Raw genomic sequence first — 57,671 nt, 5'->3', positions numbered from 1 at the left:
TACAGGGAAGTTTGTTAACAGTTCATATGATTCAAGGATATACTTTTGCGTAGTTTGCTGCCAATGCTGCGTAATTTTGTACGTATTTCTTTCCTTCAAACTTTATATCCAAAAGATCTAATTCATTTAATAAATCTTCAATTGTAATTTTTGCTTCATCTGTGCTTGCTTTTGGCATGCTCTCTGATTTTATGTCGCTAGAAGAATATGTTTTTTGTTCTAAGCTTGTGGTCATTTCTTTTCCATCGCTTGCATCTTCTGAGTCATTTCTAGAATGAAGCATGAAATATATATCCAGAATTTTATTAGTTGTTTCTAATTTCACATTTGCTTCTTTAAGTGATTTATAAGATTTTAAAATTGCTTCATTTTCCGCTTTTAAGCTTAATTTGACCAAAGGTTTAGATTTTGGAGATTCTTCTGTAGAGCTGCTTGAGGGTTCATTAGAGTTTTGAAACATATTTAATAATGTATTGTTTTTATATGTTGATGTTCTCTTGTTGGATCTTGAATCTTCATTTTTTTCTGATTGTTTAGAGTTAATCATGTTCCAGAATTTTTCTTCCCAATCTTTGAAAAGATCCAATGTGTATTCATCTTTCTTTTCTTTAGATTCCAACCCTTTTAGAAAAATTTGCGCTGTCCATTTATGTGTATACATTTCTGAAAGTTTTGCGGAGTAGTCTAGTAAGTTAAGCTCGATCTTTGAGCTCAATTCTTTCTTAAGGTCTATAATGCTTTCAAGATCCATTTCACTATTAAATTCAAGCTTATCTTTAAGTGTTGGAAGCTTCTCAAGACTTTTTCTAAAAGTAAGAAAGTTAGCTTTAAGAATTGCATAGGTCTTTCTGTGTTCAGAGGTATTTATTTGTATCTCAAGGTTTTTAATAACCTGTTTAGTGCTTTCAATATATTCTATATTTTCAAGATCTACTTTGTATCTTTCATCTAAAAGTTTAAGTTCTGAGCCAATATTCTTGTTTTTTTCGATATTTTCTTTAAATGCTTCTAAACTTTCTGTAAAGTAATTTCTAAGAAACTTATTCAATCTTTCTTGAACAGAAGTATTCATTTTCTCTAATGTAAGTAAAGTTTGCTTTTCATTTGCTTCCTTGGCACAAACGGATAGAGAGGTCATGTGTCTTTGAATAGAAAGATCCATATTTCTGAATATTGTTGTCAAATCTTTGTGGTCTGAGTCCCTAAAATCCCTGTTTTTTCTTATATGAAGCTTGTATGCTTCTAAGTATTTATATATAAGATATCGTTTTTTCATATCAGATCTTTCATGTGGTTCTGATTCTTGGTACTTTCTCAATAATTCATCTGCAGCTAAATCTGACACGTCCTCAGGCTCACTTGAGCTGCTTTCGAATTGCTTCCTTTTTTCTCCATCTTTAAGCGCAAACCTAGAATCTACTTTTACTTCATCTATTAGAAATCTTAATGTTTTGCAAACATTTTCTTCATTTAATCCTGAATCTGTTGTTTCTCTTTTTAATCCTAGGAAGCTAGATTTGCAAGCCTCTTTGCTATATTTGCTAAATCCAATTCTGGAAGACATCTTAGTGTATATTCTTTGATCGTATTCTGACATTTGTGCAAATTCTACAACTCTTCCACATTGAGCTGCTGTTGAAAGTGATTTGCAGAATCTATCAGTATCATCTCCACATTTTATATTCTGGATATTTGTGAAAACTAACCCAAACATTAAATGCTTGGCGATATTGTAAATGCTATTCAAACTTACTCTCTTGGTCATTGATCTCCTTCTGCTGTGGTTCCGAAAAACCCCTTCAACACCAATGATATCATCTTTTCTGAGATGTCCAAATCTTTTACTTGGTGACTATAGGCTTCCCATATTTTACTAACCCTATCATGTACAGTTCTGATTTCTACAAGAGCTTTGCCTTGTAAGCCATTTCCTTCTTCAGGTCTTATAGCTCCCATACCATATCCAGGATATAAATCTGCTGGAGGGTGTAGAATATCTATGACGTTGTTATTTACATATGGTCCATCAGCAGCCCAAACTATCGGCTTTGTTATGATTGAGTCAAACCACGTATCCAAAGTTATTAGTTTGTTGCTAGATATCAGATTAGCTTCTGACGCATCTTTTCCTAGATTGTAAGGATTTATTAGAAGTCCCCCAAATTTAGCAAAATGCTTTGTGTATAGGTCTTGGAACTTATCCTTGTCTGTTTCATTTAGAGATCTATACATATCCGAAAATGGCATTCTAGACATGACTGCAATCATGCTTTTAGGCCCTATTTCTTTTGATTCTCTAGGAAGTGCTAAAAATAGATCGCTTACATAAAGTGAAAATAAGGCAAAGAGATTATCGGCTGGATTGTTAGATTGTTTAAATATGTCTTCAGATACTGTCAATGGCTGAGCAATAAATTCTTGTATTTTTTTACTTGACTCTATAGAAAATCCTGTTTTATTAATAATTGATTTGATTTTATCTTTTATTGGTGCACTAGAATCTATATCTTGCTCAGATAGTAATGCTGATTGCTTCAGTAGATCTTCCCTTGGATCAGTTTCAGTGCTTAGACTTTCTAGCGCTTTTCTAGCTTCAGTGATTTCTGCACCCTTTTCATCGTATTTATCAAAATTATTCTTTTTCATGAAACTTTCTTGTTCTTTTTCCAAAGATTTTATATCTTCGTTAAGTTTCTTAATCTTTTCATCCAAAGATAGTTCGTCCTTTTTAGTAAATAAGGTTTTAAAAGCATTTGCTCTGTTTACGAATGCTGCTGCCCCTGTATCATCTAGTGTTTTTAATTCGCTATTTGCAACTGCGAATGGATTGACTACAAGGGGATTTAAATTCATAAGCTTTAATCTATCACTAATATTTTCTAAATCCTCTGTTTTGACTACTTGTTCTCTGATTCTTTGTTCAATGTTTTGAGACAGATCTTTGTTTAGTATCCCTAAAAATTGTTCCATTGGAAATGAAAGTGACATTTGTAGATTTGCTTCTGTGTTTAGGGAGCCTTTTGTAGGCTCTTGATACAGAACATTGGCTTTGGTTTTAAACTTTGATTCTCCTGATTCACTTGAATCTTTGAGTGTTCTTTCTATTAATTCTTTTTCTGCCTCAGTAAAACTACCTGATTCAAGAGCTTTTTGTGATACTGCTTGAAATGTTTCTGGATTAATTTCAAAAGTTTTTGTGTTTTTGTCTAAACTTTTTCCATGATCTGTTACTATCTCTGTCAGTGCTTTGAAGAAATTTGTAAAAAATTTACCTAACGCAGAAGACTGTAATTCATTTAACCCTCCTACTGTAAGCAACTCTAGATCATAGCTTGGGGCACCACCTGTAACTGATGCAAACCTGCCATCTGCTGTATCTATTTCTAATCTAAAGATTTTTCCATCAAAAATAACTTTAGATTCATTTGCTTCTAAAAGTTTTTTTGCTTTGAATTCACTGCTTTCTAATTCTATTCCAGCAGCTCTGCCTGATATAGAACTGGCGCTTGTTTCAGAACTAGGATCTCTTGTAGATTGCTGCAGCCCAGGCATTTCAGATCCTATTCCAGAGCAATTAATAGGATTTGTTAGATTTGCGCAAAGACACAATAATAAGAAATTAATAGATTTCATAGAGTGATATTATAACTCAAATGTATATTAATGAAAAATAAATATTGATAAATTAGTTCATAATAAGATTAAATTAAATATAAATTGATTTAAAATAAAACTGAAATGTAATTATATTTTAATTTAAATTTCTACTTTTTTATGTACGTGTTATGTAAAATTAATTGTAAAACACTTCCTAGGGGAATCGAACCCCTGTTTCTGCCATGAGAGGGCAGTGTCCTAACCGCTAGACGAAGGAAGCATGAGATTGATTATATGCGCTTTTTTAATTTATTCTAGGTATTTTGGTGGTCTTGAGCTAAGTATTACAGATTTTTTACACTTATATTAATTTTACGCTTGATAGAAGTTAAGCTATTAAGTTAATTTGGATAGCTTATACTATGAGGAGATTTTTTGCAGAGCATATTATTTAAAGTGCTTATAAAAATTCAAAAAACTACCTAACTTGGAGATTTTTAATTATACTTATATTTGATGAAACTTAATCATGTGTCTTTTATTATGGATGGAAACCGAAGATGGGAAAGAGCATCTATATCTGAGAAAAAAGCTTCTGGACATGAAATGGGTCTCCTAAACATGATGGAAATAATAAAGTACTGCTCAGGGAAAATAGATGAAATAAGCTTTTTTACTTTTTCTTCTGATAATTGGAATAGATCAATAAAAGAAATATACAAGATTATGAAGCTTGCAAGTAAGTACTCATCTCTTTTGATAGAAGAGTGTGCATCTATGAATATCAGGTGTAAATTTATAGGAGATTTGAAAAATTTACCAGATTTCGTTTATGAAGAAGTGATTGATATAGAAAGAAAGACGAAAAACAATACAGGAATGAAGTTGTATATAGCTATTAATTATTCTGGTAGAAAGGCTATATTGGAGGCTTGTAAGAGCTCTTTCTATAAACATATTAAATCTGGAAAGAGTTCTATTGATATGACAGAATCTTGTTTTTCTTCAGAAGTTAGTCCATTTTCAAATGATCCAGATATATGCATAAGAACAGGTGGAGGAAAAAGAATAAGTGACTTTTTGTTATGGAACTTCTCTTATACTGAGTTTTTCTTCGAAGAAAAGTTATGGCCAGATTTTGGGATAAAAGATTTTGAGAAAATAATTTCTAAGTGTAGCAGTATAAGAAAAAACTTAGGATCCTAAGATTCAGCACAATTTCTGATTACTCATATTAATTGTACTTGTTTAGTTCAGATTACATTAGTTTAGCTTTGGTTTATGTTATTTTCACAATTCAAATAACATATAATATAAAATCTAGGTTAGTATTTTTTTCTTAATTCAATGATTGTTTATATAGTGCTTCATTACATTAATATGTCGGATTTCTGTCTAGAGCTTTATGTATTATGGGTTATTATGGTTGGTAAGATGTTAAGCCTCTAATCAATTGATCTTGTAAGAATGAATTACAGATGTGATAATTCTTGCGAAAGTAGGTCAGTATGTCATTAGAAACAAATAAAAAGAAAAATCTTTTTTCTATAAATATGAATTCTAACTTTTTTTCTAGGGTTTTTACTTCTGTTTTTTATTCAGCATTTTGGATTTCTTTAAACAGAGTTGCATTTTATTATAAAGATATAAAAAATATACAAACTAAGTGTCTAGATCTTTTTGGAGAGATTCCACCCGAAACATGGAAGGTGATTTTATTCAAATATAATGTAGTAGTACTTACTCCTTTGATTGTTTTTCTTATTCTTCTTTTTGTCTTAAACGCTGAGCATTTGGTGCAAGTTTTTAAATCTAAGGTCTCTGTGACTCAGAAAATATGTATTTCTTTATATTTGTTTGTATATAGCTCCCTTGGATCATTTTTTGTAGCAAACTCTTATTTCATTCATGTGTTTTTGGCCTCATTAAGTGATACATTTGGATATATATTTGGAAAGATATTTAAAGGACCTAAACTTACAAAAATAAGTCCGTCTAAAACTATATCAGGATTGATAGGAACTATGTTTGGTGCTTGGGTCTTTTTCTTGCTGGTTGATTTGAAATCTTTCAATAAATTGATTTACGTTGAGAGTTATTTCAGAAAGATTAATGAATTTTCCCCTTGTGCAAAAATTGCTTTATCATGTCTTGTAGGTTTAGTAGGGCAAGCAGGTGATATTTCTGTTTCATTTATAAAGAGGAAATTAAGTATAAAAGATTTCTCAAATATATTTCCAGGACACGGTGGATTATGGGATAGAATGGATAGCGTGTTTGCAATAGCTATTGTTATGAGTATTTTAAGGTGTTTTACTTAATATTTTCATAATCTAAGCATTTGTTTATATTCTATGCTTCTTGTTTTGCTATGTATTCATATTAGAGATTTTGTACATCCATTCTGATATATGATTTTGCTTATTAGAATTTCTATATGTTATTAACTACATATCTTTGTGTAAAGTTACTTTTTTGAACCCAAGCTCTGAAGAAAGCATTTTTTCAAATCTCCTTGATATAATTATTCCAGAATTGTAATGTAGCATTAAAAATTTTATTACTTCCTTTGCTAAATTCTCATCCAAAAACTCCAAACATTCATCAAGAATTATCATGTGCTTAGTTTGTATTGTAGATTTGCTTGAGCTTGGCTCATGATTAGCGTTATTATGGTAAGCCTGTATATTAGGTTTTCTCTGAACTTTAGTGTTCTCTTTATTTTGCATGTTTGGTTTTTGTATATTTTGTAATGCTTTTGGTTTATATAAATTATTTGTATTAAATATAGATGAAACTATGCTTAGGAAATTTTCCTCTCCTGTGCTATATTTCTTTTTATCTAAAAAGCTACTGTTATCCAATAAACTACTAAAATGCAGGTTTATGATTTCGCTTTGTTTTAATAATTTTTTTTCTGAGTCAAAAAGCTTAAGCTTACCTTCTTTTATAATAAAGTTAGATGACCATAAATATTTATTTTCATTATTTAGCTTTATTTTGCCTTGATCGTTACCTTTATCTTTTGATATATTTTTTTCTATTCCACTTGTTTCTATATCTGCTATGATTTCTCCACTTGTAGGCAAAAGCTGACCAGAGATTATTTCACATAATGTTGTTTTGCCTGATCCATTTGATCCTGATACTACTATCCAGGAATTATTTGGAATTTCCAAATTAAAATCCTTTAAAATTAATGTCTTTTCTTTTTCTATGCTGACTCTATTTAGGTATATAGATTTAATTACAAGTTCTTCTTTTTTCTTGCTAAGTGAGTTCTCGGCAAGATTAAAGCTCCTCATAAGCTGAAAAGCAAACCTTCCTTGATTTGCAAGTCTGATACAAGTTTCTATTAAGAACACTCCAGAAGTTGAATATGCTATGATTTCTTTAGTGGTTGATGTACTGCTTATGAATTTAATCCATAAAAGCAAAAATACATAAGGCTCTATATTAAGTATAATTGATTTATATCTTATATATTTATTTTTTAGTATGTAGATTTTATTTTCTTTAGACATTTTCTTTTTGATTTCTGAGTCAAAAAGCTTGGTATTTCCTTCAAAATTACGCTTGTATTCCATGGCAGATAAAGAGCTGTATGAAACATCATCTGAAGCCTTGTAAGCTGAAGATAAAACAGAAGACCATGTTTTTACAGTTTTTAAAAATGCAGCATAATAAATAAATAATCCTAAAAACAAAATGTAAGCTGAATTTGTTTTATACATTAATTTTACTTGCACTATTAGAGATATAATTGTTACAAAAGCTGATGTGTACACATTAATAACACTGTAAATATTGCTCGATATTCTTTCTTGTTTTCCTAGTTGATCTTTTGTGCTTTTGTTGGAGCTCCTGTTTAGAAATGATTCTAAGGAATATGTTTTTGAATCCATAATAATTGAGTTAAGTATTGGGTATAAGATTATATTTTTTATGTGACCAATTGATATATTCTGGTAACTTCTGATTACTAATAAAAAGATAACTTCTTTATTTTGATTTTGAAGTAAATCTTTAATGAGTTTGACAAATAATCCACTTAAAATCCCATTTGCGAATAGTGCTAAAAACAAGAATAAAGATCTTAGCCAGAATTTTCTAATATTTTCTAATGATATTTTTAAGAATATCCTGTGATTTGTAAATGATGTTTCTTTTAGATTGCTTTTTTCTTTCGTGTTTTTCTTACCTTCTCTTAAACTATTTTGAAATAAGCGCATACAGTAATAGTCTCATTTAAGGTCTAATATTTGAAGGTTTATTAGGCTGTGTTTGATGAATTTCTTGTGTTTTGAGTCAAACTCACTTAGTATCTCTTTAATGGACATAAAAAAAATATATTCTTCCTTTTGGACCCTTTCGGGATCTATGCTTGAATATTACGATTACATGCTTTTTACTTACATGATTCCTGTTATTTCTGCAAATTTGTTTGGTGGGCACTTTGGAGATAGTGCTGAGTTTGGTTACGCGTTAATGCTTATAGCTGCTTTATTTAGACCTTTGGGCGCAATGGCAATGGGTTACATTGGAGATGTTTTTGGTAGAAAAAAAGCACTCTTTTTATCAATTGTGTTGATTTCGTTTGCTTCTATGGGAATAGGGCTCCTTCCATCTTATCAATACATAGGATTCTCTACTGTAATTTTACTTTTGATTTTTAGAGTTTTACAGGCTATGAGTGCTGGTGGAGACTTAAATGGTTCTGCTATTTTCTTAATTGAACATTTTGGAGAAAAAAGAGCAGGGTTAGCCAGTGGTGTTTCTTGGGCATTTGTTGTTTTTGGAATGGCATTGGCATCTTTAGCTAATTATGTGATTTCTAAACCTATTTTTCAGCCAAATGGATGGAGATGGGCATTTATTATAGGTGGAAGCATTGGATTTGTAGGAATGCTTGCTAGAGCAATGATTATAGAAGGAGAAGGTTTTAAGAAAACAGCAAAACAAAATTATTCTCCTAGAAGTTGGTATCCATATTTGTCTGTCATAGGAATAGGCGCTGGTATTGGTGGTATGTATTACTATTCCATGGTGTATTGTTTTAACTTTTTGAAACAGTCTTATGGAAATCAAATTCTATACTATCAAACATTGTTTTTTGTATTTTATGCTGCCGTAGTTGTTGTGTCAGGAATACTAACTGATTACTTTGATATCAAAAAAGTTATGTTTTTCTCAGTGCTAGCTTTGCTTATATTAGCATTTCCTTGTTTACTGCTAATTTCATACGGTTATATAATTTTAAGTCAAATGATTACAGTATGTTTATTAGGAATATTTGTAGGACCATCTCATAATTTAACTTTTCAGCTATTTCCTCCAAAATATAGATATAGATATATATCTTTGTGTTACGGAATTGGAACATCAATAGTTGGATCTGCAACTCCTTATTTGTGTACAAAATTTTCACAACTTAACTATTTTGCCCCATCTCTATGGATGTCTTTTTGTGCTTTCCTAGGAATGCTGGGTGTTTATTTTGCTAAGAAAAGCCCAACAATCGATTACGAAGATTAATAGCTTACTTTATTCTTTTATATAATGCTTGTTTGTCTAATAAATAAACTTATAAAGCTTTAAAGTTTATCTGAAATTCTCTCTATTACTAAGATGTATTTCGATTATCATTGTATTAATAATCATTTTAACAGGGTATTTATAGTGCGCTCGCAAAAATATAATTACTTAACTCAAATGAATAGCTAGTATATTTCTCTACTTCGGAAGTTCATTAGATGAGTTAGCGAAAGATACTATAGAAATTTCTGATGGTTTTTTATCAGCAGATCTATTATATATACAAAGCTTTTCTCCCTTTACGAAAAACCTATCGTCTGTATTTATTTTTATAATCACATGACTATCTTCTTGTGTTTTTTCATATTCCCTTTTTAATCCAAGAACTCTTGTTTCTAGAGCTTCTTCTAGCATGCTCTGAGTTGATATTACTGCGTTTTCTATCCACTGCATTGTTTCAGAGAAATTCATTGAATAATCTTTTACTAAAACAAACAGTGCGTTTCCTGTTTCTTTGGGCAAGTCTATAAAGAAGATTCCATCCTTGTTTATGAACTGCTTCAATGAATATGGCTCTTTAATTGAATCCAAAATACTATTTATAAACTTAAACAATGGCTTGAAGCTTTTGAAGATATTTTTATGATTATACTTAGGGATATCTTGTAGTAATATAGTCTTATCCAATCCAGATATATGGGCAAGTAAATTTATCAAAGAGGTGAATAATGTATAAGGGTGTGCATAGTTAGAATTTAAAATATGATCTAAAGGTATTATTCCCTGCATGAAAATAGAGTGCATTACTTCTGCATTGTTATCAGAGTTTAGTTTTAGGTTATTTTGCATGTAATAAGTTTTCTTCCTTAATACTTTGATTAGTTCCTGTATCTTTGATGTAGTATTTTTTGTTTTAGATATATTTATACAAGGTGGGTCAAACTCTGCGATTTGTATTCCAGATATACCATTTTTTATTTTCATTATTTGGATCCCAATATGCTTATTAGGAATTTCTCCTATTGCTAACTGATATTTTGGTTTCAATTTTAAAATACAAGCAGGATGATCTTCATTGTTTTGATCTAAAACATCTTTTTCAGTTACTGATTCATATCCTTGAGATACAGTCTGAGAATCATAAGTGTTCCTTGATTCAGGTTTTACTAAGAAAATGTCTAGATCATTACTTGTTTTGAAATCTTCCTCTTCTAATTTTATATGTAGAGTTTCTTGATCATGAATAGGATAGAATATTATTGACCTATCAGGCATTATTGCCTCAATTGTATTTATAGATATTATTCCTTCAGTTATTTTCGAGCTATCTACCTCCATATCTATTAACCCCCAATGATAAGGAGATGTTTTAGATATTAAATACCCCATCATCTTTTCATTTGTGAGATCTGATTGCTGAAAGTGATGAGGAGATAGTGGCATTCCCTCGTACCATTGCACTTTGTATGGTGTGAACTTGAACTTAGATACTATCATTTTTTATCCTCTCTATTGATTCTGGATCTCTCTTTACTTGTTCATCGCTTTTTTGAGATTCAGAAAACTCTATAATTGATTTTTCTCCCATTTTTATATCTATACTTTTATAATCTAATGGTATTGAGAAGCTATTTTTTTCGGAGCTGTTTTTATAATTCATGAAAACTAGTAATCCCGAACTTTTACAAGAAGTTCCTTTCAATAAGAATTGATCTGTCCAGTTCCCTGAAATTGGTTCAAAAGACCATAGTTTTATTTCATTTATGTTTGTTTGTAAAATACTTTTCCTTTGAGAGAAATAGTCTATAGATTTCATTTCTTTTAGTTTATCGAACAAAGCATTGTCAGACACTTGAAGTATGTCTACGACTATAGCAGTGCCTGAATTCATTTCGCTATTACAAAAAAATCTTACTGCTTGTAGTGAATTTTCTGCGTAGTTGTATTTTTCACATCCAGATAATAAAAACAAAACAATGAAAGCTGTAGATACTTTATAAGCTTTACTTGAAGAATGCATAATAGTTTTATACATTGATGAGAAGATCTTTTTGCAAATTGCATAACTTCTAATTAGGCTAGTTTGTTTGTTGTTTTTCTCATTTATACATTTGTTACAGTTCTTTACGTTCATTGAATAGTCTCTGCAATGCTTGCTAAAATCTTCATTTCTTTCTTTATTGCATTTGCTGTAGAAATTGCTTCTTTTATTGTATGCGTGCCTTTGACTTTTACTACATAAGCTCCATCTTTATCTTTTGAAACTATAGGAGATAATATTCCAAATTTAGTAGAGAAATCTTTTGCATCAATTTCATTAGCAAATTTTCCTAGCCTTACTTCATATTTTTGTTTTTTATTGTTTTGACTTGTTTGTATCTCGCTTTCTAAGTTTTGATCTTTATAGGAACTCATCTCTGTTTTTTTAAAAAGTAAAGATGCATAGTACTGACCTAAAGCAAAGCTAGATATTGCAAGCACAGAAACGAAAATCAGTGCATTAGAAAGTTTTACGCCTTTTTTTGTGCATTTATTTGAATCTATTTTGTTTCCTATATTGTTTTTTATTGTTTCTATTAGTTCTTTGTTCATGATTGCCTTTTCTGTGAGTTTTATACAGATAAAAAGGTTTAAAAAAGGTAAATAAAACGATAGGTTCTTTTATTTTTATTTACTTTTTCCTGTTTTTTAGTGATTTCCAATCTAGTTCATTGAGGGTATATGCATTTAATTTTTTGATCTGTATGCAATGCTTTGGATTGAAGTTTAAGAATTTATGTTATAGGATAATTAGGCTAGTTGGAGGAGTGTAGCTCAATTGGTAGAGTATCGGTCTCCAAAACCGACGGTTATGGGTTCGAGTCCCTTCACTCCTGCGGAAAGGTTTTTGTGAAATTTTCTTCTATTTATGACTTTTTTTCTAAGATAAAATCAGAATCAAAACATTTTACTTTTCCAAAAATTTCTGAAGTTATTTTTAATTTCTTTTATGTAGTGATTTTTGCATCATTAATTGCTGTGATTTTCTATTCTATAGATTCAGGTTTTTCAAAGATAGTACGTTGGATATTAGGTGTCTATGTTTAATTTTGTTATAAAATTTGCATTCGATCCTGGTGAAACTCATCTTTCAAAACTATATAAATTTTTAGAAACAAAATTGAAAGAATTAAAAGTCGAGGATTTTTTGTTGGAAATTCAAGAAAAGGAAGTGATGGTAAAAAATACTACCAAAACTAATTTTTCTAAAATTTTTGCATCTGCTTTGAAAAAATTTCCTGGAATATATTATACATATGAAGACGAAGTTGCTCTTAAGTGGTACGCTGTTAATGTTCCCTCTGGTAGAGAGAATACTTTTTCTATAAAAATAAGAAATATCGTTAATGGAGATGATAACTTCGGAGAAGTTTTTCTTCCTATGGTAAAAGAAACAGCTTGGGATAAACTTGGAAATGAGAAGGTTTTGGACAAGGTTATGTATCCTGGATACATCTTTGTAGAAACTATGCACATTGGTAGGTTAAAAAATATATTGCAGAGTTTAGACTCTAAAATAAAGCCATCTATATTGCAAGAAACTCTAAGTAATGACGATATAGAAAAGATTAAAAACAGAAAAGAAGAAGATTGCTTTTTGTCTAAAAAGCATTCATATTCTATTGGAGACCCTGTGATTATATCTGCAGCTAAATTTAATGGTCTTAATGGTATTGTGGAAGAAATTCATGAAGATGAGCCTGGTGAAGAACTGAAAATTGCAATAAGCATGTTTGGAAGATGTATTTATGCTAGAGTCGGGTTCTCTGATGTGAAAAAGATTGAAAGGTAATTAGAAAAGTTATGTCTGCAAATAAAAGAATTAACAAATCTAAATTTGGAGTTGTTATAAATATTAATTTGCCAACAGGGGGTAAAGTTACTCCTGGTAATGTTGGAGCTGTTTTAAGTCAACATAAAGTTAAAAACATGAAGGCTATAGTGGACAAGATTAATGAAATTGGAAAAAAGATTTCCAATGCAGAAAAAGTTCCATTTAGAATTTATTTGAATGGAGATAAGTTCGAAGTGCAGTCTTTAGGGCCTAGCGTTACTGACCTTATTAAGCAAGAAATAAATCTAAGCAAGGGGTCTGATAAGCCTGGAAGAGGTGACTTTGTTGCTGAAATCACTGAAGCGCAGCTAGAAGAAGTTGCTAAGAAGAAAATGCAATACGTCAGTTTTCATAGCATAGATTCAGCAAAAAAAATTATAGCTGGGTCTGCTAGGTCTGCAGGAATTAAAGTAATTTACAATTAAAAGGTTAATTACAGCTAATCTTAAATGCTGTACTTATTTAATAAAATGAGGAGTTTATGGGTAAAAATATTAATAATGCTGGTTCTAAGTTAAAAAAAATACTTGAGGATAAAAAAGTTGAATCTGTTTCTTTGAAAGAAGCTTTAGATTTAATTAAAGATTTAAAGTTTGCGAAGTTTGAAGAGTCTGTAGATGTTTCTTTTAACTTGAAGAAAGATCCTAAGAAGGCAAACCAACCATTTAAGGTTGCAATTCCTGCACCTAAAGGTACAGGGAAAAAGAAAACAATTGCTGTTTTTGGATCAGATTCTGAAATTGAAAATATAAAGGATTCTGGGGCAGACTATTTAGGAAATGATCAGTTAGTAGAAGATTTTAAATCTGGTAAGATTGACTGTGATATTTGTTTATCTTCTGTTGAAGGAATGAAATACGCTAAGAAATTAAGCAGAATCTTAGGACCTAAAGGAAAGATGCCTAATGTAAAGCTAGGAACAATTTCGCAAGATTTGGATTCTTTAGTAAAATCTGCAATCAAAGGTATAATATTCACTGGAGCTGATGCTCAAGGAAATCTACATGCTGGAATAGGTAAAATTAGTTTAGGAACAGATTCTTTAGTGGAGAATTTTACTGCTTTATGTGAAAAGGTTTTGGAAAGTTTGCCAAAAGGTATGGATAGTTTAAACTCTATCTTTGTTAAAACTACAATGAGTCCATCAGTTGAAATTGATAAAAACTCTCTAAAAGGAATTGTGTAATGAATACTTCTATTAAGAAAAAGCTGATTGATGATATTAAAAAGATAAAGCTTGAGAACGATTTTTTGATTCTTACTGAACAAAGCTGTGTTTCTATATCTGATTTAGATGAAATTAAGCATGAGCTAGGAGATGGAGTTGAGATAAAATTTGTAAAAAACTCTTTGGCTAAAATTGCAATAGAAAATGAGGAGTTTTCTTCTTTTATGAAGAAATCTAATTTCTTAGTATATGGAAAGTCAGATCCGATAGAATCTATGTGCAAGGTGATTAAAGCATCTAAGAGCAGTGATTCTGTGAATGTAAAGGCAGCTTTGATTCAAGGTGATGTTTTCGATAAAGCTGGGATAAGTGCTATTTCTAAATACAAAACAAAGAATGCATTGCAGGCTACTTTAGTAGGTGCAATTTCTTCTTCTTGTTCCGGAATGGTGCGTTGTATGTCAAGTTTACAGTCTTCTATAGTTAGAATCTTGTCAGAAAAGATTAAAAAAGGCTGATTTTTTGTTTTTTTCTTGCTTTTGCTATAGAAAAAAAGTTAATTTTTTGTTACTTTTGTGTTAGATAAAATAATTTGGAGGATTTTTGTGAACAAAAAAGACATTTTAAATTCTTTCTCAGGATTAGATTCTGAAGAAAAGAAAGGTACTATTCTTGAGATTTTAAACTCTCTTACATTGAAAGAAAGTGCAGACATTGTAACAGAGCTTAAAGAAGCTTGGGGCGTTAGTGATGCTCCTGTAGCTCAAGTACAAGCTCAGGCTGCAGATTCAGAAAATTCTGGAGAAGCTAAAGAGGAAAAGAAAGACTTTGAACTAAAGTTGAATGAATTTCCTGCTGACAAGAAAGCTAAAGTGATTAAAGCAATTAAGTCCATTAATGCAAGCCTTGGTCTTGGAGAAATTATGGGATTAGTTAAGGATCTTCCAGCTTCTTTAGGTACCTTCCCTAAGGATGATGCTAACAAGCACAAAGCTGCTCTAGAAGCAGAAGGCGCTAAGGTTTCCTTAGTCTAATTTTTTTATAGATATTTTTTATAAAAATCTATTCTTATTTTCTTAATTCATTAGAGGAGCTAAATAAAAATACATGAGCAATGGCAATAATTTTCTTCGTAAATCTTTCGCTAACATAAGTGAACGTGATCTGAAAGTACCAGATCTTATACAATTGCAGAAAGAATCTTATGATAAGTTTTTGCAACTTAATGTTCTTCCTGAAAGAAGAAAAAACAAAGGATTGCAATCCGTTTTTAGTGAGTTTTTTCCTATATTTAATTCTTCAAAAACTTTGAAGCTAGAATTTGTCCAATATGGAATATCAGATTCTATTTACACTGAAGAAGAAGCAAAAATAAAAGGATTGACTTATGGTGGTGTTATAAGTATTTTCCTTAGATTGGCTATTTTTGATCCTGAATCAGATGGATTAAAAGTAAAAGATTTAAGAGAACAAAGTGTTTGTATTGGTGAAATGCCTTTTATGACAAAATCTGGAACATTTGTAATCAATGGATCAGAAAGAGTTGTAGTTTCTCAGGTTCATAGATCTCCAGGAGTTTTCTTGGACATAGACAATAAAACTGGAAGGTCAATACACTCTGTTAGAATTATACCTTACAGAGGTTCTTGGATAGATATAGAGTTCGATCACAATGATATAATAAACGTTAGAATAGATAAAAATAAAAAAATACCTCTTTCTGTATTTTTAATGTCTTTATCAGGAGGCGATACAGGCTCTGATTCTACAGGAATGTCAGTTTCTGATATAATTTATGAATTCTATAATGTTTCTAAGTTTGTGAAGCATGAAAATGGAGTTGAAGCTTTCTTAAATGCATCTATTTATCAAGGACTTAAGCTTTCTTTTGATCTTATAGATTTTGATACTAAAGAAGTTATTGTTCCTGCTGGATCAAAAATAACAAAAATGAAGCTGAAAGCATTAGAGAATGTGAAATCATATTGGTTTAATAAAGAATCTCTTCCAGATATTTATTTTGCACATGATATGAAATGTGAAGAAGGTTCTATAAAGGCATCTGACTCCTTAGTTTCTTTTTATGATTACAATTTTGCAGAGTTTGAAGGTGTATTAGTAGATCATTTTTCTCAAACATCTTTTTTGATAGACAGTATTATTGCTCATCCATGTTCTAGCAGAGATGAAGCTATGGTTGTGATATACAACACAATAAGACCTGGTGAAAGACCTAGAATGGATGTTGTATACTCTTTGTACAGATCTTTATTTTCAGATCCTAACTATTACACTCTTTCTGAAGTAGGGCGTGTAAAACTTAATAGCAGGCTAGGGCTAGATATAGATATAAATAAGCTTACCTTAACAAAAGTAGATATATTGAAGTCTATTAAAATGTTGATAGAGCTTAAAAATGGCAAAGGATCTGTAGATGATATAGATAGTCTTGAAAATAGAAGAGTAAGATCTGTAGGAGAATTAGTAGAAAATCAATGCAGAATAGCTCTGGGTAGATTTGCAAAATCAATTAAAGATAGATTTGGTTCTGTAGATATGGAAACAGCTATGCCTTCTGATTTTGTTTTGAACTCTAAATCATTTACTGGAGTAATAAAGGAATTTTTCTGTACATCTCCACTTTCTCAATTTATGGATCAAACTAACCCACTTTCAGAAATAAGCCATAAAAGAAGATTGTCCTCATTTGGACCAGGTGGTTTTTCTAAAGAAAAAGCTTGGCTTGAAGTTAGAGATTTGCACCCTACACATTACGGAAGAATTTGTGCTGTAGAAACACCTGAAGGGCCTAATCTTGGTTTGATTAGCTCTCTAACTATATTTAGTAAAGTAAATGAATATGGATTTATTTCAACTCCTTATTATCCAGTTAAAAATGGAATTATACAGAAAAATATAGAATACTTATCTTCAATTGATGATAAAAAACATATTATAGCTCATGCAGATAGATCTATCCTTAAAGAAGATGGAACTTTTAAATCTAACCTCGTTAGCTGTAGAAAGAACAATGAATATGTTGTTGTTTCTCCTGAAGAAATAGATTACATAGATGTTTCTCCAAAGCAGATTATATCTGTAGCTTCTTCATTGATTCCGTTTATAGAACATAACGATGCTGGAAGAGCTTTGATGGGTGCAAACATGCAAAGACAGGCTGTTCCTCTTATAAGGCCGGATACTCCTTTGGTAGGAACAGGTATTGAGGGTATAGTAGTAAGAGATTCTGGAGCTGGTATGGTTTCTGTTAAGCCTGGAACAGTTATGAAAGTTGATGCTTCATCTATATTTGTTAAAGCTGATGATGGAGATGTTAATACTTATAATCTTAGAAAATTTGAAAGAACAAATGATTCTACTTGTATTAACCAAACTTGTTTAGTTGATGTTGGTGATAGTGTAGAAAAAGGTCAAATTATGGCTGATGGTCCTTCTATGAGAAATGGTGAGCTTTCTTTGGGTAAGAACGTAAAAGTTGCTTTTCTTTCTTGGAGAGGTGGTAACTATGAAGATGCTGTTCTTATATCCTCAAAGCTTGCTAATGACTTTTCTTCATTCCATATAGAGAAATATGAAATATCTGCAAAAGAGATTAAGCAAGGATTAGAGCAAGTTACAAGAGATGTGCCTAAAATTAGTGATGAATTTTTAAGACATTTAGATGAAAGTGGTATCGTAAATATTGGAGCTAAGGTTTCACATGGAGATGTTCTTGTAGGTAGGATAACTCCAAAAGCAGAGGGTAACTTCAACGCAACAGAAAGATTGCTGAAAGCTCTTTTTGGAGATAAAGCTTCTGATGTTATAGATAGCTCCCTAAAAGTACCGCCTGGAGTCTCTGGAACAGTTGTTGATGTAAGAATATTCACCAGAAAAGGTGTAGATAAAAATGAAAGAGCAACTTTCATAGAAGAAGAAAGTATACAGAAAATACTAGAAGAGAAGAGTGAGCAAATTAATATAATTGGTAGCTCTTATGTTAGTAAGTTGTCTGATTATAGTAATGTAAAAATTTCTGCTTCCAAAGCTTTGAAAGCAAAGTGTAAGAAGAAAGAAATAGAAATAGATTCTAAGAACTTAGTATTAGGTGATATTCTTAAACACATTTTGAACAAAGAAGTTTCTTTACTTGATTTGGCTTCTACTAATGTTCCTGAAATAGAAAATATTTTGCAAGAATATGAAAATAAAATTAAATTTATAGATAAAAAAGCAGATAAAGAGATAAAGAAAATAAAAGAAGGTGATGACCTTCCTGCTGGAGTAAGAGTTTCTGTTCAAGTATTTATTGCTGTGAAAAGAAAACTTCAACCTGGTGATAAGATTTGTGGAAGACACGGTAACAAAGGTGTTGTTTCTAGAGTTATGAACTTAGAAGATATGCCTTTCACAAAAGATGGTGAGCCTGTTGAGCTTCTGTTTAGTTCTCTTGGTATTTCATCTAGAATGAACTTAGGTCAGATTTTTGAGACTCACTTAGGTTGGGCAGCTTTGAATTTGGGTAAAAAGATAAACAAAATGTTAAGTGGATATAATGAAGGAAAACTATCTATATCTGACTTGAGAAATTTTGTTGATAAAGTTTACAACAAAGAGCAAGAATCTAAAATTGTTAAATCAAAAAATGATGAAGAGTTTATGGATTTCGCTAGAAATCTAAGAAAAGGTGTTCCATTTTCTTCTCCTGCATTTGATGGAGCAAAAGATGTAGATATTTCTAATATGTTGAAATTGGCAGATTGTGATCCTTCAGGTAAAGAAGTTTTGTATGATGGATATACAGGTCTTCCTTTCCAGAGAAAAATTACTGTAGGAGTAATGCATATAATGCAATTGCATCACTTTGTAGACTCAAAGATACATGCTAGATCAGTAGGGCCTTACAGCCTTATTACTCAACAACCTTTAGGTGGAAAATCTAATTTCGGTGGTCAGAGATTTGGTGAAATGGAGGTATGGGCACTGCAAGGTTATGGTGCTGCATATATAGCTAGAGAATGTTTGACATCCAAATCTGATGATTTAACAACCAGAATAAGAGTGTTCCAAGACATAAGTCATGGAAAAGAAGTATTTGATTCTCCAGGAATTCCAGAGTCATTTAGAGTGCTTCTTTACCAATTGAGATCACTTTGTTTAAACGTAGAGTGTTTAGAAAAGCAAGGAGAATCTTTGCTTTCACAAAGAATACAAGATATAGAAGGTGTAGATGCTCTTAGAATATCTTTAGCTTCAGAAAGAGATATTCTAGGTTGGTCTAGTGGTGAAATTCTAGAACCTGAAACAATTCACTATAGAACTTTGAAACCTCATAAAGATGGACTTTTCTCTGAAAGAGTTTTTGGTCCTGTTACTGATTACGAATGTAAATGTGGAAAATACAAAGGAACAAAATTCCAAGGATTGACATGTCCTTCTTGTGGAGTATTAGTTACTTCTTCTTCTGTGAGAAGAAAGAGAATGGGTCACGTAAAATTAGCGGCTCCTGTTGCTCATATATGGTTTACAAAAGCACTTCCTAGCAGAATGTCTATAGTTCTTGATATATCAGTTAAAGATATGGAAAGTATACTGAGATTTGATAGTTATATTATAATAGAGCCAGCAAGTTCGATTTATTCTTACAAGCAAATACTCTCTGAATCAGAATACCATAGAGCTTCTGAAGAAACTGGAGATGAAAACTTCTTTGCAGAAACAGGACCTCAAGCACTTGAGCTTCTATTAAAGAATATAGATATAGAAAATGAAATATCTTTGATAACAGAGAAGTTGAATAATTGTGTAAAAGAAGATGAAAGAAAGAAACTGATTAGAAAATTGAAAATCTTCTCAGGTTTCCAAAAGTCTAACACTAGACCAGAGTATATGATTACTAGAGTATTGCCTGTGTTGCCTCCAGATTTGAGACCTCTTGTCTTATTAGATGGTGGTAGATTCGCTTCTTCAGATATTAACGATCTATACAGAAGAATCATAAATAGAAACAAAAGATTGCAAAGATTGATTGCCCTAATGTCTCCTAAAATTATGATTAAAAATGAAATGCGAATGTTACAGGAATCTTTTGATGCTTTGTTAGATAATAGTAGAAAAAGCAGGCCTATCCTTGGAGCAAATGGTAATAGAGTTCTTAAATCTTTGACTGATGTACTAAAAGGTAAAGATGGTATATTTAGACAAAACCTTCTTGGTAAGAGAGTAGACTATTCTGGAAGATCTGTTATTGTTGTCGGACCTGATTTGAAATTAGATCAATGCGGTCTTCCTAAAGAGATGGCACTTGAGCTTTTCAAGCCTTTTGTTCTTGCTAGATTGGTATACATAGGTTTCGCTTCTACTGTAAGAGATGCAACTCCAATGGTAGATCATAAAAGACCTGAGGTATGGGATGTCTTAGAAGAAGTTATTAAAGGACATCCTGTTCTTCTGAATAGAGCGCCAACCTTGCATAGATTAGGAATTCAGGCTTTTAACCCTATTTTGGTAGAAGGTAAAGCAATCAAGTTACATCCATTAGTATGTTCAGCATTTAACGCTGATTTTGATGGTGATCAAATGGCTATACATATTCCTTTGTCAATAGAAGCTCAATTAGAAGCTAAGGTTCTTATGATGTCTACAAAATGTCTGCTTAACCCTTCTAGTGGTAAAATTATAGTCAAGCCATCTAAAGACATGGTTTTGGGTATATACTGTTTGACTTTGATGAACGAAAAAGAAGATAAGTCATTATTAATATCTAATATATCTGAAGCAGAGCATGCTCTGGAAAGAGGTATAATAACTTATAACTCTCCTTTTACTACTGTTGTTGATAATAATGGAGAAAAAGAAAAGGCTGTAACTACTTTAGGAAGAATGAAGTTTTATGAAATAATGCCTAAGAATGAAAAAATTAAATTCTCTATGATTAATAAAGTTTTCAAATCTTCTGATATATCTGATTTAGTGCAACAAATTTATTTGATCTTCGATAATAAGACTAATGTGAAGTTTTTGGATAACTTGATGAGATTAGGTTTCTTGCATGCTACCTTATCAGGGTCATCATTTGGTAAAGATGACTTAATTATTCCACCTGAAAAAAACAAACTTGTTTCTGACACTAAGAAGTTGGTAGAAGATTACAAGACACAGTATATGGAAGGTATTATAACTGAAGGAGAAAGATACAACAAAGTAATTAGTGCTTGGTCATTATTCTCAGATAAAATTGCTAAACTTGTGAATAAGCATATGTCCAAACCTGATTTACATGGTGTACTAAACTCCGTTTACATGATGATGGATTCTGGTGCTAGAGGATCCAGCACACAGATCAGGCAGCTTACTGGAGGTAGAGGGTTACTTTCTCGTTCTGATGGAAGTATTCAGGAAATACCTATTACAAATAGCTTGAAAGAAGGAGCAACATCTGCTGAATATGTAAGAGCTGCTCAAGGATCTAGAAAAGGTCTTTCTGATATTGCTCTTAAAACAGCTGATGCAGGTTACCTGACAAGGAGACTAGTAGATGTTTCTCAGGATTGTATTATAAAGGGAACAGATTGTGGTACCGAAGAAGGCATTAAAGTCGAATGCTTTGTAAAGGGTGAAAAAGTTTCTACATATATAAGAGAAAAAATATTTGGAAGAACTCTTGCAAGAGATATAATTTTGGAAGATGGATCTATTCTTGCTAATAGAAATGATATTGTGGACGATAAAATCATGGAAAGCATAAAAGATAGAATGGTAGAATCAATTGAGATTAGATCACCTGTGTTGTGTGCAAACCTAAATAGTACAATATGTCCAAAATGTTATGGTTATGACCTAGCAGAACTTACATTAGTTCAGGCTGGTGAAGCTTCTGGTGTTGTTGCTGCTCAATCTATTGGAGAGCCAGGAACTCAGCTTACTATGAGAACATTCCACCAAGGTGGTGCTGTTCAAAGCCTTTCTGAAGAGACTTTAATAGATTCTGAAGAAGATTCTGAAGTTTTCTTTGAAAATGTTAAGTTCTATGACAAGAAAGATTACAAGATTGTTTCTAACAGAAATGGTTATGTGAAGCTTAAAGGTAAAAAAGGTGTAACATCTCATAAAATATCTTATGGAGCAAAGGTTTTTGTGAATGAAAACGATAAAATCAAGAAAGGAACCAGAGTCGCAGAATGGAACCCATATGCTACTCCATTCCTTTCTTCAATAAGGGCTTATGTTAAATACAATGATTTGGTAGAAGGAGTTTCTCTTAAAACAATTTTCGATGAATCAACAGGAGCTGAGACCTACTTAGTATCTGATCTTTCTAAGATGAGCAAAAGAAGTGCAATGTCTCCTTCTATAATTTTTGTAGATGAAAAAGGAAGCCCTGTTCTAAAGTCTGATGGAAACGTTTTTGAGCATAAATTGGCTGTCAATGACTTTATCCAAGTTAAGGATGGAGATTTTGTCGAACCTGGTGATGTAATATCAAGCAGAAGTCAAGAAGTATTGAAAGCTCAAGACATTGTAGGTGGTTTGCCTAGAATTGCAGAACTTTTCGAAGCAAGGCAACCTAAAGTAACTGCTATATTGAGCGAATTAGATGGACAAGTAAGGTTTGGTAAGGATTATAGGTCTAAAAAGAGAATTATAGTAAAATCTAAGGAAGGTCTGGAGAGTGAATACATAGTTCCTAAAGATAGAAATACTATAGTTCATGAAGGTGATTTTGTTTCAAAGGGAGAAATCTTGGTAGACGGACAAGTTCACCATCAGGACACTTTAAAAATCTTAGGGCTGAAAAGTATGGTTACTAACTATATAGAAGACGTCCAACAGGTTTATAGAGCTCAAGGTATAGAAATCAATGACAAGCATATAGAAGTTATTCTAAGAAGAATGATAAGCCATGCTGAAGTAGAAGATGCTGGGGATAGTACATTCTTGAAAGGTGAGTATGTTTCTATAAGAATTTTGAATTCTGTAAATAACATTCTTATAGATCAAGGAAAAGAGCTAGTCAAATTCAGAAGAGTCTTGCAAGGTATTACTAAAATATCTATCTCTGAATCTAGCTCATTCTTTGCAGCAGCTTCATTCCAGGATACTGCTAGAGTTTTGACTGATGCAGCTCTTCATAACTCAATAGATTTCTTGAGAGGTATGAAAGAAAGTATGATAACAGGTAAGTTGCTTCCTGCAGGTACTGGATCTGTTTCTAGGAACTTAGAAGATTCATGGAAAAATGACATGGAAAATAGCATTCTAAGTGATATGATAGCTTAGATTCTGAAAAGTCCATTTTATTTATCCTTTGCATTGAATCTTATTTAGTTTTTGTTTAGAATTGTTAGATAAATACTGATAATTTTCTTTATAGGAGGTTTATAATGATAAGAAAAATGAATTCTGTTTTTTTTGTTTTTGTTCTTAGCGTGCTTTTTGGAAAAACTTGTTTTTCTGACAGTAAAAGTAAAGAAAGTTTGTTAGATAAAGGCTCTCAATATAAAAGCAAGTTAAATAAATCAAAAGTTCTTGCTGTTGTTGTTGGAAAAGAAATAACATATTCAGAAGTTATAAAATTCATTAATGCAAATAAATCTCTTTCTGAGCAATTTCTAAAAGCATCTCAAGATTCTGATGTAAAGAAGGTTTCTGAAGTGATAGAAAAAGTACTTAATTTGATAATAAAACAGAAAATAATGAAGTTTATTGCTGAAAACAAAGGGTATGATAAAGATGATAAATATAAAAAAGAGTTCATAAGAGCAAATAATCAAGTAAAAATGAAGCTTTTCCAAGAGAGTGTTTTAAAAGAAGTAAGAAAAGATGATTTAGAATTGAAAAAATTATATAATTCTATAAAAAATGAATTAGTTAATGAGAGAATTATAGGAATGCTACTGATTTCTAGAACTAAAGATGATGCAAATTCAGTTATAAAAGCAATAAACCATGATGCAAAATCTAAAAAAGAGCCTTTTGAAAAAATATTTGAAGACAATTTAAAGAAATATTCAATAGAGTCTGATAATAAAAATGTTTCTTATGTTGAAAAACTTGTAACTCAGCTAGATTATGATTTAGGTACTTTAGCATCCAAATCTATATCTAATCTTAATTCTGGATCTATAACTCAAACTCCATTTGCTATTTCTGGTAAAAATAATAAGCACAATGGATTATGGGGAGTTTTCTATCTAAAATCTAAACAGAAAAAACAGATCAGCTATGACGAATCTATGATTCTTCTGCAAACCCTTTTGTTTTCTAAAAAAATGAATCAGATTGTTTCAGAGCATGATGAGTTTAAAAAGGTAAAGAAATATAACTCTAATTAATTTTTGTTAGTAATATCCTTTTGTTTATGAATTTAGTTTTGTTAGAAAGGCTTTATGTATTCTTATAATCTATCTGCTAATTCTTATGTTTGTAAAAAGGTTCAAAAAGGAAGACCTAAGAAAAATATTACCCCATTAAGCAATCAGGTCTTTAAACCAAATGAAGCTTCTAGGTGTGAAAACCTATCAACCTTAGAGTTTATTTACAGGGTAGGTAAGATTAATAAGGAAGAATATGAAGCAGGGTTATTTTATGAAAAGTTAGCAAGAAAGTCTATATATCTGACTGGAGGACCTTGTGTTGCTAATTTTTCTTCTTGCAAACTTTCTGAAAAATCTTCTTCTAACATCAAAACATCAGATAATGTGCAGTCTTTCGAAGTTAAAATACTAAAGAAATGGAAAAAGATAAAGCAAATTTTGATTTGTGAATCTAATGCAGTAGAAATGACTGTTTTTAAAGTTATAGTAGAAAATAAAATGAGAAAAGAGCTTTTATCAATAGGGAACAAGGATATAAAGCTGCTTAAACAAGGATTAAGTGTAATATTTGATTATTGGTCTAAAATAAATCATCATGGATAATATGAATAAATTGTTTGAATTGAATAGTAAAGGTATTAAAGTATATAATCCTGACTGTTTGGATAAAATGAAAAAATCTTCTGCAATTGTATTAAATACTTTAAAAGAAGTAGAATCTAAAATAAAAGCTGGGTTGACAACAAAAGAAGTAGATAAAATTTGTGAAGATTATATAAAATCCTGTGGAGCAAGACCAACATGTAAAGGTTATCAAGGATACCCAGCAGCATCATGCATATCTGTAAATGAAGTTGTCTGTCATGGAGTTCCTTCTGATAGAATCATAAAAGATGGAGATATAGTAAATGTTGATGTGGTGGCAGAGATAGATGGGTGGCATTCTGATTCTAGTAGAACTTTCATGATAGGCAGTGTTAGTGATAAAAGGAAAAAATTAGTAGAAGTCTCTAAAAAAGCTATGGAAATAGGAATACAGTCTGTAGAAATAGGTAAAGATTTAAAAGAAATAGGAATAGCAATAGAAAAATATGTTTTAAGTCAGGGATCATTTAAAATTGTTAAAGAATTTTGTGGGCATGGTATAGGAATGTCAATGCATGAGAAGCCTTTTATTTATCATTTTGATCCAAAGCATAAATTAGGGAAGATAGTCCCAGGAATGTTTTTTACAGTAGAGCCTATAATAGTAAATGGAGAAGAGGATTTTAAAGAACTAAAGGATGGGTGGACTACAGTTACTAAGGATGGAAGTGATGCAGCCCAATTCGAGCATACAATTTACGTTGGTTATGATGGAAAAGTGCATATTTTAACTGATGGTTAATGATAATTCTGGTCACAGGCAAAGGTTAAGAGAAAGGTTTCTAAATTCAGATACTTCTAAATTTTCTGATTATGAATTAGTAGAAATACTGTTGCAGATTTCTCAGCCTAGAAAAGATATTAAACCTGTAGCTAAATCTCTTATAAATGCGTTTAAGAGTTTTTCTGCTGTTGTTTGCTCAGAAAAAGAAAGACTATCTCAAATAAAGGGAATGGGACCTATTTCTATAGCTCTGTTTAAATCAATACATGAATCAATTTGCAGAATATTAAAAGAAGAAATAACTAAAAATCCAATTCTAAATACTGGTGAAAAAGTGGTTGAGTACTGTAAAGCTAGAATGGCTTATTTATCCGCAGAGGAGTTTAGAATACTATTTTTGAACAAGAAAAATATGCTTATATCAGATGAAGTGCAGCAAAGAGGCACTTTGGATCATGCTCCTATATACCCTAGAGAGATAGTAAAGAGATGCTTGGAGCTTGGAGCTTCAGCAATTATAATGGTTCACAATCATCCAAGTGGGAACTGTAATCCATCTAAAGCAGATATATCTTCTACTTATCAAGTTAGAGATATAGCAAAAATGATGAATATATTTCTACATGATCATATAATAGTTAGCAGGAATGGATGTTTTTCTATGAGAGAGCACAATATAATATAAGAATTGGTTCTTTTATTTTTAGATCTAATCAAAATTCGTAGGGGAATTGTTCCTATGATGTTTTGCTAATATAAAAGTGATTAGAGAAGTATAATTTAGAAAGTATATATTAAACATGAGTAATAAAATGGTTCTAGAAAAAGACAAAAGATTTAAATTTGTTATAGAGTATGATGGAAATTGCTCTGAAGTGGGTTGGCAGTCTCAGCCCGAAAAAATATCAGTTCAGTCTATACTTTCTGATGCTTTTTTTAAGCTAACCCAAGAAAGAGTTGTGTTTTATGGTGCTGGCAGAACAGATAAAGGAGTAAGTGCTTTTGGGCAGGTTGCTCATTTAAATATGAACAAAAGTTTTTGTCTTAGAAAGCTAAAACTAGGAATGAATTTTTATTTAATAGGTAAGGGCGTTGTGATTACAGAAGTGGAAGAGGTTGACTCATCATTTCATGCTAGATTTTCTGCAAAGAGAAAGGAATACAAGTACTCTTTATTGTGTAGGCCTTCTTATAGTGTAATGAAAACAAAAGCATGGCATATTAGGAAACCTATTTGTGCAGAGTTAATAGAAGAATCTCTTGCTAGATTAATTGGAGTGCATGATTTTAGTTCTTTTAGGGATAGTTCTTGTCAGTCGCATAATCCTGTTAAAGAGATTTATAAAGCAGATTGTTTTGTTAATAAAGAAGATATAGATATAACTTTTGTTGGTAATTCTTTTTTGCATCATCAGGTTAGGATAATGATTGGTACTGTGGTTCAAGTAGGTATAGGAAAAATAACTTTACAAGAATTTGATGATATTTTCTCAAGTAAGAACCGTCGTTTAGCAGGATGTACAGCCCCAGCCAATGGGTTGTCTTTAATAGAAGTGATCTACTAATTTAAAATGACCTATTAATTCTTAAAGCTTGTATGCAAATATGATATAGATTGCCTATTTTAAAATTAAACCATAAATGAAAATCTAAATAAAATTTTTAATATAATTTTTATCCAAAAACACTCCAATATGATTTGGTATTTTAGATTTGAACAAAAGAGGCTTTTCTTTATCTAAGTTTGTCTCATTTATACTAACACTTTCAAGTGATTTTTCTACGTTGTTTTGTGGTGAGAAAAAGTTAATCTCTGTGCAATGAAGTGCCAGTTTAGAGTTGTACTTACTTCCATATTTTGAATCTCCTAATACTGGATGTCCTAAAGCAGATAGATGTCTTCTGATTTGGTGCTTTTTTCCTGTTATAAGTTCTATTTCTAATACTGCAAATTCTGCATTAAAGTGCTTGCCTAAATGTTTGCTAAATCCATTCTTTCTGTTGGATGGTGAATCTATAGCTATGTGAATTTCTTTTATATCTTTTGTATATTTATTGTTTTTATTAGATTCCCCTTTATCATTTTGTTGGTTTTTTTTAGAAATATATGTTTTCTCAGTGAATTTCCTTACTATTTTTATCTTAGTCAGTAATGCTGAATTGTCTGATTTAATTAAATAGTACTTATTGATATCTAAGTTAGAGAGAGTATGCAGGTTTGGTGTTATGTGCTTATTAGGTTTAGAAGATTTTCCTGATTTTGCGTGAATTGGCTCTATCTCTACATCTATTTTGTGTCCTGTGTTCTCTCGTATCGAAAATTGATTGTCAGAATATGCTGTGGGTATTATTGTTATATATTTTTTTGTAAAGCTTGATATGTTTTCTCTGCAATGATTTGCAAACTCCCTGTTTAAGCCTACAAGTAGAGTGCCAGTAGTATTTTTATCTAGCCTATGAACTATGTAAGGATGCTCAGGAAGCGCTTCTTTTAATATTGAGTATATAGAGGGATTTTGTCCTTGTGTGCAAATTCCGTAAGGTTTGTCTATTACACAAAAATCTTTGCTTTTGAACATAATAAGTTTATCTAAATTTGTATTTTTAAGTTGAGATGGCTTGTTTATAATGTGCTCTGTTTTTTGGTGTATGACTGTGTTGTTTGCTGTAGTTTTTAGGTCATCTTTTCCTGTCCTATGCTTCTTTACTATTTGATCCCATATTTCTATTGAATCTTCTCTTGAAAGAATTGAGTCTTGAGTTGTTTTCCTATTAGTTAATCTTATGTTTTTCAGTCTTATATTTTTTTGTAAATCTCCAAATTGCATATTTATGAAATGCTCTCTAAACCACTGTCTTAAAGTTATTTTGTCTTTTGTTACTAAAAATCTTAATTTCATTTTCTTCTTTAATTTTTGTTATTATATTTAATTCCTTAGGAATATATTTAATAATCTTATGTTTTATTATGCTCTTTGTGAAAACCATATTACAAGATATAAAAATATGTTTTATCATGATTATGTATGCATTATATAGTGTTCTTTGCTTTATTTTTATTTGGATGTTCTGTGAAGGAGTGGAATGAAGTCCCTCATCCCAGAGAATTTGCTAAGCCTTATAAAATTAAAAACACCCAAGGGTCGTTCAAAATAACCCCACAAAAGCATTACTCTTTGAAAGAAAAAGGGATTGCATCTTTCTATGGAGATAAATTTCATGGTAGAAAAACTGCCAGTGGAGTGTGTTTTAATCAGTGGGATATGACGTGCGCTCATCCTAGACTTCCTTTGCCATCTATAGTGAAAGTTTCTATCCCAGGAACAAAAAAAGAAGTGGTTTTAATAGCTACTGATAGAGGGCCTTTTGTAAAAAAGGGAGACAGAAGAATAATAGATTTATCTCGTGGTGCTGCCAGAATTTTAGGAATTGAAAAACAAGGAGTTGCTAACGTTGAAATCAAGTGCCTTGAAAAAGAAAGCGCAGAATTGAAAAGTAAATGGCCTTCTTATAGAAAAAAAGGAACTTTACCTTTTGGATTAGTAAATAGGTTTGTAAGATAGAAGTTATATAGTAAAAAACTCTAAAAGAAATATGCTATAAGTAGCATTTATATTCCTCTTTTGATTATGGGTATAATAGGTTTAGGTTTTTGTTATTTTGTTATTTAAAAAGGTGCTTGGATTGTTTATAGTTTTCGAAGGTATAGATGGAGTTGGTAAAACAAGTCATATCAACTCATTAAAAGATTTTCTTATGAATGAAGGTTTAGATGTTATTGTTACTAGTGAATTTTCTGAGCCCGAAATAGGAAAAGATCTAAAACAAATATTTGTGCAGAAAAAGCTTGCGAATTTAGAAGAACTTTTATTAGTAAATGCCCTTAGGTCTTGGCATTATAGAAAAGTTATACAGCCTGCTTTGAATAATGGGAAATGTGTAATAATGGATCGTTTCATAGATTCTACGTGGGCTTATCAGATAAATGAAGATAAAAATCTTGCTGAATTATTCTCAATTATACTTACAGAAATTGGCATGCAAGAATATGATATGGTCTTTTGGTTGACTGGAAAAAACCACAGAAATAGTAATTTAATTTCTAATAATGTCTCTGATAGGTTTGATTCTAATGATTCTGATTTTTTTGAAAAAGTGCATAGAAATTATGAAGCTGTTTTTAAAAACATTCCTTCTGAAAAGTTATTTAAATACGAGAATATCAATTTTGATTCTGTACAAGAAATGATAAGAGCAGATGTTTTGAAAGTATATAATAGAAAATTACATATATAGAGTTTTGAACAAGCTGTCAAATATAAATTTTCTACTACAAGACAATAAAGAAGTAAAAGCAATTTGCTAGAGACTCTAATTAGAGTCAAAAAACTCGTTAGGGATTTCAATATAGAAATTTAGATTTAGGAGTTTCGATTTAGGAATTTTAAAGAAATTTCAATGTAAATCCTTAAATGCTATTTAAAAAAAATAATAGATGTAGGAAAATGGATTTAAGTATAAACCAATGAATAGCAAAAAAATAATAGAAATAGAGAATATCTTAATTGAAAATTACACAAAAATACAAATGCCGGTTCTTGTTTACGGAAATAATGTCGATTTGCTTAATTTAATGTCAGAGAGAGTTGCAAATTATATTTATAAGGATAACTGTGCAGATTTTCTGTTCAGCTCTTGTAATAAGGATTTATCTATCAGAGAAATAGAAAATTTCCTTAATAAAACACCAATGTATGATAATACTAAACTTCTTGTGTTGCAGAGCGCTCACAAATGGACTGATAAGAATTTTTCATCTTTGTTGAAAATTTTAGAAGATATGCTTCCATTTAACAGGATTATAATTACTTCTTCATCTAAGATGCCTCCAACTATTATGTCTAGATGTCTGTCTTTTTATGCATACACACCTATATTAAAAGATTCAGAAATTATTAAATGCATCTTGGAAAAAGATTTTATACTTTTGAAGCAAAAATTAAATGAATCTGAAGAAGGCATAGATGTTAAGTTAGATAGTGTTTTTTTATGGGTTAAAGAGTATATATATTCTAAAATAAAATTATTTGTTGGTGATCAAAAGTCGAATTCTGCAGACTATATTTATTATCTCTTGAATGTATGGGATAATTTCGAAAAGACTTATAAATGGTACAAAAAAGGGGTGATGTCATTAAAACAAGCTACAGAAATTATGCTGCAAACTTTGAAAAACTGCTTTCAGGAAAAATAAAAAACTCAGTAAAAAAGAGATTTATAACTACTCCTATATATTATGTAAATGGAAACCCACATATAGGGCATTTATATACATCGGTTGCATGTGATGTTTTATCTAGGTTTTATAAACTTTTTTCTAAAGTTGCATTTTCTTCTGGGACTGATGAACATGGACAAAAAGTAGAGAGAGAAGCTCTGAAAAGAAATCTTGAGCCCCAAAAATATGTGGATGAGATGCAAAGTAAGTTTCTAGATTTGTTAGATCGTTCTAATGTTAAGGTAGATTGTTTTGTAAGAACAACCTCTAAGGATCACAAGGAAAATGTACTAAAATTTTGGAACAAATTGGTTGATAGTGGAAATATATATAAGGGCTCATATTCTGGTTGGTACTCTACTGTAGACGAAAGCTATTATTCAGAATCAGAAATAAAAGATGGAAAATCTATAGAAACAGGTTCTGATGTTGAGTGGTTAGAAGAAGAGGTATATTTCTTTAAGCTTTCAGAATGGAAAGAAAAATTGTTAGAAATTTATTCTGATAGTAATATGATTTTCCCAGAAGAAAGAAGAAAAGAAGTTTTGGGAATGATTAATAGTGATTTGCCAGATCTTTGTGTGTCTAGGTCTAATTTTAGTTGGGGTATAAAGTTAGATGACCAGAATGTGGTTTATGTTTGGGTTGATGCTCTTGTAAATTATATTACTGCTTTGGATAGAATAAACTCTAAGCAAGATACAGACTGTTTTTCCATAGAAAATGCAATTCACATTATAGGAAAAGACATTTTGAAATTCCATGCTATATATTGGCCTGCGATGCTACTAGCTTGTAAAGTTCCTTTGCCTAGTAAAATATACGCACATGGTTGGTGGACTGTGGATGGGCAGAAAATGTCCAAGTCTTTAGGGAATGTAGTAGATCCATTTGATCTGATGAGTAAATATGGAGCTGACGAAGTTAGGTATTTCCTGCTAAAAGAAATGAATTTTGGTAATGATGGAGACTTTTCTTACAAAAAATTAGAAGACAGAATTAACTTAGATTTAGCTAACTCTATTGGCAATCTGGTGCAAAGAATTTTAAAGTTTACTGAAAAAGAGTACGGTAGAGTTCCTAAATTGGATTTTATTGATGATGATAAAGATATGGCTATTTTGCAGGAATGGGATAAAGCTTTGATTAAATCTATTGAATTTATGGACAACCAAAGCTTACATTCTTATTTGGATAGCTTTATAAGCGCTGTCTTTGAAACAAATAAATATTTAGAAGATCAGTCTCCATGGAAAAAGAGCGCAGATAGAAAAAGAAAAATCCTTTCTGTCGGGTGTGAGTGCTTGAAAAGAATGTCTATCTTAGGGGCGCCAATTATGCCAGAAAAAATGATTGAGATTGTTAAGGCTATTAACATTATGGATCATGAAGAGCTGGAAGAGCAGCCTGTTTCTGATATAGATATAAGCTCTCACTTGAACTCTTACGTTTCTAATTTAAATAACTGGACTTTTCCTCTTAATGAAAATTATCTTAATAAAGATAAGATATTTCCTATTTTTAGCAAGCATTAAATAATCAATTTTTGATTATTTTTTTTATTAGATATTAGAGAGTCATCTTTGTTCAAGATCTGATTTGATTAATTAGGTTTAGATTATATATTATAATTCTCATGTGATTTGGTGTTTCTTTGATTGTCTTGGAGGTTTGTATATGATCCAGCAATCTAATTACTACATTAAACATGCATATATGATTCTTATTGTTTGTTCTGAAAATTATTTCACAATAACTTGTTGCACAGTTTATTGAACTAAGTTTAAATTGAAATTAATTCTTGATTTTTGGGAAAGTGATTTCTTCCTGGTGCATATATTTTCCAGATTTGTCTTTATATGAATTTGAGCACTTATCTCCTTTAAAAAACAAGAACTGACATATTCCCTCTCCAGAGTATACCTTTATAGGGACTGTGGAGGTGTTTGATAGCTCTAAGGTGACATATCCTTCCCAACCTGGCTCTAGAGGTGTTACGTTTACTATCAATCCACATCTAGCATATGTAGATTTTCCTACACAAATTACCAAAACATCATTAGGTATTTTAAACTTTTCCATAGTCATGCAAAGTACAAACCCTCCAGGTGGGATCAAACATGTTTCTCCAGAGTGGTGTATAAATGTTTTTTCGTCGAAATTTTTTGGATCTATTATAGTGCTATAGGTGTTTGTGCATATCTTATAATCATTTGATAATCTTGCATCATAACCAAACGAAGAAAGACCAAACGATATAACTCCCTTGCATACGTTTTTCTCAGAGAAATTTGATATCATGCCATTTTTAGATAATTCTTTTATTTGTGAATCATTTAGTATCATTTTACAAAAATATCATGAAAGTGCCTAAGTTTGAAAGATGCTTTCAAGTTTTTTATTCACTTCATTGGTGTTTTCTATCTAAATGAAAGCAAATGAGTATGAAATCGACTTTCTAAAGGTTAGTCTTTGTCATTAAGCTCAGATAGAAAAGCTTGAAAAGCTTTAAATTTCGCAGCTATAGATTTAGGAATTTGTATTGTTTTTCCTGTTTTAGGATTTCTTCCTTCTCTGGCTTCTTTTTTAAGCGGGTAGAATTTTCCAAAGCTACTTATTGAGACTTCATTTCCATTTTTTAGTTCTGATAAAATTGTGTCCATAAACTCTTCCATTACCTGAGTTACTTGTCTGTCAGTCATAGAGCTAAAAGAAGGATCTTTTGAAGCTTTTTCTCTTAAGCTAGATCCTATTGTTTTGCATAATTCTGTTTTATTCATTTTTGAGAACACTCCTCCAAAGAAACAATAATAATCAAAGTCCTTAATGTAAAGGTCTTTTTGGTTGATTTGTGCAAAAACTTGAAATAAATAAGTTCTTTCCATGTTTTTGAGAGATTTATTGAGGTGATGTGAGTGGATAATTGAAATATTTAAGCAGGCATTTCAATTTTATAGTGATTTCTAAAAATCACTATGTTTATATGAATATCAAGAGCTTTGACTTTGGTTTCTTTTGAACTTTTTGATCTTTTTTTCTTTTTCTGCTTTTTGTTTTGCTTTCTTCACTGACTTTGGCTCCCAATGCCTTCTTTTTTTGTATTCAGTGTAATATTGCTCAGTAGCCAGTATTTTTCTAAGTCTTTTTAATGCTTCAGGCAATCCATTTGGTGTTGGTACTATTATGCTCATTATACTCTTCCTTTTTTTTATTTGTAATTTCATGTCACTAAAATTAACTTTAATGAATTATAGAATATAAGAGGTTCTTTGGCAACCTAAGGGTTTTGCTGGGCTTTATTTAGTTGTTATTTTTTTTCTTTCATGTAAAAAGTTTTTGTATTTTGTTCATTTTTGAGTTGTTGTTATATTATTTGCTTTGTTTTAATTCTATTTTGCTTTATCTTGTATATATATGTTGTGATATTGAAGTTTTTTGCTGTTTTTCTTTGTTGTTGAATATTTTTGATAAAAAAATTAAAAAAGTGTTGACAAAAGGTTAAGAGTGTGAGAAATTGTATCTGTGTTTGGGGCAAGACCCCAGAAGATTGAAAGTGAAAAAGGATAGCAAGCTAGCTGTTAAGGAAACCAAGAAATTGGGATTTTTTTCAACTTGAGAGTTTGATCCTGGCTCAGAACGAACGCTGGCGGCATGCTTTATACATGCAAGTCGAACGGAAACTATGTTCGCATAGTTTTAGTGGCAAACGGGTGAGTAATACATGGGAATCTGCCATATGGAGGGGGATAGTTGTTGGAAACGACAGGTAATACCGCATAATCTTCTTAGGAAGTAAAGGCTTCGGCCACCATTTGAGGAGCCCATGTCGGATTAGATAGTTGGTGAGGTAATGGCTCACCAAGTCTGTGATCCGTAGCTGGTCTTAGAGGATGATCAGCCACACTGGGATTGAGATACGGCCCAGACTCCTACGGGAGGCAGCAGTAGGGAATATTGGACAATGGGGGAAACCCTGATCCAGCAATGCCGCGTGAATGATGAAGGTTTTAGAATTGTAAAGTTCTTTTGCTCGCAATGACGATGACAGTAGCGAGAGAAGAAGCTCCGGCAAACTTCGTGCCAGCAGCCGCGGTAATACGAAGGGAGCAAGCGTTGTTCGGATTGACTGGGCGTAAAGGGTGCGTAGGCTGCTGATTAAGTGAAATGTGAAAGCCCTGGGCTTAACCTAGGAAGTGCATTTTATACTGGTCGGCTAGAGGACAGTAGAGGAAGTAGGAATTTCTGATGGAGAGGTGAAATTCATAGATATCAGAAGGAACACCAAAAGCGAAGGCAAGCTTCTGGGCTGTACCTGACGTTGAGGCACGAAAGCGTGGGTAGCAAACAGGATTAGATACCCTGGTAGTCCACGCCCTAAACGATGAGTGCTAAATGTTGGAGGTTAAAATCTTCAGTGTTAAAGCTAACGCGTTAAGCACTCCGCCTGGGGATTACGGTCGCAAGACTAAAACTCAAAGGAATTGACGGGAACCCGCACAAGCGGCGGAGCATGTGGTTTAATTCGATGTTCCGCGCAAACCTTACCAGCCTTTGAATGCAAGTTTTAAATTTGTGAAAGCAAATTTTTCAGTTTAGCTGGGCTTGCACAGGTGCTGCATGGCTGTCGTCAGCTCGTGTCGTGAGATGTTGGGTTAAGTCCCGCAACGAGCGCAACCCTTGTCGTTATTTGCCAATAGACTTTGTCTAGGAACTTTAACGAGACTGCCGATGTTAAGTCGGAGGAAGGTGGGGATGACGTCAAGTCCTCATGGCCTTTATAGGCTGGGCTACACATGTGCTACAATGGCAACTACAATGAGATGCAATAGGGTGACCTGGAGCAAATCTATAAAAGTTGTCTCAGTTCGGATTACAGTCTGCAACTCGACTGTATGAAGCCGGAGTCGCTAGTAATCGTCAATACAGTACGTGACGGTGAATACGTTACGGGTTTTGTACACACTGCCCGTCAAGCCACGGGAGTTGATTCTGCTTTAAAGTGGTTATCTAACCGCAAGGAAGAAGCCAAATATGGCAGAATTAGCAACTGGGGTTAAGTCGTAACAAGGTAGCCGTAGGAGAACCTGCGGCTGGATCACCTCCTTTCTAGGATTTTATATCCTATTTGTCTTTAATAGCTGGCGTGTTATCCTTTTTTATTTTCAATTTTACGTTTAAAAAGTTTAAACAAATTATTCAATAAAGCCAATTTTAAAATTGGTTGAGTAAGAATCAAACGCGTAAGGGTGTTTGGTGGATGCCTTGGCATTAAGAGGCGATGAAGGACGTGATAGGCTGCGATAAGCTACGGGGAGGTGCCAATAACCTTTGATCCGTAGATCTCCGAATGGGGGAACCCGTTCTTTAAGAACATTGCAATTTGAATTCATAGAATTGCAAAGCGAACCTGGTGAACTGAAACATCTAAGTAGCCAGAGGAAAGGAAATCAAAGATACTCTGTTAGTAGCGGCGAGCGAAACCAGATCAGTCCAGTTACTCCTTTTAATCTAATACTAGAATATTTTGGAATATATAACTATAAAGGGTTAAAGTCCCGTATAGGAAGAGATTAAAGAATGTTTTTACATGGAGTACATGAGTAGGGCAGGACACGTGTTATCTTGTCTGAATATAGGGAGACCACTCTCTAAGACTAAGTACTACTTAATGACCGATAGTGAACAAGTACCGTGAGGGAAAGGTGAAAAGAACCCCGGGAGGGGAGTGAAATAGAACTGAAACCAAATACTTACAAGCAGTCGAAGCAGCTTTAAGCTGTGACGGCGTACCTTTTGCATAATGAGCCAGCGAGTTTATCTGTTTAGCAAGCTTAAGTCGTTAGACGTAGGCATAGCGAAAGCGAGTTTTAAATGAGCGTATAGTTGAACGGATAAGACCCGAAACCGAGTGATCTAGTCATGATCAGGTTGAAGGAAAGTTAACCCTTTCTGGAGGACCGAACCATATCACGTTGCAATGTGTGTGGATGAATTGTGACTAGGGGTGAAAGGCTAATCAAACTCGGAAATAGCTGGTTCTCCGCGAAATCTATTGAGGTAGAGCGTTATTTTAATTTTACAGGGGTAGAGCTCTGAATAGGCTAGGGGGGATAGTATCCTTACCAAACCTAATCAAACTACGAATACTGTAAAATCATATAATAACAGACAGACTCTGGGTGCTAAGATCCAGGGTCGAGAGGGAAAGAGCCCAGACCATCATCTAAGGTCCCTAAGTATAACTAAGTGAAAAGAAGGAAGTGATTAGACCAAGACAGTCAGGAGGTTGGCTTAGAAGCAGCCATCCTTTAAAGAAAGCGTAATAGCTCACTGATCTAAAAGTTTTTTTGCACCGAAAATGTAGCGGGTCTAAGTTATACACCGAAGATATGGGTGACATATTATATGTCACGGTAGCGGAGCGTTCTGTAAGTCTATGAAGGTGAAGTGTGAGCTTCGCTGGAGATATCAGAAGTGAGAAAGCTGGCATGAGTAGCATAAAGAAGTGTGAAAAACACTTCCGCCGGAAGTCCAAGGTTTCCTACGCAAGGGTTATCCGCGTAGGGTTAGTCGGCCCCTAAGGCGAGGACAAGAGTCGTAGTCGATGGGAAACAGGTTAATATTCCTGTACCTGCTTTTAGTGACGGAGATGAAGATATGTTTAATCTTATTGGATTGATTAAGCTTATTTATTCTTCCAGGAAATAGCTAAAGCATTATAGACCGTACCCTAAACCGAATCAGGTGGACAGGTAGAGTATACTAAGGCGTTTGAGAGAATGGTGTTGAAGGAACTCGGCAAATTGATCTCGTAACTTCGGAATAAGAGATGCCTAGTCTGGCGAAAGCTAAACTAGGTGGCACATAAGAGGGAGTGGCGACTGTTTATCTAAAACACAGGGCTCTGCAAAGATGAAAGTCTAAGTATAGGGTCTGACGCCTGCCCGGTGCTGGAAGGTTAATATGATTTGTGCAAGCATTGATTAGAAGCCCCAGTAAACGGCGGCCGTAACCATGACGGTCCTAAGGTAGCGAAATTCCTTGTCAGGTAAATTCTGACCTGCATGAATGGCGTAACGACTGCTCCGCTGTCTCCAACACCAACTCAGTGAAGTTGAATTCTCCGTGAAAATGCGGAGTACCCACAGTTAGACGGATAGACCCCGTGCACCTTTACTATAGCTTTACATTGATACGACGATTGTTTCATGTAGGATAGGCGGGAGCTTTTGATATACAGGCGCTAGCTTGTATGGAGGCACCCTTGAAATACCGCCTTTGACAATTGTTTTATCTAACCAAATCTGTGATCCAGGTTTGAGAAAATGTATGGTGGGTAGTTTGACTGGGGCGGTCGCCTCCTAAAGAGTAACGGAGGCGTACAAAGGTAGGTTCAGGTTGTTTGGAAAGCAACTGTTGAGTGCAATGGCAAAAACCTGCTTAACTGCGAGACATACAAGTCGAGCAGAGACGAAAGTCGGTCATAGTGACCCGGTGGTTCTGAGTGGAAGGGCCATCGATCAACGGATAAAAGGTACGCCGGGGATAACAGGCTAATCTCTCCCAAGAGGTCATATCGACGGGGAGGTTTGGCACCTCGATGTCGGCTCATCACATCCTGGGGCTGAAGAAGGTCCCAAGGGTTTGGCTGTTCGCCAATTAAAGTGGTACGCGAGCTGGGTTCAGAACGTCGTGAGACAGTTCGGTCCCTATCTGCTGTGGGCGTGTGGAAAATTGAAAGGAGCTGCTTCTAGTACGAAAGGACCGAAGTGGACATACCTCTGGTGTGCCAGTTGTTCTGCCAAGAGCAATGCTGGGTAGCTACAGTATGGAACAGATAACCGCTGAAAGCATATAAGCGGGAAGCTGACCTTAAGATTAGTTTTCCTTAAGGATCGTGATAGAACATCACGTTGATAGGTTGGGTGTGTAAGTCAAGTAATTGATTAAGCTGACCAATACTAATATCCGTTAAGTTTGATTCTTACGCAACAAATTTTAAATGCTGTGTTTTTTGAATAATTGTTTAAATTTTTTTATTTAATTTCTTATATTTCATACACAAATAATAACATTATATTCAGCATATAATGTTATATTTTTCTAATTTTATATTAATTCTTTATATTTTTCTTTTATTTGTAAAATATCATTCCATGATATCTTTTTTTTGCTTGGAGATCTTAACAAATAAGAAGGATGGAAAATAGGGATATAAAGACAATTTCTATGCTCTTTGAATATGCCTCTAGATTTTGTAATGGCTTCTGAAGTGTTAGTAAAAGCTTTCATAGCAATAGATCCAACTAAAACCAATATTTTAGGATTTATAATTCTTATATGTTCTAGTAAATAAGGTTGAGATTTTGAAATTTCTTCTTTTGTAGGAGTTCTATTAGCAGGAGGCCTCCATGGAATTACATTAGTTATATACATATGTTTTCTTTTTATATGTGCAGCTTCGAACATTGCTTCTAAAAGTTTTCCACTATCTCCAATGAATGGTTTGCCTTTTTTATCCTCTTCTTCTCCAGGTGCTTCTCCGACTATCATTATTTTTGAGTTAGGGTCTCCATCTGCAAATACCATGGTAGTTGCATCTTTCTTGAACTCTAAATCTATATTTTTTGCCATGCTTGTTCTAAGCTCGTTTATAGAACTGAATTCTAGATCATCATCATTGTTTTTTTCTGACAGAATAGTATCTTGATTTTGCTTATTTTCTTGAATGTTTATTTCTTCTGATAAAACATTACTATAATTTTTAACAGGAATATATTTTTGTTTAGGGCTTAAATTTGACCCATTAACTAAAGAAAAAAATATATTTCTATTTTTCATTTTATTCACTTATATCACATGATATACCTTATGCTTACTTAATACAAATTATACTTTATATAGAAAAAGAAGTTCCACAGTGACAATTTCTTTTGAATGTTTTTGATTTTATTTCAAACTTACTATTCATAAGTGTGGATTTAAAATCTATAATAGAATCTTTTAATTTTTTTGCGCTAAATATATCTGTAATAACTGTGATTCCATTTGACTCTAAGATTTCTGCGTTGTCAGGAAATGTGTTTGGAAAAGAGAGTTCATATTTATATCCACTACAGCCTCCAAAGAATGTTCTTACTTGTATTGCTGTTTTGTTTCTTCTCTTCATTTCATTTGCTGCTGAATCAGAAATTCTTATCATGATATAAAAATATCTCCTTTTTATTTAGTTTAAAAGAGTTTCTTTGTTTTTTGTAAGTGTTAGCAAAATTAATAGCCTGTTTATTTAGTTAGGTTTAATATTATGAATTTAGTCAAAAATGGTATTTTAATGTGGTTGTTATTGTCTTATAATTCTTATTAGGAGGGTTCTTTGGTAAAAATAAACTTACTTAGCGGTCAAAAAATCATTGGGAGAAGCATAAAATGCTTTGAGTTAGTTAAAGAGCTATGTTTATCTTCTGATATATTAGGATTTGTTTCTTGTTCAGAAGGAGATAAAAAGGTTTACGACCTTCATTCTGAAATTCCTGAAGGAGAGGAAGTAAAGCCTATCAGAAGAACTGACAAAGAAGCTTTGCATATGCTTAGGCATGATATAGCTCATGTTCTGGCTCAGGCATTGTCAGATTTATTTGATGGTGTTCAGTATGGAAAGCAATATTTCGATGAAGAATCTATTTTTGGATTTGATTTTATATCTGAGAAAAAAGTTAGTGAATCTGATTTTCCAGCAATAGAATTTAGAATGTCTCAAATAATAGAAAGAAAAGATTCTATATTAAGGGAAATTTGGTCTAAATCAAAAAGCTTGAGAGAATTTAAAAATGATAGCTTTAAGGTTGACATAGTTAAGAATTGCAAGAAAGAAAGCTTGATGCTTTATTCTCATGGTGGATATATAGATATCTGTGGTGGGCCAAGAACAACTAATAATGATTTCTTAGGTCATAATTTTGAGATTCTTGGAATAGGTGAGTCTTCTTGGTTATATGATGGTTCTATAAAAATGCAGAGAATATATGGAACTTACTGGCCTACTGAAGCAGATCTGAAAAATTACTTAAGCCAGAAAAAACAAGGTATTTAATGATAGAAGTTTGTTTAGAAAATGGAAGTCAGGAATTTGGATCTGGTATTTCTGCTTTAGCAATTGTGGAAAGTTTAGGGGACCAGGGAAAAGGTATAGTAGGGTTTAGATCAGTAGATGAAGGCGATATTTATGACTTGCATAGTATATTGACAGGTCATATTTCTGTTAAACCAATCAAAAAAGGATCTGAATACCACTTAATTATATTAAGACAAGATGCTGCTAATGTCCTTTCTAAGTCTATAAAAGAGATTTACGAAGATGATGCAGAGATAATTGAAACTGGAGTTTTGGAGAATGGTTTTTATCTAGAGTTTTACTCTGAAAATCCTGTTTCTCAGAATGATTTCGAAAAAATAGAAAAGCAAATGAATGTTATTACAGGAAAATCAACTGCTATTAGTAAAAGTGTTTATTCTAAAGAAGAAGCTTTGGAAATTTTTGATCAAGAAGATAATTCTTTCGCTAGAGGTTTTATTTCCTTGCTAGGTGAGGAACCTATTAATATATGTTCAATAGGTGATTACAAGGTTGTGTGTTCTAAAGCATGTGGTAATAACACCAAAAATGTAGGTAATAATTACAAACTAGTTTCAATATCAGGTGTGAGTTCAAAATATGATTATCAGAATGTACAGAGGATAGTTGGTACTTTTTGGCATAACAAACAAGATTTGAAAAAATATTTAGATGAGCTAGAAGAAAATGCAAAATGGGATCACAGAAATATATGCAAAAATATGGATATATGCTTTGTAGATCATGATGTTTCTAATGGAATGATCAATTGGCTTCCAAATGGAACGAAGGTTATTAATAAAATGAAAACCTTTATTAGAGAAATGTGGGATAAGTATGGCTATTCTGAAGTGCAAACACCTGTACTAATGGCTTCAGATCTATGGAAAAAATCAGGTCATGAAGAGATGTTTAAAGAAAATATGATGTTTGTTAATCTCGACAAGCTAACTTATGCTCTAAAACCAATGAGCTGTCCTGCTCATATAAATATGTTTAAATTTAGAAACAGAAGCTATAGGGATTTGCCATTTAGGCTAGCAGAATTTGGTTATTGCCATAGATATGAACCATCAGGTTCTTTGTATGGATTAATGAGAACAAGAGCATTTACTCAAGATGATGCTCATGTATTTTGTATGGAAGATCAAATTACTGATGTTATAGTTTCTTTTTGTGAGATGCTTAAAGAGATTTATAGGAAGTTTGGTTTTGAAGAGTTAAAAGTAAAGTTATCTACAAGACCAGAGAAATACATAGGAAATGATGACTCTTGGTCTGAGGCTGAGTCAGCTTTGCAAGAAGCAGCAAATAAATGTGACCTAGAATGTGAAATCAATCCAGGAGAAGGTGCTTTTTATGGTCCTAAATTAGAGTTTTCTATATGTGACAAAAGGAAGCATGTATGGCAATGTGGAACAGTTCAGGTAGATTTTTCTTTGGCTGAGAGACTTGGAGCTACTTATACAGACTCTGATTCATCTCAAAAAACTCCGATTATAGTTCATCATGCAGCTTTAGGTTCTTTGGAGAGATTTTTAGGAATATTAATAGAAAACACAAAAGGCTTGCTTCCTGCTTGGGTTCATCCAGCGCCATTTGTAGTACTTCCTTTAGTAAAAGAAGCTGAAGATTTTTCTAAACAAATCAAAAAGATACTTAAGGGCCTTGATTTGGAATGTTTAGAAGATTATGATCACTCTGAAAAACTTGGCTATAGAATAAGAAAGTACATAGAAAAAAGAGTGCCTAATTTGATAGTAATAGGTAAGAAAGAAATGGAAAAAGGTTTGGTGACTTTAAGGGATATAGAAGGAAATCAAGAGCAGCTGAGTCTAGAAGATTTAGTGATAAAATTGAAGGGAAAGAATGAAGAGTAAAAAAAAGCAGAAAAAAGATCTAATTAATAAGGAAATAAGGGCAGAGAGAGTTGTTGTCATTCATGGGGGTGATAATCTAGGGGAAATGCCTTTCTTTTCTGCTTTGCAATACGCCAAAGACAAAGGGTTAGATTTGGTGAAAATGTCTGATTCTGATGTGCCTATTTGTAAAGTCATGGATTACAATCAAGAGAAATATAAGCAAAAGAAACAAAAGAAAGAAAAAGTACAAGCTCTAAAAGAAATTCAAATCAGACCTAATATAGGTGAAAATGATTTAATGACAAAAATAAACAGGGCTAGGAAATTTTTAGAGCAGAGACATAAGGTGAAAATAGTTCTTAAATTTAGAGGAAGAGAATTGATTCATTTGGATGATAACGTAAAAAATGTTTTAAATAAGTTTATAGAGAATTTGAATGATGTAGGAAAAGCAGATTCTAGAGTTCCTAAAGAGAGGGCTAGAGTTTCTGTTATAATAAATCCTATATAAGGTTGTTCTGTGTTTTATGAAGCTTTGCTTCTAGAAATTAATAGAAATTTATATTGTGTTAGATAAGGTTAGTTAACAAATTAGGAAAATGAAAATTTTAAAAAATTTCTTTAGATTCATGGCTGTACTTTCTTGGAAGTTCTTTAGTACTTTAGTGTTTACAATTTCATGTTTTAATTATTTGATCATATTTGCTATATTTACATCTTTGTACAGAAAGAGTTTTGATTTTTTAATTGGAACAAAATCTGAATTTCAGGAAATATATTTTAAAAACAATGTTTTTGGATTAAAAGGTTTTGTTTCTAAAGATTTCTCTGTAAAAAAAATAGAAGCAAATTTAAATAAACAAAACTTAGTTATGGAAAACTTAACTCTATACGGAAGCGAATTTGGTTTGCTATGTGACTACAGAGATGGGGTCAAGATTGAGGTAAGTAAATCCAATAAAAAAATCTCTTATTTCTATTTAGATGATAATTATGTTTATGATTTTAGCGTTTTAGGGTTTAATTGTGGGGGAAGGTTTTTATTTTCTGAAAGCAAGGGCTTAGAAATCACTTTTGAAAAAAACTCTAAGGGGTTCATGTTGATAAATGATAATTCTTTCTTGCTGAACTTTAGAAATGAATCTTTGCAGTTGAATTTGAGCAAGAATATAAAAAGCAGTTCTTTTGGAAAACTTGCAAGAAGATGTTTAAAGCAAACTACAGATTTTAAGAAAAATGAAGAGGTTGATTGTTCAAGCGAGGGATTAAAGAGTTGCAATACACCTAACACTCCAGATCTTCATAACACAATCAATGATAGAATCTCTGACAATAGTAATAGCTTAACAAATTCAGAAAACAGTCTAGGCTCTGATAATATTCATATAGATAATGAAAGTAAAAATGAAGAATGTTTATATTATTTAGATGAGCCTTGTGTGGAAAAATTAAACACAAGCTTCGCAGAAGCTAAAGAGAAAAAATATGAAAGAGATAATAGCTCTAAATCTGGAAACAAACTGAAAAGTAACTCTAAAAAACATGCCACTGGAAAAACAAAATTAAAGAATTGTATAAAGAACAAAAAAGTTAACTTCGTTAATAAATATTGTAATTTTGATAAGGTTGATTTTTCTTGTAAAGATTTCAATGGAACAAAAGTTGGATTTAAATACAATGATGGGATTGGTGTTGGGTTTATAAAATCTCATGATTTCTGTGATCATAAATGTTACTTAGATCTTTCTTTTACAGCTCAATTCAATGAAAATGGAATAGAAATAACTAGCAAAAACAGCTCAAAGACTCAAGAAATACATTTGAACTGCTTGGATTTACATCAAAAACACTTGAAGTGGAGTGTTGCTCTGGGTGATAAAAGTTATGTCAAAATTGATTCTGGTAATTTGCAGGTCAGCTCTAAGATTAATTTGAGAAAAACTGATTTTAATTTCTTCATAGATACTTCTCAGGTTCATATGAAGGGCTCTGGGTATTTTGATCAAAGCATGAACATGTTTGTAAAAAGTGAGGGTAATTACTTTAATTGCAATCTTGTTGATTTGGGCATGTTTAAAGGTCCTGGATTGGGAGTTTCAGTTGTTATTGATTCATTTTTCAAAGAAATTTTTGTGCATGGGAATCTATACTTGGATGATGCTCATTTGATATTCAATACCAAAAAAACTAGTGACTCTGCAATAGTATTTCAGGCTTATTGTGATAAGAAACCTATATATCTCTGGAGTAAGAATGGGCTACTTGTGAATATTGAGCTTTTTGATTTTGGTAAAATGATTTCACTGTTGTCTGAAAATAACTTAGTTAAGAATGGTGGGCATTTGTTGGGGAGCATTGATTTTTCTAATAAAGTTATAGACTGGGATTTCAAAATAAAAGATATGAGAACTAAAGCAAAGTTAGATTCCATTTTTATAAATCTATTTTCTATAACATATTGGACTAAAATGATGAAGTACAGCAGAGATACTTGGGATCTTTTCGAGTGCTCAGGAAGCTTAATAAATGGACAATATAATATAAAAGAGTTTAAACTTTCCAATGTGTTTTCTGTATTTGATGGAGAAGGGTATTTAAGTAAGGATAATAAAATTTTTATAAATGGAAGAATGCAATCCAGAACAGTGTTTAATGAAATATCTGGACTGGTTAATAAGGAAAATCACGATTTGAATTTTGTAGTAGAGGGTGATGTATCTGATCCAGTTATAAGGAAAAATATAAAAATGAAGAGAATAGTAAGCTCATTGCTTCCTATATAAAAGTTCTATATATTTTTATAATTTGATTGTTATATTTATTTATATGTTTTGAGTGTTTTAAATTTGTTTGTATGATTATAGAATTTACACTTTGTATATATTCCTATAATTTTGCTTATAAGTTTCTTATATCTCTTTGTGATAGCTTGTGATTCTTGTTAATGTTTGACTTTATTTTAATATAATAATATCTTTTAAGGATACGGTTGTGGCGGAATGGTAGACGCGCAACGTTGAGGTCGTTGTGGGGGTTAACCCTATGGAAGTTCGAGTCTTCTCAACCGTACTTTTCACGAAAAGAGGTTGTTTTATGTCAAAAAAAGATTTTGATTCTAAGAAAATTAGTAGTCTTGAAGATAGAGCTAGAGAATATCACTCCTCTTTTCCTAACGGTAAGTTTGGTATGCATTCCACAAAACCACTATCTCATGTTGATATGAGCTTAGCTTACTCTCCGGGAGTTGCTGTGGTCTGCTCTGACATAAAAGAAAATCCTAAAATGGTAATGGAATATACTTCTAAACAAAACACTGTTGCAGTAATTAGTAATGGAACAGCTGTGCTTGGTTTAGGAAACATAGGTCCTTTAGCTTCTAAGCCTGTCATGGAAGGCAAATGTGTTTTGATGAACGGTATGGCTGGTTTATATGGTGTAGACATAGAAGTTTCTGAAAGCAATGCAGATAAAATAATTGAATGTGTAGCAAAAATAGGTGATTCTTTTGGTGCTATAAATTTGGAAGATATAAAAGCTCCAGAATGTTTTGTGGTAGAAAAAGAGCTTCAGAAAAGGCTTGATATCCCTGTTTTTCATGATGATCAACATGGTACAGCAATAGTTGCTTGTGCTGGTTTAGAGAATGCTTTGCATTTAGTTGACAAGAAATGGTCAGACATAAAAATAATTGTAAGTGGAGCAGGGGCAGCAGCGCTGGCATGCTTAGATGCCATGGTTAATCTAGGGCTTAAGAAGGAAAATGTATACTTGTTTGATTCCAAGGGGCTAGTTAGTGAATCTAGAGATGACTTGAATGAATATAAAAAAGCATATATGCAAAAAGAATCTGTAGAATTTAAAGATGCTTTCAAGGGAACTGATGTGTTCTTAGGACTTTCTGTCGCAGGTAAGTTGAAGAAAGATATGGTTGCAGATATGAACAAGAATCCTATCATATTTGGATTAGCTAATCCGGTCCCTGAAATAATGCCTGATGAAGCTCATTCAGTAAGAAGCGACTGTATAGTTGCAACAGGTAGGAGTGATTTGCCTAATCAGGTTAATAACGTACTTTGTTTTCCATATATTTTTAGAGGGGCTTTGGATTCAGAGTCTAAGAAAATGAATTGGGAGATGAAAAAAGCTTGCATAGATGGAATATCTAAGATTGCTAGGATATCTGATAAATTTGGAAAAGATTTTATAATCCCTGGGCCATTAAATGAGCTTTTGTCTCAGAAAGTTTCACAGGCAGTTGCGCAAGCAGCTTTTGAAACTGGAGTAGGTAAGAAAGTGGATGATCATGGTGTTTTGATAGAAAAAAGACTAAATCCTAATTCTGAATATATTTTTAATTCAAAAGGAAAATCTGCAATATCTCTAAAAGGAAACAGTTCTGAGACAAGTTTTATAATTTCAGAATTGTTTAAGTGTTGGGATTTAAATTTGGATATTGATATTGAATCTCATAATACTTTACTTCCAATTTCTAATTCTTGTAACGCTGAAAGATTGCTATGGGTATTTGGTTTGAATGACAAGCCTTGGATTGCTCTAAGTGAAACTGGATCTGAAAAATCTAAAGTAATAAAAGATCTATTTAAAAGTATTTTTGGTAAGGATTTGTTAATAGTTCCTGTTGTAGAATCTAGCCAATGCAGAGATTTAGAAAGAAGGAAAGACTTTTGTGGGAGGCTGTCCATGACAATTAATCAGATTAATATGGAGTTTAATAATAAAAGTTCTGTTAGGAACGCAGCATACCTGGGAATATTATTGACAAGGATAGCTGATGTCTTATCTAGTTCTAACTAAAAACAGGTACGATGATTCTCAAAGAAGAACTGCTCTTGTAATACATTCTATTAATAATAATTTAGAAGGGGATATAAGAGGAATTTTCTCTCATTTGCATGCCTCTGAAGCAGCAAATATAATGCATTACCTTTCTGTATCTCAAAGAAGCAAATTAATAAAATTTTTAGGTGATGATTTTGATTATTACATTCTTGCATTTTTAGAAGATGCTGTTAGGGAAGAAATATTACATAAATGGGCAAATGACAAGCTTGGAAAGGCTTTGGCTAACTTGGATGAGCATTATGCTTTAGAAATTCTTTCTGATTTGCATCCAGAGCATAGAAAAGCAATATTGAAGCTTATAAATCATGATGACAGAGTGTTTTTGGAGAAAAGTCTTAGCTATCCTGAAAAAAGTGCAGGAAGGCTTATGTCTTATCAGATAGTTGCTTTGCCATTGAACTGGACATTAGAAAAGACTATAAAATTTTTAAAGAATGCAAAGCATTTGCCAGAGGATTTTTATTACATATTTGTAGTGGATTTGCAAAACAGACCTGTTGGGCATATATCTTTAAGTAATGTTTATAAGTTCGATAAATATTCTACCCTGAGTGACTGCATGTCAGATGAGGATATCTCAATTTCTTCTTATTCTGATCAAGAAGAAGTTGCTTTGATTTTTAAGCAATATTCTTTGGTTTCTGCGCCTGTTGTTAATAATAATGGCAAGTTGATAGGTGTAATAGATTCTCACATAGTTATAGATATTATATATAGAGAACGAGAAGAGGATTTCTTGCATCTTGCTGGTGTTGAGGATGATGGATTGCATTCTAATACAATAGATACTACAAAATCTAGATTTAAGTGGCTTTTTATGTCTAGCTGCACAGCAATGCTTTCTTCAAGTGTTATTGCACAGTTCCAGAGTGTTATTTCTAAGAATGCAGCTTTGGCTATTGTTATGCCTATTACTGCATCCATAGGAGGAAATGCTGGGATGCAAGTTGTGGCTGTTATAATTAGGGCGCTGTCTAATCAGCAAATTAGTAAGTTAAATGCAGCAAGGGTTTTAAGGAAAGAAATCACTGTTGCGTTGTCTAATGGAGTGTTTTTTGCAAGCTTGTTCGGTCTGATTTCTTATTTCTATATTTCTCCGAAAATATCATTAGTATTTTCTCTTGCCATACTGGTAAATATAGTTTGGTCAGGATTTGTTGGAATGATGATCCCAATGATATTGACTAAATTTAGGTTTGATCCAGCTTTGAGCGCAGGATCTTTCCTTACAGCGTCAACAGATATAGTCGGGAACGCTGCAATACTTATAGCAGCATCTTACTTCATAATTTAACTAATAAATTGTTTAAGTTTTGAAGTGTCTGTATATAGCTTTTGTGCGCAATTAAGAGTGTTTTTTTGTTTATATTGTTAAATAAATTAGATTTTATAAAGCTATCCAATTCTTTCTACTGCCAATTTTCATTTGTTTATAAGATTTTGTTGTTGGTATTTTTTTTAGTAAAATCTGCTTAGGAATCCTGAATTATTTTTCTTTTCAGGTAGTATTCCGTTTTTCTGTAAGTTAATTACTATAGCATTTTTGCCGCATCCATACTTACAAATTTTGGACTTTGACATCCATATTTTAAAGTTCATAAAAAACATAAACAATGACCATATAAGATAAGGAGTCATTAGGATTAAGATTTTTTTGCTTTTTCTGGATTTGCAGAGCAACCTGAATAAAGTGATTAGCATAAGTAAGGATATTATTAAGCTTAGCCCAGTTCTTTTGGCTAGAAAGAATGTAGGAGCCCATGCAATTGTTAATGTTAGTTGAACTAATAATAATCTGGTTAAGCAGGGTATTTCATAACTTTTCTTTATCATTTTTCCAAATGCAATTCCTGTTACAATATAGGTTGAAAGTTTAAATATGCATTTTAAATAGCACTTGCTCATGCTGTAAGATGGATTGTGAGTATATATAGCAGAGTGTTTTATTAAGTAGCTATAGAAAATTCCTATTAATAAGGATATCGCTATACCAATAAGCTCATATTTATATTGATGTATTTTTTCTGTTAATTTTTTTATAATCATTTTAAAGCCCTTCAGGTTTGATAGTAAATAAAGTTTATTAATGTTTTGATAAGTATTTACTTTGCAAAGGTTATTAATTCTTTTTATGCTTGTTTTTTTGTAAGGATTCGTTGTCTTATGCTATCTTTTCCCATTTCTCTATTTCTCCGCTAACTATTTTAAATAAAGGGTTTGGTTCTACTTCTTTTATTTGTTTAATTTTTTCGTAATGCGTGCAGTCTCTATTTTTTATTTTGTGCAGCAAATGACTCCATTCATATTGGATTTGTTTTGTGGAAACAGTGATTAGGTCTATGTCAATTATAGAGTCTAGTTCATGTTTTATTTTTGATGCATTGAAGTTATAGCTTCTATTCCTTGCTTCTTCAGAAACATAGTGCAGATATTTTGACATTGCTTGGGTTGGATTTTTATGCTCTTTGAATCTGATAAGTTGAGGGTGATGCTTGTATCCTTTTGTGTGTCCAAAAAGTACATTTTGAGCTAGTAGAGATTCTCTCCACAGGGCAATTAATCCTTTTGAATCTAAATATTTAGGTTCAATGCTCCAAATTCTCATATATTCTCATGCATTAAATGTACAATAAAATTGTGTGTTTGTGATTTATTGGATTTATTTTTATTTGTTCTTTCTTGTTCGCATGATTTTGATGTTTATTTTTTGATTAGGAAAAGCTGTATTTCTTTTCATGATCCAGGAGCCACTGTTTTCTTTGTAAGCCACAGCTATATCCTCCCATTTTGCCATTTGATCCAATTACTCTATGGCATGGAATTATTATAACTAATGTGTTTGCACCATTTGCATTTGCAACAGCTCTGAATGCTTTTTCTTTTTTCATAGACTGGGCTTGTGTTGAATAGCTTATTGTTTTTCCATATGGTATTTTGGATAATTCTTGCCATGCTTTGGTTTGAAACTTGCTTCCTGTAAATGAAACTGTGGTTGTGAAGCTCTGTAAGTTTCCTGAAAAATATAAGTTTAATTCTTTTGTTATTCCTTTAATTGGGGTGGTTGAGCCTAGGGATAATTTGGATTGTTTTTTTATTTTCTCAATTTCTTGTTTTAGATTTTTTTTGTCAATGAATTCTAATAAGAAAAGTGATTTGTTATCAGAGATTGCGCACATCTTTCCTAATGGAGTGTCTATGTATGCAATTGTAAGTGAATTGGTGTTCAAGTTCATGTTTTCTTTATCATTACTCTGTTCTGTGTCTAGAATTTCATTTATTATTTCTAAATTTGATTTGTGCAGAGAATTTTTATCATTCATGCTGCTATTGGAGAATTGTCCTTTAGTTTTCATTTGCTTAAATGTATTTTTAAACTTACTGTATGTCAATCTGTTTTTTCTAGAAAGAGGCGCATAGATGTCGTATGATTTTTACAAAAGAACTGTTGACACCTAGAGCGTCTATGTATATCATAAAACATGAGCGATAAGAGAAAATCACAAGACCTATTGAATCCATTATATTGGAATAGTGTAATTAAGATGAGCTTATCTAAATTTTTCATTTTATGTGCGCTTCGTTCTAAATCAATGCATGGGTATGATGTTGCAAAAGTTGTTGAATCACAATCAGGAGGATGCTGTTCTCCTACAGAAGGAGCAGTCTATCCAATTCTAAGAGAATTTGAAGAAGGTGGATATGCTACTTGTAAAAGTGAAACTGTATCAGGGCGTGGAAGAAAAGTTTACACAATAACTGATAGAGGCTTAGAAGCATTTCAAATTGGATTGAGTGCTTGGTTAAAAATTGCAAAATGCTTAGGAAAATGCGATACATCTGAAAAAATTCAGGATAAATGTAAAAATGATTTATGTAACATAGGTTGATTCTTTGATTCTATGTATAGAGATTAAAAATTCATAAGAAATCTCTTTCATCAGATTGTTTTATGTATAAATGATCTAATATGTGATTGAAAATTGACTCAGAATATTTCTTTAAAAAAGAACGGAGGAATAATGAAAAGTTTAAATAAAAACACAATAGCTGTAATTGGCGCTGGTCCTGTTGGCATATCTGCAGCAGTTCATTTAAAAATAAGAGGATTAAATCCTATTGTATTTGAAAAAGGGTCTAGCGTAGGTCATGCTATGAAAGAATGGGGACATGTTCGTGTTTTTACACCTTGGAAATACGTGATGGACAAAGAAGTTGTTAATCTTTTGGGTAAAACAGACTGGAAGCATCCAGACAAAGAATATATTCCAACTGGAAATGAAATTGTAGAAGAATACTTATATCCAGCATCAAAAATCCCAGAACTGAAAAACAGAATAATATATGGAGCTGAAGTTATAGCTGTATCTAAATCTAAAAGCAGCAAATCTTCATCTAATAATCGTGATGAAAAGTCCTTTACTATACACTATAAATCTGAGAATGGCTCTCATTATGTTACAGAAGTAAATGGAGTAATTGATGCTTCTGGAACATGGGGAACCCCTAATCCAATTGGTGCAGATGGTTTGCCTGTGATTGGTGAAATAGAAAACAAAGAGTATATTTCCTATGGAATTCCAGATATATTGCTTAAGAATAGAAATTTATATGAAGGAAAAAGGGTTCTTGTTTTAGGAAGCGGTCATTCTGCTATTAATGTGGTTTTGGATATATTAAGTTTGAAAAATAAGAACTTAGATACAAAGTTGATCTGGGGATTACGTAATAATAAATTGGATAAATTACTTGGAGGAGGTATTAATGATGAACTTCCTGCAAGAGGTGCGCTTGGTCAAGCTGCAAAGAAAGCTATATCTGAAGGTTCTTTAGATCTTATGGCTCCATTTGAAGTAAAAGAAATTGAGAGGAAATATTCTAGAAATAGATCAGGGTTCAATGGTGAGTTTATAAAGAGAGAACCAGAATTGAAGGTAAAGTCAGAGTTTGATGGTAAAAAGATAGTTTTAACAGTGGATAGAATAATTGTTGCTGCAGGATTTAGGCCTAATCTAGATATGTTAAGAGAATTGAGGTTAGACTTGGATACAATTGTAGAAGCTCCAAAAACTCTTGCTCCGATGATTGACCCAAATTTACACTCATGTGGAACTGTAAAGCCACATGGTGTAGATGAACTGTCCCATCCTGATAAAAATTTTTTCATAGTAGGAATGAAAGCATATGGAAGGGCTCCAACTTTTTTAATGCTTACTGGATATGAGCAGGTTCGCTCTATAGCTGATGAACTTGCTGGGAATCATGAAGCAGCAAGGGAAGTGCAGCTTAAATTACCAGAAACTGGAGTTTGCAATTCAAATTCAAAAAACATTTATTACGAAAAAGCTTTGGATAAAAAAAACTTAGATGATCATGATAAAATTGAATATCAAGATTACAGACTAAGCTTAAGAAGTAAAAGATCCAGTTGTTGTGGAGCAGATAAAGAAGAATCAAAAACTAATCATAGTTGCTGCTAAAGTGGTCTAAATAGATTTTTTTCACTAATGGATTGCTTGATTATCTTATTTGAAAAGTGCACTTCCTAAATTTAAATTATAACTACAGTTGTAATATTTTTTTTTGTAATGTTTCTACAGAAATGGCGGAGAGGAAGGGATTGCTTGTTCATTGCATTCGCAGCTTCCCTTCCTTAATATAAAATTGTAACTATCGTTGTAATTCTTCTTTGGAAACCTACGGAGAGGAAAGGATTACAGTTCACTATGCTCACAGTTTCCCTTCCTAAATTGGATTGTAATTATCGCTGTAATGTTTTTATAGAAATGGCGGAGAGGAAGGGATTATTTGCTCATTTTATTCGCAGCTTCCCTTCCTGAATTGGATTGTAACTATCGTTGTTATGTTTTTATAGAAATGGCGGAGAGGAAGGGATTCGAACCCTCGATACGTCTTAAAAAACGTATAACGGTTTAGCAAACCGGCGCCTTCAGCCACTCGGCCACCTCTCCAAAACGAATGATATATTTTATATATAATCTTTTCAATATGTTATTAGTTATATTTATTGACAAAATTGTGAAAAACTTACATTATTGTACTTATGAAGCGTACATTTCAACCTAGCAATTTAGTTAGAAAAAGAAGACATGGTTTTAGATCAAGAATGGCTACCGCAAATGGTAGAAAGGTTCTTTCCAGAAGAAGAGCGAAAGGCAGAAAAGTCCTTAGCGCTTAATTTGTAAAATTTATTCAGAACTTATTTATTGACAGATTAAATTCTTGTTAGTCAGTTCTTGAATAGTTTTTACTTAAGCATAGGGTTAAAAACTTAAAAGTAATTTTTAAGAATTTGTATTATTTGCGAACGAATTATTTACTATCCTGTAAAATAAAAGTGATTTATTTAATTATATATTCGTAATTTTGTATAGATTATAAAATTTATATCTTTGATCGATATTTTGATATATTTCGTTTCGTAGATGTATTTTGGACTTTTATAGATTTTACTAAGTTTTACTTTCGAAATAGAAAATGCGTAAATATTCTATAATCAAATCTAGCCATACTTTTCTTTCTATGAAAAAGAGCAAAGGATTTTTTACTGATATATTTTCGATTAGATATAGAAAAAATTCTAATATACCCAATATTAATACACAAAATTTAAAACATAATTCATGTAATTCTGCTGAAGATAAAAATATGTCTTGTTATGGAGTTTTAGAGAGAAATTCTCTGTTAGACTCCAATATAGATTTAAACTTAGATAATACTTGTAAAGATTTTGGAAATCATAATTTGGACAGTTTAATGCCTTGTGATTTTAATAATATAAACTCTAATCTACAAATAAAAGAATATGTACAAATAGGTATAATTGTAAAAAAGAAAATCGGAAAAGCTCACTCTAGAAATAAAATAAAACGTCGCATTAAAAGTGCTTTAGATGAGATTTTTAATTCTAATGAACTAGAGAAAACGGAGCAAATAATTTTATTTTTGGTTAAAAAAGAAATTGTACAAAGTACTTATCAAGAAATTAAATCAGAAATAGAAAAATTCTTTTTGACTAGAAAGATTATTAAAGTAAATCAATAAATTTAGCACATTTGTTTGTATAGTGAGATTGTTCAATTATAATGAGATTTAGAGTAAAGTTATGTTTGTTTTTATTTAGAGCTTATTGACTATTTAGTAGGTTTTCTTATTTTTTGTATATAAAAGCACAATCAAATACTGCAGATTTGTATAAATGAATATGCAGTAAAAAACTAGAAATGTTTTCATAAATTTAACAGAAATTAACTTTACTTTAACAAATCTATGGATAATAATCTTTCATGACTAGGTATAAAAACAACAAAACAAACACTAAGCTTATGTCAGCACTTCTTCTGCTGTCAGTAGCTAATATATCTGCTGGGGATATAGATATTCTTTCAACTGGATTATTCTACACAGAAAGCAGTTCAAAAAAGACAAAGTATCCAGTTATTTTGGAAAGTGATGTCAGGGGTATTGCAGGAAAATTAGATCAAAAAACTAAATACGAATTCAAAAACAAGCACAAGCTTATTAATGATAAAGGGCAAATTACTTCTAATGCTTTAAATATAACTTTTGAAAATGGAACTATTCCTGCAATAGATTTCACTGGATCTCAAAATCAACCGGCTGTAGATTTAAGAAATAAATTCATAGCTTTGCATAGCTTTGCGTACGGACTAGGAATGGGTTCAATAGGATCTTACGATGGTAGATTCGTATTAGTTTCTAGACAATCTAATGGAAATCAAAGTTTATATGATATCAGTAAAGCTGATGGAGTGTGGGGATTAAATTTGACTGCACAAGTTGGAGAAAACCCACTTAGTCTTTATGATCTTTTTGCTGTAAGTACAGATTCAGAGAAGAAGGTTAGTGATGTGATAATGTTCTTGAACTCAACTTACTCAATGGACTTATTAGAAGCATCAACTAAAGAAGAGTTTGATTTGACTAATTTAAACATAGACATCTCAATAGCTGATGAAAAGCTATTAAGGTTCTCTGCTGATGCAGCTCCAGGCTTTGCACAGAGATTTGGGTATTCTGACGTTAGTATTCATGACAGCTATGACGAAATAAGAAATAAAGTAGTGCAGGAGCTAGATTTGCCTGAAGGATCCTTATCTTTTAAAATTGGAGATCAAAATCTACAGAGTTATGAGCCTTATAGAATTAAAAGAGCTATAAATGATGCATTTTTCTATTCTGACTCAAAAGCTGATAAAGCTAAGTCTGTAAAAGAAGCTCAAGAAATGATTAATGCTGTTAGATGGTTCGTTGATAAAATGAATGTACTACGTAAGGAAAAAATGGACTCAAAGAACACAGCAGATGGTAAAGAAACTATTTCAAAAAGAGTTATTGAAGTAACTGAGTTATGTTTAAGAGCATTTGAGAGTCGTAATTTTTCAACAGAATCTTATCAAAGTTTTTTTGCAGATCTATTTAGTTCTGGGTTTATAAACAAAGCAGCAGACAAACTTTATTCACAAAACTTGCATAACTTTTTATTTTTAGCTGATTCAGATAGAACTTTCGAAAGTTTCAAAACAGAACTTTTGGATGTAAGACTTGACACAGAATCAGATGTTCAGGTTTTTATTGGTAATTACGTAACAAAAGGATTGGAATCAAATTCATTAATTTCATTGATTAAAGAACTAAACAATAGCTATAAAAATGCTGATGGAACAAACTCTGTGTTAGGTAAATTTGAGTATTTGTACAGCGATTCTGATGTGTCAGCAAAAGAATATGTTTCAATATCACTTGCACTAAAAGAAGCTACACATTTCATTGAAGAAATAGGGAAAACATATAGTGATATGCTATCTTATAAGGGAATTAAACTTAGCTCGTATGATGTGAATGCAGTAGTTTATCCTATTCGTGTAGTTTTACATGATAAATCATCTGATTTAGCTACTTTAGATGGCAGGGTTTCTGGTGCAATAGCTAAATCTAGAGGCGTGTTTTTAGAAAAGTTTGCAGCAGCTGAAGCAGAGATAGTTAAAGCATATTATTCAGATTTAGAATTTGAAGGTACAAAATTAAGTGATGTAAAAGATGAACAAAACAATGTATTGTTTAATGATTTGGATATAAATGTATCAAATTACAAAGCTTTTAGTGAAGTATTTACAAAGTTAGAAAACTTGGAATCTGAAATTGTAGATTACTTAGGACTTAGTGGAAATGATGCAAGAAGAGATGAATTGTTAGTACATATTTTGTCTGTAACAGATCAAGGTAAATCTTTGGAAGAAATTGGTAGTAAAGTCGATTTTATTGGAGATATAATTAACAATAACAATAACAAACGAATTTACAACACTGTTAATAGTGGATCTGATGAAGCACTAAAAGATTCATTTAGATCTGCATTGTTCCATAGTATAATGGAAAAAAGTGACTTAAGTTTAGAAATTTTTGAAAAAATTGCACAACTATATGCAGAAAACCCTAAGGTCGTAGATCTTTTGAAAGCAGATTTAGAAAAAATAGAGTTGGAAAATAAAGATAAAGCAATTGGTTTTAAACTTACTGATATGAATACAGTTTATGATTTAGCAGTAGAATATGGGAAAAAGATTCACGAAATCACTCAAGAATATAAATTAGGCCAAGCAGAGGACTTAGATAATACTGTGGATGCTGTTTTAGAAATGTTGCTAAAAGATAGAGAA

Annotated in this window: 45 protein-coding genes, 4 tRNA genes and 2 rRNA genes (1 of these 51 cut by a window edge); 34 read left to right on the top strand and 17 right to left on the bottom strand. The window is 32.0% G+C overall.

The window, feature by feature from the left end:
* Positions 1-31: 31 nt before the first annotated feature.
* The 3 genes from FZC36_RS02300 to FZC36_RS02290 all read right to left on the bottom strand — a co-directional run bounded on the left by FZC36_RS02300 (position 32) and on the right by FZC36_RS02290 (position 3,877).
* Positions 32-1,765, bottom strand: coding sequence for a hypothetical protein (locus tag FZC36_RS02300; RefSeq protein ID WP_148972366.1), 1,734 nt, complete (start codon positions 1,763-1,765; stop codon positions 32-34).
* Positions 1,762-3,633 (bottom strand): hypothetical protein, encoded by a 1,872-nt coding sequence (locus tag FZC36_RS02295; protein ID WP_148972365.1) that lies wholly within the window; start codon positions 3,631-3,633, stop codon positions 1,762-1,764. Before FZC36_RS02295 ends, FZC36_RS02300 begins: the two co-directional genes overlap by 4 nt.
* Before the next feature lie 172 nt (positions 3,634-3,805).
* Positions 3,806-3,877, bottom strand: a tRNA-Glu gene (locus FZC36_RS02290).
* Between the two features lie 236 nt (positions 3,878-4,113).
* On the opposite strand from FZC36_RS02290, the gene uppS reads away from it, so the two are divergent.
* Both uppS and FZC36_RS02280 read left to right on the top strand, forming a co-directional pair.
* Positions 4,114-4,803, top strand: coding sequence for a polyprenyl diphosphate synthase (gene uppS, locus FZC36_RS02285; RefSeq protein WP_281284200.1), 690 nt, complete (start codon positions 4,114-4,116; stop codon positions 4,801-4,803).
* A 302-nt stretch (positions 4,804-5,105) separates the two neighbouring features.
* Positions 5,106-5,918: a phosphatidate cytidylyltransferase gene (locus tag FZC36_RS02280; RefSeq protein ID WP_148972363.1), complete on the top strand. Its 813-nt coding sequence runs from the start codon at positions 5,106-5,108 to the stop codon at positions 5,916-5,918.
* 126 nt (positions 5,919-6,044) lie between these two features.
* On the opposite strand, the gene FZC36_RS02275 is transcribed toward FZC36_RS02280, so the two are convergent.
* On the bottom strand, positions 6,045-7,829 hold the full coding sequence (locus FZC36_RS02275; protein WP_148972362.1) for an ATP-binding cassette domain-containing protein: 1,785 nt from the start codon (positions 7,827-7,829) through the stop codon (positions 6,045-6,047).
* 100 nt (positions 7,830-7,929) lie between these two features.
* Between FZC36_RS02275 and FZC36_RS02270 the strand changes: the two genes are divergently transcribed.
* Positions 7,930-9,132 (top strand): MFS transporter, encoded by a 1,203-nt coding sequence (locus FZC36_RS02270; protein WP_187440097.1) that lies wholly within the window; start codon positions 7,930-7,932, stop codon positions 9,130-9,132.
* Positions 9,133-9,330: 198 nt separating this feature from the next.
* Here FZC36_RS02270 and tssK read toward each other — a convergent pair whose 3' ends face one another.
* Genes tssK through FZC36_RS02255 form a run of 3 tightly spaced genes read right to left on the bottom strand, consistent with a single transcriptional unit; the run spans position 9,331 to position 11,724 of the window.
* A complete protein-coding gene (gene tssK / locus FZC36_RS02265; protein WP_148972360.1) occupies positions 9,331-10,629 on the bottom strand; it encodes a type VI secretion system baseplate subunit TssK in 1,299 nt (432 codons plus the stop codon).
* Positions 10,616-11,266: a hypothetical protein gene (locus FZC36_RS02260; RefSeq protein WP_148972359.1), complete on the bottom strand. Its 651-nt coding sequence runs from the start codon at positions 11,264-11,266 to the stop codon at positions 10,616-10,618. Before FZC36_RS02260 ends, tssK begins: the two co-directional genes overlap by 14 nt.
* Complete coding sequence (locus FZC36_RS02255; protein WP_148972358.1) at positions 11,263-11,724, bottom strand: hypothetical protein; 462 nt, start codon at positions 11,722-11,724, stop codon at positions 11,263-11,265. The genes FZC36_RS02260 and FZC36_RS02255 overlap by 4 nt, the downstream gene beginning before the upstream one ends.
* Positions 11,725-11,935: 211 nt before the next feature.
* On the opposite strand from FZC36_RS02255, the gene FZC36_RS02250 reads away from it, so the two are divergent.
* From FZC36_RS02250 to truA, 13 genes are all read left to right on the top strand, one after another.
* Positions 11,936-12,008, top strand: a tRNA-Trp gene (locus FZC36_RS02250).
* Between the two features lie 13 nt (positions 12,009-12,021).
* On the top strand, positions 12,022-12,219 hold the full coding sequence (secE, locus tag FZC36_RS02245; RefSeq protein WP_148972357.1) for a preprotein translocase subunit SecE: 198 nt from the start codon (positions 12,022-12,024) through the stop codon (positions 12,217-12,219).
* Positions 12,212-12,964 (top strand): transcription termination/antitermination protein NusG, encoded by a 753-nt coding sequence (gene nusG, locus FZC36_RS02240; RefSeq protein ID WP_148972356.1) that lies wholly within the window; start codon positions 12,212-12,214, stop codon positions 12,962-12,964. Before secE ends, nusG begins: the two co-directional genes overlap by 8 nt.
* An 11-nt stretch (positions 12,965-12,975) precedes the next feature.
* A complete protein-coding gene (locus FZC36_RS02235) occupies positions 12,976-13,431 on the top strand; it encodes an uL11 family ribosomal protein (RefSeq protein ID WP_148972355.1) in 456 nt (151 codons plus the stop codon).
* 56 nt (positions 13,432-13,487) lie between these two features.
* Complete coding sequence (locus FZC36_RS02230) at positions 13,488-14,192, top strand: 50S ribosomal protein L1 (RefSeq protein ID WP_148972354.1); 705 nt, start codon at positions 13,488-13,490, stop codon at positions 14,190-14,192.
* Positions 14,192-14,692: a 50S ribosomal protein L10 gene (gene rplJ, locus FZC36_RS02225; protein ID WP_148972353.1), complete on the top strand. Its 501-nt coding sequence runs from the start codon at positions 14,192-14,194 to the stop codon at positions 14,690-14,692. The genes FZC36_RS02230 and rplJ overlap by 1 nt, the downstream gene beginning before the upstream one ends.
* A gap of 87 nt (positions 14,693-14,779) precedes the next feature.
* On the top strand, positions 14,780-15,208 hold the full coding sequence (locus FZC36_RS02220) for a ribosomal protein L7/L12 (RefSeq protein ID WP_187440096.1): 429 nt from the start codon (positions 14,780-14,782) through the stop codon (positions 15,206-15,208).
* Positions 15,209-15,281: 73 nt separating this feature from the next.
* Positions 15,282-23,453 carry a DNA-directed RNA polymerase subunit beta' gene (gene rpoC, locus FZC36_RS02215; protein WP_148972351.1) on the top strand — a complete coding sequence of 2,724 codons (8,172 nt, stop codon included), beginning with the start codon at positions 15,282-15,284 and terminating at the stop codon, positions 23,451-23,453.
* A gap of 104 nt (positions 23,454-23,557) precedes the next feature.
* Positions 23,558-24,508, top strand: coding sequence for a hypothetical protein (locus FZC36_RS02210; RefSeq protein ID WP_148972350.1), 951 nt, complete (start codon positions 23,558-23,560; stop codon positions 24,506-24,508).
* A 54-nt stretch (positions 24,509-24,562) separates the two neighbouring features.
* Complete coding sequence (locus FZC36_RS02205; RefSeq protein WP_148972349.1) at positions 24,563-25,093, top strand: hypothetical protein; 531 nt, start codon at positions 24,563-24,565, stop codon at positions 25,091-25,093.
* A 1-nt stretch (position 25,094) separates the two neighbouring features.
* Complete coding sequence (map, locus tag FZC36_RS02200) at positions 25,095-25,877, top strand: type I methionyl aminopeptidase (RefSeq protein ID WP_187440095.1); 783 nt, start codon at positions 25,095-25,097, stop codon at positions 25,875-25,877.
* The gene (radC, locus tag FZC36_RS02195; RefSeq protein ID WP_148972347.1) at positions 25,870-26,544 is read left to right on the top strand and encodes a RadC family protein; all 675 of its coding nucleotides are present in this window, start codon (positions 25,870-25,872) and stop codon (positions 26,542-26,544) included. The genes map and radC overlap by 8 nt, the downstream gene beginning before the upstream one ends.
* A gap of 115 nt (positions 26,545-26,659) precedes the next feature.
* The gene (gene truA / locus FZC36_RS02190; protein ID WP_148972346.1) at positions 26,660-27,424 is read left to right on the top strand and encodes a tRNA pseudouridine(38-40) synthase TruA; all 765 of its coding nucleotides are present in this window, start codon (positions 26,660-26,662) and stop codon (positions 27,422-27,424) included.
* Between the two features lie 84 nt (positions 27,425-27,508).
* Here truA and FZC36_RS02185 read toward each other — a convergent pair whose 3' ends face one another.
* Positions 27,509-28,759, bottom strand: coding sequence for a pseudouridine synthase family protein (locus FZC36_RS02185; protein WP_148972345.1), 1,251 nt, complete (start codon positions 28,757-28,759; stop codon positions 27,509-27,511).
* A gap of 171 nt (positions 28,760-28,930) precedes the next feature.
* On the opposite strand from FZC36_RS02185, the gene FZC36_RS02180 reads away from it, so the two are divergent.
* From FZC36_RS02180 to metG, 4 genes are all read left to right on the top strand, one after another.
* Positions 28,931-29,422 carry a septal ring lytic transglycosylase RlpA family protein gene (locus FZC36_RS02180; protein WP_187440094.1) on the top strand — a complete coding sequence of 164 codons (492 nt, stop codon included), beginning with the start codon at positions 28,931-28,933 and terminating at the stop codon, positions 29,420-29,422.
* Positions 29,423-29,519: 97 nt separating this feature from the next.
* On the top strand, positions 29,520-30,155 hold the full coding sequence (gene tmk, locus FZC36_RS02175) for a dTMP kinase (protein WP_187440093.1): 636 nt from the start codon (positions 29,520-29,522) through the stop codon (positions 30,153-30,155).
* Between the two features lie 229 nt (positions 30,156-30,384).
* Positions 30,385-31,113, top strand: a complete 729-nt coding sequence (locus tag FZC36_RS02170) for a hypothetical protein (protein WP_148972342.1) — start codon at positions 30,385-30,387, stop codon at positions 31,111-31,113.
* Positions 31,029-32,672 carry a methionine--tRNA ligase gene (gene metG / locus FZC36_RS02165; RefSeq protein ID WP_148972341.1) on the top strand — a complete coding sequence of 548 codons (1,644 nt, stop codon included), beginning with the start codon at positions 31,029-31,031 and terminating at the stop codon, positions 32,670-32,672. Before FZC36_RS02170 ends, metG begins: the two co-directional genes overlap by 85 nt.
* A gap of 259 nt (positions 32,673-32,931) precedes the next feature.
* Here the strand turns inward: metG and dcd are convergent, their stop codons facing one another.
* The 3 genes from dcd to rpsU form a co-directional block, all read right to left on the bottom strand.
* On the bottom strand, positions 32,932-33,483 hold the full coding sequence (gene dcd, locus FZC36_RS02160; RefSeq protein WP_148972340.1) for a dCTP deaminase: 552 nt from the start codon (positions 33,481-33,483) through the stop codon (positions 32,932-32,934).
* 119 nt (positions 33,484-33,602) lie between these two features.
* Positions 33,603-33,917 carry an HU family DNA-binding protein gene (locus FZC36_RS02155; protein ID WP_148972339.1) on the bottom strand — a complete coding sequence of 105 codons (315 nt, stop codon included), beginning with the start codon at positions 33,915-33,917 and terminating at the stop codon, positions 33,603-33,605.
* Between the two features lie 210 nt (positions 33,918-34,127).
* Positions 34,128-34,328 (bottom strand): 30S ribosomal protein S21, encoded by a 201-nt coding sequence (gene rpsU / locus FZC36_RS02150; protein ID WP_187440092.1) that lies wholly within the window; start codon positions 34,326-34,328, stop codon positions 34,128-34,130.
* A 417-nt stretch (positions 34,329-34,745) separates the two neighbouring features.
* Here rpsU and FZC36_RS02145 point away from each other — a divergent pair.
* Together FZC36_RS02145 and FZC36_RS02140 are read left to right on the top strand one after the other, a co-directional pair.
* Positions 34,746-36,243, top strand: a 16S ribosomal RNA gene (locus tag FZC36_RS02145).
* A 124-nt stretch (positions 36,244-36,367) separates the two neighbouring features.
* Positions 36,368-39,122 (top strand): 23S ribosomal RNA (locus tag FZC36_RS02140).
* The 16S and 23S rRNA genes sit together here, the layout of an rRNA operon.
* Before the next feature lie 124 nt (positions 39,123-39,246).
* On the opposite strand, the gene FZC36_RS02135 is transcribed toward FZC36_RS02140, so the two are convergent.
* A complete protein-coding gene (locus FZC36_RS02135) occupies positions 39,247-39,978 on the bottom strand; it encodes a uracil-DNA glycosylase (RefSeq protein ID WP_246119872.1) in 732 nt (243 codons plus the stop codon).
* Positions 39,979-40,033: 55 nt separating this feature from the next.
* Complete coding sequence (locus tag FZC36_RS02130; RefSeq protein ID WP_148972336.1) at positions 40,034-40,339, bottom strand: HesB/IscA family protein; 306 nt, start codon at positions 40,337-40,339, stop codon at positions 40,034-40,036.
* A gap of 171 nt (positions 40,340-40,510) precedes the next feature.
* On the opposite strand from FZC36_RS02130, the gene FZC36_RS02125 reads away from it, so the two are divergent.
* From FZC36_RS02125 to mgtE, 7 genes are all read left to right on the top strand, one after another.
* Positions 40,511-41,227, top strand: a complete 717-nt coding sequence (locus tag FZC36_RS02125; RefSeq protein WP_148972335.1) for a hypothetical protein — start codon at positions 40,511-40,513, stop codon at positions 41,225-41,227.
* Positions 41,227-43,128, top strand: coding sequence for a threonine--tRNA ligase (thrS, locus tag FZC36_RS02120; RefSeq protein WP_148972334.1), 1,902 nt, complete (start codon positions 41,227-41,229; stop codon positions 43,126-43,128). Before FZC36_RS02125 ends, thrS begins: the two co-directional genes overlap by 1 nt.
* Complete coding sequence (infC, locus tag FZC36_RS02115; RefSeq protein ID WP_148972333.1) at positions 43,118-43,621, top strand: translation initiation factor IF-3; 504 nt, start codon at positions 43,118-43,120, stop codon at positions 43,619-43,621. The genes thrS and infC overlap by 11 nt, the downstream gene beginning before the upstream one ends.
* 88 nt (positions 43,622-43,709) lie before the next feature.
* Positions 43,710-45,893: a hypothetical protein gene (locus FZC36_RS02110; protein ID WP_148972332.1), complete on the top strand. Its 2,184-nt coding sequence runs from the start codon at positions 43,710-43,712 to the stop codon at positions 45,891-45,893.
* 202 nt (positions 45,894-46,095) lie between these two features.
* Positions 46,096-46,179: transfer RNA gene (locus tag FZC36_RS02105), tRNA-Leu, on the top strand.
* A 24-nt stretch (positions 46,180-46,203) separates the two neighbouring features.
* Positions 46,204-47,925 (top strand): malic enzyme-like NAD(P)-binding protein, encoded by a 1,722-nt coding sequence (locus FZC36_RS02100; RefSeq protein WP_187440091.1) that lies wholly within the window; start codon positions 46,204-46,206, stop codon positions 47,923-47,925.
* Entirely contained in the window at positions 47,903-49,267 is a 1,365-nt protein-coding gene (gene mgtE / locus FZC36_RS02095) for a magnesium transporter (RefSeq protein ID WP_148972330.1), read from the top strand. Before FZC36_RS02100 ends, mgtE begins: the two co-directional genes overlap by 23 nt.
* A 164-nt stretch (positions 49,268-49,431) precedes the next feature.
* Here the strand turns inward: mgtE and FZC36_RS02090 are convergent, their stop codons facing one another.
* From FZC36_RS02090 to FZC36_RS02080, 3 genes are all read right to left on the bottom strand, one after another.
* Positions 49,432-50,019, bottom strand: a complete 588-nt coding sequence (locus FZC36_RS02090) for a tryptophan-rich sensory protein (RefSeq protein WP_148972329.1) — start codon at positions 50,017-50,019, stop codon at positions 49,432-49,434.
* A gap of 115 nt (positions 50,020-50,134) precedes the next feature.
* Entirely contained in the window at positions 50,135-50,578 is a 444-nt protein-coding gene (locus FZC36_RS02085) for a pyrimidine dimer DNA glycosylase/endonuclease V (RefSeq protein ID WP_148972328.1), read from the bottom strand.
* Between the two features lie 106 nt (positions 50,579-50,684).
* Entirely contained in the window at positions 50,685-51,326 is a 642-nt protein-coding gene (locus tag FZC36_RS02080) for a methylated-DNA--[protein]-cysteine S-methyltransferase (RefSeq protein WP_222912609.1), read from the bottom strand.
* A gap of 126 nt (positions 51,327-51,452) precedes the next feature.
* Here FZC36_RS02080 and FZC36_RS02075 point away from each other — a divergent pair, with 126 nt between their 5' ends.
* Both FZC36_RS02075 and FZC36_RS02070 read left to right on the top strand, forming a co-directional pair.
* Positions 51,453-51,860 carry a PadR family transcriptional regulator gene (locus tag FZC36_RS02075; RefSeq protein WP_222912608.1) on the top strand — a complete coding sequence of 136 codons (408 nt, stop codon included), beginning with the start codon at positions 51,453-51,455 and terminating at the stop codon, positions 51,858-51,860.
* A 132-nt stretch (positions 51,861-51,992) separates the two neighbouring features.
* Positions 51,993-53,450 (top strand): NAD(P)-binding domain-containing protein, encoded by a 1,458-nt coding sequence (locus FZC36_RS02070; RefSeq protein WP_148972327.1) that lies wholly within the window; start codon positions 51,993-51,995, stop codon positions 53,448-53,450.
* Positions 53,451-53,848: 398 nt separating this feature from the next.
* On the opposite strand, the gene FZC36_RS02065 is transcribed toward FZC36_RS02070, so the two are convergent.
* Positions 53,849-53,942, bottom strand: a tRNA-Ser gene (locus FZC36_RS02065).
* Positions 53,943-54,034: 92 nt separating this feature from the next.
* Here FZC36_RS02065 and rpmH point away from each other — a divergent pair.
* The 3 genes from rpmH to FZC36_RS02050 form a co-directional block, all read left to right on the top strand.
* Positions 54,035-54,169: a 50S ribosomal protein L34 gene (gene rpmH / locus FZC36_RS02060; protein ID WP_148972326.1), complete on the top strand. Its 135-nt coding sequence runs from the start codon at positions 54,035-54,037 to the stop codon at positions 54,167-54,169.
* Between the two features lie 344 nt (positions 54,170-54,513).
* A complete protein-coding gene (gene rnpA, locus FZC36_RS02055) occupies positions 54,514-55,035 on the top strand; it encodes a ribonuclease P protein component (RefSeq protein WP_187440090.1) in 522 nt (173 codons plus the stop codon).
* 242 nt (positions 55,036-55,277) lie between these two features.
* On the top strand, positions 55,278-57,671 hold the 5' portion of the coding sequence (locus FZC36_RS02050) for a hypothetical protein (protein WP_148972324.1). Its footprint extends 2,022 nt past the window's final position; only the first 2,394 of its 4,416 coding nucleotides appear in the window; it begins with the start codon at positions 55,278-55,280; its stop codon lies off the right edge, out of view.

The sequence above is a fragment of the Candidatus Nesciobacter abundans genome, assembly GCF_008189525.1.
Lineage (GTDB): Bacteria > Pseudomonadota > Alphaproteobacteria > CAJXXZ01 > 1604HC > Nesciobacter > Nesciobacter abundans.
This window is presented reverse-complemented; position numbering and strand designations above follow the sequence as displayed.

Bases quoted from the DNA above. Each gene is read 5' to 3' on its own strand.
- FZC36_RS02300 (WP_148972366.1), bottom strand. From the start codon at position 1,765: ATGACCAAGAGAGTAAGTTTGAATAGCATTTACAATATCGCCAAGCAT.
- FZC36_RS02295 (WP_148972365.1), bottom strand. From the start codon at position 3,633: ATGAAATCTATTAATTTCTTATTATTGTGTCTTTGCGCAAATCTAACA.
- uppS (WP_281284200.1), top strand. From the start codon at position 4,114: ATGAAACTTAATCATGTGTCTTTTATTATGGATGGAAACCGAAGATGG.
- FZC36_RS02280 (WP_148972363.1), top strand. From the start codon at position 5,106: ATGTCATTAGAAACAAATAAAAAGAAAAATCTTTTTTCTATAAATATG.
- FZC36_RS02275 (WP_148972362.1), bottom strand. From the start codon at position 7,829: ATGCGCTTATTTCAAAATAGTTTAAGAGAAGGTAAGAAAAACACGAAA.
- FZC36_RS02270 (WP_187440097.1), top strand. From the start codon at position 7,930: ATGGACATAAAAAAAATATATTCTTCCTTTTGGACCCTTTCGGGATCT.
- tssK (WP_148972360.1), bottom strand. From the start codon at position 10,629: ATGATAGTATCTAAGTTCAAGTTCACACCATACAAAGTGCAATGGTAC.
- FZC36_RS02260 (WP_148972359.1), bottom strand. From the start codon at position 11,266: ATGAACGTAAAGAACTGTAACAAATGTATAAATGAGAAAAACAACAAA.
- FZC36_RS02255 (WP_148972358.1), bottom strand. From the start codon at position 11,724: ATGAACAAAGAACTAATAGAAACAATAAAAAACAATATAGGAAACAAA.
- nusG (WP_148972356.1), top strand. From the start codon at position 12,212: ATGTTTAATTTTGTTATAAAATTTGCATTCGATCCTGGTGAAACTCAT.
- FZC36_RS02235 (WP_148972355.1), top strand. From the start codon at position 12,976: ATGTCTGCAAATAAAAGAATTAACAAATCTAAATTTGGAGTTGTTATA.
- FZC36_RS02230 (WP_148972354.1), top strand. From the start codon at position 13,488: ATGGGTAAAAATATTAATAATGCTGGTTCTAAGTTAAAAAAAATACTT.
- rplJ (WP_148972353.1), top strand. From the start codon at position 14,192: ATGAATACTTCTATTAAGAAAAAGCTGATTGATGATATTAAAAAGATA.
- rpoC (WP_148972351.1), top strand. From the start codon at position 15,282: ATGAGCAATGGCAATAATTTTCTTCGTAAATCTTTCGCTAACATAAGT.
- FZC36_RS02210 (WP_148972350.1), top strand. From the start codon at position 23,558: ATGATAAGAAAAATGAATTCTGTTTTTTTTGTTTTTGTTCTTAGCGTG.
- FZC36_RS02205 (WP_148972349.1), top strand. From the start codon at position 24,563: ATGTATTCTTATAATCTATCTGCTAATTCTTATGTTTGTAAAAAGGTT.
- map (WP_187440095.1), top strand. From the start codon at position 25,095: ATGAATAAATTGTTTGAATTGAATAGTAAAGGTATTAAAGTATATAAT.
- radC (WP_148972347.1), top strand. From the start codon at position 25,870: ATGGTTAATGATAATTCTGGTCACAGGCAAAGGTTAAGAGAAAGGTTT.
- truA (WP_148972346.1), top strand. From the start codon at position 26,660: ATGAGTAATAAAATGGTTCTAGAAAAAGACAAAAGATTTAAATTTGTT.
- FZC36_RS02185 (WP_148972345.1), bottom strand. From the start codon at position 28,759: ATGAAATTAAGATTTTTAGTAACAAAAGACAAAATAACTTTAAGACAG.
- FZC36_RS02170 (WP_148972342.1), top strand. From the start codon at position 30,385: ATGAATAGCAAAAAAATAATAGAAATAGAGAATATCTTAATTGAAAAT.
- metG (WP_148972341.1), top strand. From the start codon at position 31,029: ATGGTACAAAAAAGGGGTGATGTCATTAAAACAAGCTACAGAAATTAT.
- dcd (WP_148972340.1), bottom strand. From the start codon at position 33,483: ATGATACTAAATGATTCACAAATAAAAGAATTATCTAAAAATGGCATG.
- FZC36_RS02155 (WP_148972339.1), bottom strand. From the start codon at position 33,917: ATGAATAAAACAGAATTATGCAAAACAATAGGATCTAGCTTAAGAGAA.
- rpsU (WP_187440092.1), bottom strand. From the start codon at position 34,328: ATGAGCATAATAGTACCAACACCAAATGGATTGCCTGAAGCATTAAAA.
- FZC36_RS02135 (WP_246119872.1), bottom strand. From the start codon at position 39,978: ATGAAAAATAGAAATATATTTTTTTCTTTAGTTAATGGGTCAAATTTA.
- FZC36_RS02130 (WP_148972336.1), bottom strand. From the start codon at position 40,339: ATGATAAGAATTTCTGATTCAGCAGCAAATGAAATGAAGAGAAGAAAC.
- thrS (WP_148972334.1), top strand. From the start codon at position 41,227: ATGATAGAAGTTTGTTTAGAAAATGGAAGTCAGGAATTTGGATCTGGT.
- infC (WP_148972333.1), top strand. From the start codon at position 43,118: ATGAAGAGTAAAAAAAAGCAGAAAAAAGATCTAATTAATAAGGAAATA.
- FZC36_RS02110 (WP_148972332.1), top strand. From the start codon at position 43,710: ATGAAAATTTTAAAAAATTTCTTTAGATTCATGGCTGTACTTTCTTGG.
- FZC36_RS02100 (WP_187440091.1), top strand. From the start codon at position 46,204: ATGTCAAAAAAAGATTTTGATTCTAAGAAAATTAGTAGTCTTGAAGAT.
- mgtE (WP_148972330.1), top strand. From the start codon at position 47,903: ATGTCTTATCTAGTTCTAACTAAAAACAGGTACGATGATTCTCAAAGA.
- FZC36_RS02090 (WP_148972329.1), bottom strand. From the start codon at position 50,019: ATGATTATAAAAAAATTAACAGAAAAAATACATCAATATAAATATGAG.
- FZC36_RS02085 (WP_148972328.1), bottom strand. From the start codon at position 50,578: ATGAGAATTTGGAGCATTGAACCTAAATATTTAGATTCAAAAGGATTA.
- FZC36_RS02080 (WP_222912609.1), bottom strand. From the start codon at position 51,326: ATGAAAACTAAAGGACAATTCTCCAATAGCAGCATGAATGATAAAAAT.
- FZC36_RS02075 (WP_222912608.1), top strand. From the start codon at position 51,453: ATGAGCGATAAGAGAAAATCACAAGACCTATTGAATCCATTATATTGG.
- FZC36_RS02070 (WP_148972327.1), top strand. From the start codon at position 51,993: ATGAAAAGTTTAAATAAAAACACAATAGCTGTAATTGGCGCTGGTCCT.
- rpmH (WP_148972326.1), top strand. From the start codon at position 54,035: ATGAAGCGTACATTTCAACCTAGCAATTTAGTTAGAAAAAGAAGACAT.
- rnpA (WP_187440090.1), top strand. From the start codon at position 54,514: ATGAAAAAGAGCAAAGGATTTTTTACTGATATATTTTCGATTAGATAT.